Origin of the sequence: Streptomyces sp. NPDC048248, assembly GCF_043201875.1 — a bacterium.
Lineage (GTDB): Bacteria > Actinomycetota > Actinomycetes > Streptomycetales > Streptomycetaceae > Streptomyces.
The window spans coordinates 113,956-170,825 of record NZ_JBICZL010000002.1 but is presented as its reverse complement, the minus strand read 5'-3'; the positions used below and the strand labels follow the sequence as shown (position 1 = coordinate 170,825).

At 70.9% G+C, this 56,870-nt stretch carries 47 protein-coding genes and 1 pseudogene (2 of these 48 only partly in view); 24 read left to right on the top strand and 24 right to left on the bottom strand.

The window, feature by feature from the left end:
- Together ACGFZW_RS03990 and ACGFZW_RS03985 are read left to right on the top strand one after the other, a co-directional pair.
- On the top strand, positions 1–1,328 hold the 3' portion of the coding sequence (locus ACGFZW_RS03990; protein ID WP_393891430.1) for an FtsX-like permease family protein. Its footprint begins 52 nt before the window's first position; only the last 1,328 of its 1,380 coding nucleotides appear in the window; its start codon lies off the left edge, out of view; the stop codon is at positions 1,326–1,328.
- The gene (locus ACGFZW_RS03985) at positions 1,321–2,562 is read left to right on the top strand and encodes a sensor histidine kinase (protein WP_393891429.1); all 1,242 of its coding nucleotides are present in this window, start codon (positions 1,321–1,323) and stop codon (positions 2,560–2,562) included. The genes ACGFZW_RS03990 and ACGFZW_RS03985 overlap by 8 nt, the downstream gene beginning before the upstream one ends.
- Before the next feature lie 12 nt (positions 2,563–2,574).
- On the opposite strand, the gene ACGFZW_RS03980 is transcribed toward ACGFZW_RS03985, so the two are convergent.
- The 3 genes from ACGFZW_RS03980 to ACGFZW_RS03970 form a co-directional block, all read right to left on the bottom strand.
- Complete coding sequence (locus ACGFZW_RS03980) at positions 2,575–3,252, bottom strand: response regulator (protein ID WP_393891428.1); 678 nt, start codon at positions 3,250–3,252, stop codon at positions 2,575–2,577.
- 152 nt (positions 3,253–3,404) lie between these two features.
- Positions 3,405–5,186 (bottom strand): ABC transporter ATP-binding protein, encoded by a 1,782-nt coding sequence (locus tag ACGFZW_RS03975; protein ID WP_393891427.1) that lies wholly within the window; start codon positions 5,184–5,186, stop codon positions 3,405–3,407.
- On the bottom strand, positions 5,183–7,129 hold the full coding sequence (locus ACGFZW_RS03970; protein ID WP_393891426.1) for an ABC transporter transmembrane domain-containing protein: 1,947 nt from the start codon (positions 7,127–7,129) through the stop codon (positions 5,183–5,185). Before ACGFZW_RS03970 ends, ACGFZW_RS03975 begins: the two co-directional genes overlap by 4 nt.
- 341 nt (positions 7,130–7,470) lie before the next feature.
- On the opposite strand from ACGFZW_RS03970, the gene ACGFZW_RS03965 reads away from it, so the two are divergent.
- A complete protein-coding gene (locus ACGFZW_RS03965) occupies positions 7,471–8,220 on the top strand; it encodes a L,D-transpeptidase family protein (protein ID WP_393891425.1) in 750 nt (249 codons plus the stop codon).
- A gap of 263 nt (positions 8,221–8,483) precedes the next feature.
- Positions 8,484–9,902: a cation:dicarboxylate symporter family transporter gene (locus ACGFZW_RS03960; protein ID WP_393891424.1), complete on the top strand. Its 1,419-nt coding sequence runs from the start codon at positions 8,484–8,486 to the stop codon at positions 9,900–9,902.
- Positions 9,903–10,035: 133 nt separating this feature from the next.
- Here the strand turns inward: ACGFZW_RS03960 and ACGFZW_RS03955 are convergent, their stop codons facing one another.
- Entirely contained in the window at positions 10,036–11,469 is a 1,434-nt protein-coding gene (locus tag ACGFZW_RS03955; protein WP_393891423.1) for a Gfo/Idh/MocA family protein, read from the bottom strand.
- Positions 11,470–11,828: 359 nt separating this feature from the next.
- On the opposite strand from ACGFZW_RS03955, the gene ACGFZW_RS03950 reads away from it, so the two are divergent.
- Positions 11,829–13,205, top strand: coding sequence for an alpha-amylase family protein (locus ACGFZW_RS03950; RefSeq protein ID WP_393891422.1), 1,377 nt, complete (start codon positions 11,829–11,831; stop codon positions 13,203–13,205).
- 70 nt (positions 13,206–13,275) lie between these two features.
- Here ACGFZW_RS03950 and ACGFZW_RS03945 read toward each other — a convergent pair whose 3' ends face one another.
- Both ACGFZW_RS03945 and ACGFZW_RS03940 read right to left on the bottom strand, forming a co-directional pair.
- The gene (locus tag ACGFZW_RS03945; protein WP_393891421.1) at positions 13,276–16,227 is read right to left on the bottom strand and encodes an FAD-binding and (Fe-S)-binding domain-containing protein; all 2,952 of its coding nucleotides are present in this window, start codon (positions 16,225–16,227) and stop codon (positions 13,276–13,278) included.
- A gap of 94 nt (positions 16,228–16,321) precedes the next feature.
- A complete protein-coding gene (locus ACGFZW_RS03940) occupies positions 16,322–16,780 on the bottom strand; it encodes a MarR family winged helix-turn-helix transcriptional regulator (protein ID WP_393891420.1) in 459 nt (152 codons plus the stop codon).
- A 117-nt stretch (positions 16,781–16,897) separates the two neighbouring features.
- Here ACGFZW_RS03940 and ACGFZW_RS03935 point away from each other — a divergent pair, with 117 nt between their 5' ends.
- Positions 16,898–18,772, top strand: a complete 1,875-nt coding sequence (locus ACGFZW_RS03935) for an ABC transporter ATP-binding protein (RefSeq protein WP_393891419.1) — start codon at positions 16,898–16,900, stop codon at positions 18,770–18,772.
- A 115-nt stretch (positions 18,773–18,887) separates the two neighbouring features.
- The gene (locus ACGFZW_RS03930) at positions 18,888–19,277 is read left to right on the top strand and encodes a hypothetical protein (protein ID WP_393891418.1); all 390 of its coding nucleotides are present in this window, start codon (positions 18,888–18,890) and stop codon (positions 19,275–19,277) included.
- A 38-nt stretch (positions 19,278–19,315) separates the two neighbouring features.
- Here ACGFZW_RS03930 and ACGFZW_RS03925 read toward each other — a convergent pair whose 3' ends face one another.
- The 4 genes and pseudogenes from ACGFZW_RS03925 to ACGFZW_RS03910 form a co-directional block, all read right to left on the bottom strand.
- Entirely contained in the window at positions 19,316–19,717 is a 402-nt protein-coding gene (locus ACGFZW_RS03925; protein ID WP_393891812.1) for a hypothetical protein, read from the bottom strand.
- Positions 19,718–19,731: 14 nt separating this feature from the next.
- Complete coding sequence (locus ACGFZW_RS03920; RefSeq protein WP_393891417.1) at positions 19,732–20,376, bottom strand: lactate utilization protein C; 645 nt, start codon at positions 20,374–20,376, stop codon at positions 19,732–19,734.
- Entirely contained in the window at positions 20,373–21,860 is a 1,488-nt protein-coding gene (locus tag ACGFZW_RS03915; protein ID WP_393891416.1) for a lactate utilization protein B, read from the bottom strand. The genes ACGFZW_RS03920 and ACGFZW_RS03915 overlap by 4 nt, the downstream gene beginning before the upstream one ends.
- A pseudogene (locus ACGFZW_RS03910) lies at positions 21,857–22,607 on the bottom strand ((Fe-S)-binding protein). The gene ACGFZW_RS03915 and the pseudogene ACGFZW_RS03910 overlap by 4 nt, the downstream one beginning before the upstream one ends.
- A 174-nt stretch (positions 22,608–22,781) precedes the next feature.
- Here ACGFZW_RS03910 and ACGFZW_RS03905 point away from each other — a divergent pair.
- The 6 genes from ACGFZW_RS03905 (at position 22,782) to ACGFZW_RS03880 (ending at position 29,736) form a co-directional block, all read left to right on the top strand.
- Positions 22,782–24,086: an MFS transporter gene (locus tag ACGFZW_RS03905; protein WP_393891415.1), complete on the top strand. Its 1,305-nt coding sequence runs from the start codon at positions 22,782–22,784 to the stop codon at positions 24,084–24,086.
- 741 nt (positions 24,087–24,827) lie between these two features.
- The gene (locus tag ACGFZW_RS03900; protein ID WP_393891414.1) at positions 24,828–25,610 is read left to right on the top strand and encodes an MHYT domain-containing protein; all 783 of its coding nucleotides are present in this window, start codon (positions 24,828–24,830) and stop codon (positions 25,608–25,610) included.
- A 147-nt stretch (positions 25,611–25,757) separates the two neighbouring features.
- The gene (locus ACGFZW_RS03895; protein ID WP_393891413.1) at positions 25,758–28,373 is read left to right on the top strand and encodes a nitrate- and nitrite sensing domain-containing protein; all 2,616 of its coding nucleotides are present in this window, start codon (positions 25,758–25,760) and stop codon (positions 28,371–28,373) included.
- On the top strand, positions 28,370–28,777 hold the full coding sequence (locus ACGFZW_RS03890) for a roadblock/LC7 domain-containing protein (protein ID WP_393891412.1): 408 nt from the start codon (positions 28,370–28,372) through the stop codon (positions 28,775–28,777). Before ACGFZW_RS03895 ends, ACGFZW_RS03890 begins: the two co-directional genes overlap by 4 nt.
- Before the next feature lie 10 nt (positions 28,778–28,787).
- The gene (locus tag ACGFZW_RS03885) at positions 28,788–29,162 is read left to right on the top strand and encodes a DUF742 domain-containing protein (RefSeq protein ID WP_393891411.1); all 375 of its coding nucleotides are present in this window, start codon (positions 28,788–28,790) and stop codon (positions 29,160–29,162) included.
- On the top strand, positions 29,143–29,736 hold the full coding sequence (locus tag ACGFZW_RS03880; protein ID WP_393891410.1) for an ATP/GTP-binding protein: 594 nt from the start codon (positions 29,143–29,145) through the stop codon (positions 29,734–29,736). The genes ACGFZW_RS03885 and ACGFZW_RS03880 overlap by 20 nt, the downstream gene beginning before the upstream one ends.
- Here ACGFZW_RS03880 and ACGFZW_RS03875 read toward each other — a convergent pair.
- From ACGFZW_RS03875 to ACGFZW_RS03855, 5 genes are all read right to left on the bottom strand, one after another.
- Positions 29,697–30,854: an NAD(P)-binding domain-containing protein gene (locus ACGFZW_RS03875; protein WP_393891409.1), complete on the bottom strand. Its 1,158-nt coding sequence runs from the start codon at positions 30,852–30,854 to the stop codon at positions 29,697–29,699. The genes ACGFZW_RS03880 and ACGFZW_RS03875 overlap by 40 nt on opposite strands.
- A 183-nt stretch (positions 30,855–31,037) precedes the next feature.
- Entirely contained in the window at positions 31,038–32,243 is a 1,206-nt protein-coding gene (locus ACGFZW_RS03870) for an LLM class flavin-dependent oxidoreductase (RefSeq protein ID WP_393891408.1), read from the bottom strand.
- Between the two features lies 1 nt (position 32,244).
- On the bottom strand, positions 32,245–33,285 hold the full coding sequence (locus tag ACGFZW_RS03865; RefSeq protein ID WP_393891407.1) for an ABC transporter substrate-binding protein: 1,041 nt from the start codon (positions 33,283–33,285) through the stop codon (positions 32,245–32,247).
- A 92-nt stretch (positions 33,286–33,377) separates the two neighbouring features.
- Positions 33,378–34,289 carry an ABC transporter ATP-binding protein gene (locus tag ACGFZW_RS03860; RefSeq protein WP_393891406.1) on the bottom strand — a complete coding sequence of 304 codons (912 nt, stop codon included), beginning with the start codon at positions 34,287–34,289 and terminating at the stop codon, positions 33,378–33,380.
- The gene (locus tag ACGFZW_RS03855) at positions 34,262–35,191 is read right to left on the bottom strand and encodes an ABC transporter permease (RefSeq protein WP_393891405.1); all 930 of its coding nucleotides are present in this window, start codon (positions 35,189–35,191) and stop codon (positions 34,262–34,264) included. The genes ACGFZW_RS03860 and ACGFZW_RS03855 overlap by 28 nt, the downstream gene beginning before the upstream one ends.
- Before the next feature lie 409 nt (positions 35,192–35,600).
- Here ACGFZW_RS03855 and ACGFZW_RS03850 point away from each other — a divergent pair, with 409 nt between their 5' ends.
- The 3 genes from ACGFZW_RS03850 to ACGFZW_RS03840 all read left to right on the top strand — a co-directional run bounded on the left by ACGFZW_RS03850 (position 35,601) and on the right by ACGFZW_RS03840 (position 37,603).
- On the top strand, positions 35,601–36,020 hold the full coding sequence (locus tag ACGFZW_RS03850; RefSeq protein ID WP_393891404.1) for a secondary thiamine-phosphate synthase enzyme YjbQ: 420 nt from the start codon (positions 35,601–35,603) through the stop codon (positions 36,018–36,020).
- 723 nt (positions 36,021–36,743) lie between these two features.
- Complete coding sequence (locus tag ACGFZW_RS03845; protein WP_393891403.1) at positions 36,744–37,358, top strand: hypothetical protein; 615 nt, start codon at positions 36,744–36,746, stop codon at positions 37,356–37,358.
- Complete coding sequence (locus ACGFZW_RS03840) at positions 37,355–37,603, top strand: hypothetical protein (RefSeq protein WP_393891402.1); 249 nt, start codon at positions 37,355–37,357, stop codon at positions 37,601–37,603. Before ACGFZW_RS03845 ends, ACGFZW_RS03840 begins: the two co-directional genes overlap by 4 nt.
- Before the next feature lie 151 nt (positions 37,604–37,754).
- Here ACGFZW_RS03840 and ACGFZW_RS03835 read toward each other — a convergent pair whose 3' ends face one another.
- Positions 37,755–38,570: an SDR family NAD(P)-dependent oxidoreductase gene (locus ACGFZW_RS03835; protein WP_393891401.1), complete on the bottom strand. Its 816-nt coding sequence runs from the start codon at positions 38,568–38,570 to the stop codon at positions 37,755–37,757.
- An 843-nt stretch (positions 38,571–39,413) separates the two neighbouring features.
- Positions 39,414–40,334 carry an MBL fold metallo-hydrolase gene (locus ACGFZW_RS03830; RefSeq protein WP_393891400.1) on the bottom strand — a complete coding sequence of 307 codons (921 nt, stop codon included), beginning with the start codon at positions 40,332–40,334 and terminating at the stop codon, positions 39,414–39,416.
- Between the two features lie 193 nt (positions 40,335–40,527).
- On the opposite strand from ACGFZW_RS03830, the gene ACGFZW_RS03825 reads away from it, so the two are divergent.
- The 3 genes from ACGFZW_RS03825 (at position 40,528) to ACGFZW_RS03815 (ending at position 42,743) form a co-directional block, all read left to right on the top strand.
- A complete protein-coding gene (locus tag ACGFZW_RS03825; RefSeq protein WP_393891399.1) occupies positions 40,528–40,734 on the top strand; it encodes a hypothetical protein in 207 nt (68 codons plus the stop codon).
- A complete protein-coding gene (locus ACGFZW_RS03820) occupies positions 40,721–42,112 on the top strand; it encodes an amidase (RefSeq protein ID WP_393891398.1) in 1,392 nt (463 codons plus the stop codon). Before ACGFZW_RS03825 ends, ACGFZW_RS03820 begins: the two co-directional genes overlap by 14 nt.
- Positions 42,113–42,182: 70 nt before the next feature.
- Positions 42,183–42,743: a TetR/AcrR family transcriptional regulator gene (locus tag ACGFZW_RS03815; RefSeq protein ID WP_393891397.1), complete on the top strand. Its 561-nt coding sequence runs from the start codon at positions 42,183–42,185 to the stop codon at positions 42,741–42,743.
- A gap of 55 nt (positions 42,744–42,798) precedes the next feature.
- On the opposite strand, the gene ACGFZW_RS03810 is transcribed toward ACGFZW_RS03815, so the two are convergent.
- The 4 genes from ACGFZW_RS03810 to ACGFZW_RS03795 all read right to left on the bottom strand — a co-directional run bounded on the left by ACGFZW_RS03810 (position 42,799) and on the right by ACGFZW_RS03795 (position 47,241).
- Positions 42,799–43,032 carry a hypothetical protein gene (locus ACGFZW_RS03810; protein WP_393891396.1) on the bottom strand — a complete coding sequence of 78 codons (234 nt, stop codon included), beginning with the start codon at positions 43,030–43,032 and terminating at the stop codon, positions 42,799–42,801.
- Between the two features lie 7 nt (positions 43,033–43,039).
- Entirely contained in the window at positions 43,040–43,678 is a 639-nt protein-coding gene (locus tag ACGFZW_RS03805) for a TNT domain-containing protein (RefSeq protein WP_393891811.1), read from the bottom strand.
- A gap of 243 nt (positions 43,679–43,921) precedes the next feature.
- Positions 43,922–46,846: an ABC transporter substrate-binding protein gene (locus ACGFZW_RS03800; protein ID WP_393891395.1), complete on the bottom strand. Its 2,925-nt coding sequence runs from the start codon at positions 46,844–46,846 to the stop codon at positions 43,922–43,924.
- Positions 46,843–47,241 (bottom strand): hypothetical protein, encoded by a 399-nt coding sequence (locus ACGFZW_RS03795; protein WP_393891394.1) that lies wholly within the window; start codon positions 47,239–47,241, stop codon positions 46,843–46,845. Before ACGFZW_RS03795 ends, ACGFZW_RS03800 begins: the two co-directional genes overlap by 4 nt.
- A 306-nt stretch (positions 47,242–47,547) precedes the next feature.
- Between ACGFZW_RS03795 and ACGFZW_RS03790 the strand changes: the two genes are divergently transcribed.
- The 3 genes from ACGFZW_RS03790 (at position 47,548) to ACGFZW_RS03780 (ending at position 50,919) form a co-directional block, all read left to right on the top strand.
- Positions 47,548–47,892, top strand: a complete 345-nt coding sequence (locus ACGFZW_RS03790; protein WP_393891393.1) for a hypothetical protein — start codon at positions 47,548–47,550, stop codon at positions 47,890–47,892.
- A 115-nt stretch (positions 47,893–48,007) separates the two neighbouring features.
- The gene (locus ACGFZW_RS03785) at positions 48,008–48,718 is read left to right on the top strand and encodes an ABC transporter ATP-binding protein (protein ID WP_393891392.1); all 711 of its coding nucleotides are present in this window, start codon (positions 48,008–48,010) and stop codon (positions 48,716–48,718) included.
- Positions 48,715–50,919, top strand: coding sequence for a permease (locus ACGFZW_RS03780; protein WP_393891391.1), 2,205 nt, complete (start codon positions 48,715–48,717; stop codon positions 50,917–50,919). Before ACGFZW_RS03785 ends, ACGFZW_RS03780 begins: the two co-directional genes overlap by 4 nt.
- Before the next feature lie 55 nt (positions 50,920–50,974).
- On the opposite strand, the gene ACGFZW_RS03775 is transcribed toward ACGFZW_RS03780, so the two are convergent.
- The 3 genes from ACGFZW_RS03775 to ACGFZW_RS03765 form a co-directional block, all read right to left on the bottom strand.
- Positions 50,975–53,164, bottom strand: coding sequence for an FUSC family protein (locus ACGFZW_RS03775; RefSeq protein WP_393891810.1), 2,190 nt, complete (start codon positions 53,162–53,164; stop codon positions 50,975–50,977).
- A gap of 377 nt (positions 53,165–53,541) precedes the next feature.
- Positions 53,542–54,258, bottom strand: coding sequence for a hypothetical protein (locus tag ACGFZW_RS03770; RefSeq protein WP_393891390.1), 717 nt, complete (start codon positions 54,256–54,258; stop codon positions 53,542–53,544).
- Between the two features lie 167 nt (positions 54,259–54,425).
- Positions 54,426–54,746 carry an L-rhamnose mutarotase gene (locus ACGFZW_RS03765; RefSeq protein ID WP_393891389.1) on the bottom strand — a complete coding sequence of 107 codons (321 nt, stop codon included), beginning with the start codon at positions 54,744–54,746 and terminating at the stop codon, positions 54,426–54,428.
- A gap of 413 nt (positions 54,747–55,159) precedes the next feature.
- Here ACGFZW_RS03765 and ACGFZW_RS03760 point away from each other — a divergent pair, with 413 nt between their 5' ends.
- Together ACGFZW_RS03760 and rhaI are read left to right on the top strand one after the other, a co-directional pair.
- On the top strand, positions 55,160–56,449 hold the full coding sequence (locus ACGFZW_RS03760) for an MFS transporter (protein WP_393891388.1): 1,290 nt from the start codon (positions 55,160–55,162) through the stop codon (positions 56,447–56,449).
- A 92-nt stretch (positions 56,450–56,541) separates the two neighbouring features.
- Positions 56,542–56,870, top strand: the 5' portion of a protein-coding gene (rhaI, locus tag ACGFZW_RS03755) for an L-rhamnose isomerase (protein WP_393891387.1). 868 nt of this gene lie beyond the right edge of the window; only the first 329 of its 1,197 coding nucleotides appear in the window; its start codon is at positions 56,542–56,544; the stop codon falls past the right edge of the window.

Below are 56,870 nucleotides of genomic sequence, written 5' to 3'. Positions count from 1 at the left end.
TCGTCGGGCTCGCGGCAGCGCTCTTCCTGGCGGTCGGCGCGGTCACGCTGTTCGGGGAGTTGATGGCCGCCGCGTTGACCGCCCCCGCCGGCAGGGAGCGGGCTGCGGCGGGGCCCGGCCTGGGGCTGATCGCCGGGGCGTTCGGGGAGATCGCCGTGCTGGTGGCCTTCTTCGTCGTGGTGAACACGCTCGGCTTCGCGGTTCGCCAGCAGCACCGGGAGCTGGCCTTGTTGCGCACCGTGGCGGCCACGCCCGGGCAGGTCCGGCGGCTGGTGCGCCGGCAGGTGCTGGCGATGGTGCTGCTGGTCTCGCCGCCCGGGTGTGCGGCAGGCGCGGTGGGAGCCGGCTGGTTCCTGGACGCGCTGCTCGCACGCGGTATGGCCGCTCCTGGGAGCACCATCCCCCGCTCGCCCGTGCCGATGCTGGTGGCGGTCGCTGCCTCTGTGGGCGTCGGCCTGCTGTCTGCCGCGTTCGCCGCACACCGGATCTCGCGGATCGCACCGGCCGCGGCCATGACGGCGAGCACGGTGGAGCACGGACGGACGGGCCTGCTCCGGGTGGTGGGCGGACTGATCGTGCTGACAGGCGGGGGCATGCTGTGCCGGCTCGTCGCGACGCAGCCGCCGGAGAAGGCCGGTCAGGCGGCGCTGCTGACGGCTCTGGTCATGCTGGTGGCGGTCGCGTTGCTGGGGCCCCTGCTCGCCGGCCCTCTCGTGGTGGTGCTGGGCGCCCCGATCCGGGCGGTGGCCCGGCGTTCGGGATGGCTGGCCGATGCCAACCTGCGTGGCTACACCAACCGGCTGGCTGCTGCCGTGACACCGGTGGCCCTCCTGGTGGGACTGTCCTGCACCATGGTGTTCATGACCAGTACCGTCGAACGGGCGGCCCAGCGGTTGCGGGGTACGAGCCTGACGACCGTGACCTCGGCGAGCGACGTGTGGCTCCGCCAGGCCGAACTGGCCATGCTGGTCTGCTTCGCCGCCGTCTCGACGGTCAACACCCTGGCCGCCCTCACCGCCGACCGCCGCCGGGAGTTCGCCCTGCTCGGCCTGGTCGGGGCGACGCGTCGTCAACTTGTGCGCATGCTCTGCACCGAGACGCTGCTGATCGCGGCGGTGGGTGTCGCCCTGGGCACTGCGGTCGCGGGCATCGTCGGGGGCGCGTTCAACCTGACCGTTACCGGATCCGCGCTGCCGTCCGTGCCGTTGGGCGACTACGCGTGGATCGCGCTGGGCGCCGCCGCGCTGATCGCTCCGGGCATCCTCTGCACGGGCCTGCGCGCCACGTCGGGTCCCGCGACGGAGCTGGTCGGAGGGCAGCGTGGCTGACCGCGAGCGCGGCTGGGCCCGTCGCCTCCGGCCTGCCGTACGACCCGGCGACATCGCCTTCGCGGTGGTCGGGCTGCCGCTCGCGATCATCGGCTGCGGGTACGTACTCGCGGTGCTCTACGCGGGCACCCTGCTGTCCCTCACCGTGCTCGGGCTGCCCCTCGCCGCCGTCGCGGTGCGAGGAGCCCGGGGACTGGGCGAACTGCACCGGCGGCTGGCGGGCCGGTTGCTCGGGGAGGCCGTCGAGAAACCGGCGCCGCTGCCTGCGGCCCAGGGGGTGATCGCCCGGGCACGTGTACTGCTGACCGACCCGGTGGGCTGGCGGGCCATGCTCTATCTGGGCCTGCGACTGCCCGTCGGCGTGCTGACCTTCGTCGTCGCCGTCGTCCTGCCGCTCGCCGGCGTATGGCTGATCGCTTTTCCCCTCTGGCTCCGCATGTTGGCGCCGGACGCGTCGCCCGCATGGTGGCTCAGCGCGATCGGCCTGCTGCTCGGCATCGCCACGCTCCTCGTCAACCCCGCCGCGATCCGGGGCATGGCAAGGATGAACCGCTCCCTGGCCCGGCTGCTGCTCGGCCCCGCCGGGACACAGCAGCGCCTCCAGGTGCTCGAACGGGCCCGCAGCACCCTGGTGGCGGAGAGCACCGAGAACCTGCGCCGGCTGGAGCGCGATCTGCACGACGGTACCCAGGCGGAGCTGGTCGCCATCGCCATCACCCTGTCGCTGGCCGACGACGCGTTCGCCACCGGCGACAGCGCCGACCTCGAGCGCCTGCGCACCCTCGTCACCCGGGCACGGGGGCAGACCGACGACGCCATCGTGGGCCTGCGGAGGCTCACCCGTGGCATCCACCCCGTGGGCCTGGACGCGGGTCTCGGCGACGCACTGCCCACCCTGACCGACGCCAGTCCCGTCCCCGTCGCCACCCGCCTGGAACTGCGGGAACGACCCGACCCGGCGATCGAGCGGGCCGTCTACTTCTGCCTCGCCGAACTCCTGACCAACATGACCAAGCACAGCGGAGCGGACGCCGCCACCGTCGAGGTGCTCGCAGACCGGGGCAGGGTACGGATGGTGGTGAGCGACAACGGCCGGGGCGGAGCCCGCCTCGGCGGCGGCAGCGGTCTGACCGGCCTCGGCGAACGGCTCGCCGCGGTGGACGGCACCCTGCGGATCGTCAGCCCGGCCGGCGGGCCCACCACCATCACCGCCGAACTGCCGTCGCGGATCTGACCGTTCGGGAGGTCACACCGCGGAGCCGCCGGTCTCGGCGAGATACGCCAGCACCGCCTTCACCCGGCGGTTGTCGGTCTCGCTCGCCGACAGACCGAACTTGGCGAAGATCGCGGCCACATGCTTCTCCACGGCCCGCTCCGACACCACGAGCCGTCCGGCGATGGAACGGTTGGAGTGCCCCTGTGCCATCAGCTCCAACGTCTCCCGCTCCCGTGGCGTGAGCGACTCGACCCGGCTGCGGCGTCGCCCGCCCCGCATCAGCCGGGTGACGATCTCCGGGTCGAGCGCGGTACCGCCCCCGGCCACCCGGTGCAGTGCCTCGACCAGTTCCGACGTGCGGGTGACCCGCTCCTTCAGCAGATAGCCGACCCCGCCGGCGCCTGCCTCCAGCAGCCGCTCGGCCCAGGCGGTCTCCACATGCTGGGAGAACACCAGGATGCCGAGTTCCGGCCGGGTCGCCCGCAGTTCGACGGCGGCACGGATGCCCTCGTCGGTGAATGTGGGAGGCATCCGGACGTCGACCACGGCCACGTCGGGGCGGTGTTCGGCGACGGCCGCCAGCAGCTCTCCCGGAGTCCCGGCCGTGGCGGCGACCTCGCATCCTCTCGCCCCGAGCAGCTCCACCATGCCCTCACGCAGGATGACGGAATCCTCGGCCAGGACAACACGCAGAAGGGGGTCGGTCATCAGCCCATTATCGAGCATCCGGAGGGCGGCAACCGGTCGTTGCCGCCCCGGGCCGTTGCGCACCAAGTCATGGGAGGGCATGCGCTGAGAGCGCCCGCAGCCGTCAACGGGCTCCGCATCGCGGCTCGTCCGACGGAGTCGGCCCCGGGAGGTCAGCCGTGCCAGGAACGCCAGAGCGCCGCGTAGGCGCCGTCGGCGGCTACCAGGTCCCGGTGGCTGCCGAGTTCGGTGATGCGGCCCTCCTCGACCACCGCGATCACATCGGCGTCATGCGCCGTGTGCAGGCGGTGCGCGATGGCCACGACCGTGCGTCCGTCCAGCACCTTGCCCAGCGAACGTTCCAGATGCCGGGCAGCCCGCGGGTCCAGCAGGGACGTCGCCTCGTCCAGCACCAGGGTGTGCGGATCGGCGAGCACCAGTCGCGCCAGCGCGATCTGCTGAGCCTGCGCCGGGGTGAGCGCATGACCACCCGAGCCGACCTCGGTGTCCAGCCCCTCCTCCAGGGCCCCGGCCCACCCCTCGGCGTCCACCGCGCCCAGCGCCGCCCACAGTTCGGCGTCGGCCGCGCCGGTCCTCGCCAGCAGCAGATTGTCGCGGAGCGACCCGACGAAGACGTGGTGTTCCTGGTTGACCAGCGCCACATGCGCGCGGACCCGCTCGGCGGGCATCTCGGAGAGCGCCGCGCCACCGAGCGTGACCGTGCCCGTCCGCGGGCCGTAGATGCCGGCCAGCAGCCGTCCGAGCGTCGACTTCCCGGCACCTGACGGGCCGACCAGCGCCAGCCGGCTGCCAGGACGGACATGCAGCGAGACGTGGTGCAGGACGTCGACGCCCGCGCGGTAGCCGAAGCGCACGTCATCGGCGCGTACGTCCCGGCCGACCGGGGCCATCTCCTCGTCGGCCGCCTCCGGCTCGATCTCACGGACGCCGACGAGGCGCGCGATGGACACCTGGGCCACCTGCAACTCGTCGTACCACCGCAGGATCATGCCGATCGGTTCGGTCATCATCTGCGTCAGCAGCGCACCGGTCGTCAGCTGACCCGGTGTGAGCCAGCCGTGGAGCACGAACGCGCCGCCGAGCATCAGCACCGACCCCAGCATCAGCACATGCGTCACATTGATCACGGGGAAGAGCACCGAGCGCAGGTACAGGGTGTACCGCTCCCACTGGGTCCATTCCCGCACCCGGCGCTCCGACTGGGCGACCCGGCGGGCACCGAGCCGATGGGCCTCGATGGTGCGGCCCGCGTCCACCGTCTCGGTGAGCGCCGCGGACACCGCGGCATAGCCCGCCGCCTCCGAGCGGTAGGCGCTCGGCGCCCGCCGGAAGTACCAGCGGCAGCCGACGATCAGCAGCGGCAGCGCGATCAGCAGGGACAGCGCGAGCGGCGGCGCGGTCACCGCGAGTCCGCCGGTCAGCAGCGCGACCCACACCACCGCGATCGACAGCTGCGGCACCGCCTCGCGCATCGCGTTGGACAGCCGGTCGATGTCGGTGGTGATCCGCGACAGCAGATCGCCGGTGCCGGCCCGCTCCAGGATGCCCGGCGGCAGTGCCACGGACCGTACGAGGAAGTCCTCGCGGAGGTCCGCCAGCATCCGCTCGCCGAGCATCGCCCCCCGCAGCCGCACCATGCGGACGAACAGCGTCTGCAGGACCAGTGCGACGGCGAACAGGGCGACGGTGCTGCGCAGTTGAAGGCTACGGGCGCCCGCGGACAGGTCCTCGACCAGGCCGCCGAGGAGGTAGGGACCGACCATCGAAGCGATGACGGCCGCGGCGTTCACGCCGACCAGCAGGGCGAACGCCCGCCGGTGCCGGCGGATCAGGCCACCGACGTACGCGCGGACGGTCTCCGGTGAGCCGACGGGCAGCGTCGTGGCGGTCTGCGGGGCATCCGGATCGTGCTCCGGCGGCGCCAGGCCGATCATGCGATCTCCTCGATGTGCTGGGTACGGACGATGCCGTTGACGCCGTTGCCGGTGTGGCTGCCGTCGGTGTCCTCGGCCGGGCCCCTCGCGTCGGTGGCGCCGTACGGGGCCTCTTCTTCCGTTTCGCGGGTGACGACGGCGCGGTAGCCGGGATGCGTGCGCAGCAGTTCGCGGTGGGGGGCTTCGGCGGCCACCTTTCCGTCCTCAAGGAGGACCACCTGATCCGCCCGGTCCAGGAGCAGGGGGCTGGAGCTGAGCACCACTGTCGTCCGGCCCGCGCGGATCCGGCGCAGACCGTCCGCGATCCGGACCTCCGTGTGCGAGTCGACTGCGCTGGTCGGCTCGTCCAGCACCAGGACCTCGGGGTCGGTGACGAGCGAACGGGCCAGAGCCAGCCGTTGACGCTGGCCGCCGGAGAGCGACCGGCCGCGCTCGGTGATGCGGGTGCGCATCGGGTCGCCGGAGTCGTCGACGGACGCCTGCGCCAACGAGGCAAGCACATCGCCGCACTGGGCCGCGGCCAGCGCCTCCGCGGCCCCCACGCGCCCGGAGGCCGGGACGTCGAGGAGTTCGTGGAGGGTGCCGGAGAGGAGCACCGGATCCTTGTCCTGCACGAGCACCGCGGCGCGGGCGGCATCGCGCGGGAGATCGTCGAGCGGGGTGCCGCCGAGGAGGACGGACGGCAGCGCGGCGCCGGGCACTGCCGGTTCCGCGTACGCCGTGCGCTTCTCGGCGGGCTCGGCGGGGCCGACGTCCGTCGTGGCCGCGGCGGTGTCGTCTCCTTCCTGATCCGCGGGGTGGCCGCCGAGGCGTTCGGCGAGCCGGCCCGCCGCGTCGGGGTCCCCGCAGACCACGGCGGTCAGCCGACCCGAGACGGCGGTGAGTCCGCTGACCGGGTCGTGCAGGTCGCCGACAGGCGGCCCGTGGTCGTGGAGCCGGCCGCCGGCCGGCCGGCTCAGTGCCAGCACCCGGGCGGCACGCTTCGCCGACGGCCTGGAGAAGGAGTAGGCCATGGCGATCTCTTCGATGTGCCGAATGGGGTAGAGCAGGAAGACCACCGCGCTGTAGATGGAGACGAGTTCACCGACCGCGATCCGCCCGTCGAGAGCGAGCCGGGCGCCGTACCAGACCACCACGATGAGCAACAGGCCCGGCAGCGCCACCTGCACCGCCGAGATCAAGGACCACATCCGCGCGCTGCGGACGGCGGCCTTGCGGACCTCTTGGGAAGCGCTGCGGTAGCGGCCGAGGAACAGCTCCTCGCCACCGATTCCGCGCAGCACGCGCAGACCGGCGACGGTGTCGGAGGCCAGCTCGGTGGCCCGGCCGGCCTTCTCCCGCTGGGCGTCGGCGCGTCGGGTCGCCGGCGGCAGCAGTGGGAGCACGGCGAGCGCCAGGACCGGTACGCCGATGGCCACGACGATGCCCAGCGCCGGCTGGTAGACGACCAGGGCCACGCAGACCCCGACCGAGGTCAGGGCGGCCGCACCGCACCGGGAGACGGCCTCGACGAACCAGCCGATCTTCTCCAGGTCGCCGGTGCTGACGGCGACGATCTCGCCGGCGGCCACTCGCCGGGTCATGGCCGCACCCAGTTCCGTCGTCTTGCGGGCGAGCAGTTGCTGCACCCGGGCGACGGAGGTGATCCAGTTGGTAACGGCCGAGCGGTGCAGCATGGTGTCGCCGAGCGAGACGAGCACACCCAGGAGCGCCATCAGGCCGCCGGCCAGCATCAGTTTGCTGCCGGAGCGGTCCACCACGGCCTGTACGGCGAGGCCCACGGGCAGGGGAAAGGCCGCCACGGATCCGGTGTGCACCAGGCCCCAGAGAAGAGCCTTGGTCTGCCCGCCGAGCTGCTGTCTGTAGAGCCACCGGAGGAAGGTGCCGCCCGTACGGACGTCCGGGATGCCGGGGTCGGGGTGGGGCAGGTCGCGAATGCGCATGATGTCCAAAGGCGTGGTCGTGGCGGGCGGGTGAGCGGACCGCGGGCTGGCCGGGGCGCAAGGCAGGAGAGGAAGAAGGAGATGGTGGCGGGGGAGGAGGCGCGAGTGGGTGGTGGGGCCGGTCGTCGTGGGCCGGGTGGTCGGCGTCGGTCGCCCTGGCAGGCGGGCGGCGTCCGACGCCTGTCTCGTCGTCGGCGGGGTGAAGGAAGGTTGGCGCGTCGGCAGTGCCGATTTCAAACGGTTTTCCGTCGCAGCCGTGGATTTCGGGCCAATGGTGTGGGACATGTACGCAACGGACGGGCGGCGGTCGGCGGGCTCTTCGGCGGTGCGACCATGGGGACATGCGAATAGCGGGCGGTGCGAGGCGAACGGCGGCGGTGGCCGTGGCGGGGCTCTTCCTACTGGCGGGCTGCGGGGGTGCGAGCGACGGCGGGCATGGCAGCGCCGACGGCGCGGGCAAGAAGGGGCGTCACGGCCAGGCGCCTTCCGGCGCCGCGGCCACTACGCATCTCAGGAACATTCCGCAGCTCGGTGCCGCCTTCCGGGCGCGCGTCCCGGCCGCCGCCCGGCAGGTCGTCGCGGTCTACGGCAAGGGCGCGGACTCCGCCGACGCCACCCTCGTCCTCTTCGAGAAGGGCGACAAGGGGTGGGACCAAAAGGGGAGTTGGGCGGCCCACAACGGCCGCCGCGGCTGGACGACCAGCCACCACGAGGGTGACAAGCGCAGCCCCGTGGGCGTCTTCACGCTGACCGACGCGGGCGGTGTCCTCGCGGACCCCGGCGCCAAGCTGCCGTACACGCACACCGCGGCATTCACCCCGCCCACCTACTGGGCGAAGAGCACCCGCCACGACTTCGACCACGTCATCGCCGTCGACTACAACCGTGTCAAGGGGACGGCCCCGCTGGATCCGACGCGTCCCCAAGGTCAGTCCAAGGGTGGCGGGATCTGGCTGCACCTGGACCACGGAAGCGGCACCTCCGGATGCGTGAGCATCTCCAAGTCCGGCATGACCTCGCTGCTGCGGGCTCTCGATCCCGCGCGGCATCCCGTCGTGGTCATGGGGGACAAGGCGCACCTTTCGGCCTGAACGGGCCTGAACGGGAGGCCTGAACGGGAAGGGGTCGGCGGACCGGGCGGCCAGGTCACTCACGTCCGGAGTTTGCGGATAAGTCGCTTATTCGGGATATGTCCACGCGAAGCCGGGTGGGTGACCCGCGAGTAGTTGGACCAAGCTCCAAGATTTTCCCGGAAGTTACACGGAGCTCTTTCGTGGGGAACGACAAGCGACGATAGTGACGGACCGTGGAAGTCCACTTCCACATAACAGAAACCGTCCATGTAGGAGTGCTCGTGCCGCACGCCGCCGGAACTCTCCCCCGTCGCGCAGGACGTTTCCTGCGCACCAGTCTGTTCGCCCAGGTGTTGCTCGCTCTGCTCCTCGGTGTCGTCGTAGGGCGCCTGTGGCCCGGTGTCGGAGCCTCGCTCCAGCCGCTCGGGGACGGCTTCGTACGTCTGATCAAGGCGGTGATCGCCCCGCTGGTCTTCTGCGTCGTGGTCGCCGGTATCGCCAAGGCCGGTGACCTCAAGGCGTTCGGCCGGATCGGCGTCAAGGCCCTGATCTGGTTCGAGGTCGCGACCAGCCTCGCGCTCGTCATCGGTCTGCTGGCGGGCAATGTCTTCGCGCCCGGCGCCGGGATGAACGTCGACCCCGCTTCCCTCGACAAGGGGGCCGTCGACGCCGAGACCGGCGGTGGCCACCTGCCCTCGACCGCCCAGTTCATCCTGGAGTCGCTGCCGGACAGCGCGGTCGGCGCCTTCGCCGAGAACTCGCTGCTCCAGGTCCTCGTCCTGGCCTGTCTTGTGGGTGCGGCGCTGCTGCACCTCGGACAGCGGAAGGCGCCGCAGATCCTGCCGCTGATCGAGCAGGCCCAGGACGTCGTGTTCACCATCGTCGGCTACATCATGAAGCTCGCCCCGCTCGCGGTCTTCGGTGCCACCGCCCACCTCGTCGGGGAGTACGGGCTGGGTGCGATGTCGACCTACGGCAAGCTGATCGCGGTCTGTTACGGCGTCGCTCTGCTCTTCCTGGTCCTGCTCGGGTTCGCCCTGAAGGCCGTCACGGGGCTGAGCCTGTGGAAGTTCGTGCGGTACACCCGCGAGGAGCTGCTGCTGGCCCTCGGCACCGGCTCCAGCGAGACGGTGATGCCGCGGATGATGCAGAAGCTGCGGGCCGCGGGCTGCCGGGACGACGCGGTGGGCCTGGTCCTGCCGACCGGCTACTCCTTCAACCTCGACGGTGCCTCGATCTATCTCTCCATCGGGACGCTCTTCATCGCACAGGCCATCGGCGTCGATCTCTCGCTCGGCCAGCAGATCACCGTCGTCCTGGTGCTGATGCTCACCAGCAAGGGCATGGCGGGCGTGCCGGGTTCGGCGTTCCTCGCACTGTCCGCGACCGCCTCCGCGCTGGGTGTCATCCCGGCCGCCGCGGTCGCCCTGCTGCTCGGCGTGGACCGGATCATGGACTCCATGCGGGTGGCGACCAACCTGCTCGGCAACTGCGTCGCGGTCTTCGCGGTGTCCCGCTGGGAGGGCGCGCTGGACCGGGTGACGGCGAAGAAGGTGCTCAACGGAGAGGCGCCGGCCGCCCCACCGTCCGACCGGCTCGCGAAGGCCGGGCCGGAGCAGCGGACGGACGCGGAGGGGCCGGCCGGACCGGCGGTGCCGCCCGAGCCGGACGGCGCTTCGGTCACCACCTCCGAGAAGTGACGTGCGGGGCCCCGGGCGGCTTGGCCGTCGCCGGGGCCCCGAACCCGCTCGATCCGCCCGATGCGTCAGGTCACGCAGGTGCGGTCCGTTGGCGCTGATCCGGTCCCTTCGTGCTGATCCGGCCGACGCCCTGCTACTCGACGGGCTTCTCCGAATCCATTCCGGGCCTTTCCTTCTTCCACAGTCCGCGCGTGAAGTCGGGGATCTCCTGCGGGGCGCCCTTCGCCTTGATCGAGAGATCGCTCAGCGGCACCGGCGCGGTCCAGGTGGCCGCGTCGTAGACGTCGAAGTCCGGTACGAGGCCGAGCCGCATGCACTGCATCAGCCGGAAGACCAGCATGTAGTCCATACCGCCGTGGCCGCCGGGCGGGTTGGCGTGCTCCTTCCAGAGCCAGTGGTCCCACTCCGCGTACTTCCCGAAGTCGCCCCACTCGTCATTGCTCTGGTCGGGTTCGAGGTAGATCCGCTCCGGATAGTCCTCGAAGACGCCCTTGGTGCCGCCGAGGCTGTTGATGCGGCTGTAGGGGTGCGGGGTGGAGACATCGTGCTCCAGCCGGATCACCCGACCCTTGGCGGTCTGCACGAGGCTGATCGTCCGGTCGCTCTCGATGTACGACTCCTTCCAGCTCGGGTCGCCCGCCGGCATGTGCTCCTTGCGGTAGGCGGCCAGGCCCAGCGCGGGGGTGCCGAAGCTGGAGATCCGTACGGCGCGGTCGCCCCGGTTGACGTCCATGTAGTTGGCGACCGGGCCGAAGCCGTGGTTGGGGTACAGATCGCCGCGCAGCCGGGTGTGCCAGAGCCGGCGCCACGGGCCCTCGTAGTAGTCCGGGTCGAACATCAGGCCGCGCAGATCGTGGTTGTAGGCGCCGGCGCCGTGCAGCAGATCCCCGAACAGCCCGGCGTGCGCCATCCGCAGCACCCGCATCTCGTTCCTGCCGTAACAGCAGTTCTCCAGCTGCATGCAGTGTCTGCGGGTGCGCTCGGAGAGGTCGACCAGCTCCCACAGCTGGTCAAGACGCAGCGCGAGCGGGCACTCGATGCCGACGTGCTTGCCGTTGCTCATCGCGGTCTTGGCCATGTCGTAGTGCCAGTCCCACGGCGTGGCCGCGTACACGAAGTCGATGTCGCCGCGCTTGCAGAGATTTTCGAAGTCGTGGTCGCCGTTGGTGTAGACGGCAGGCGCGGGCTGTCCGGCGTCGGTGACCTTCTTGGCGGCCTTGGCCGTCTTCTCCTTCACCGGGTCGCACAGGGCGACGACGCGCACCCCCGGTACCGCGAGAAAGAGGTCGATCATGCTGCCGCCGCGATTGCCGAGGCCGATGATGCCGACGCGTACGGTGCTGCGCCGCTCGAACGGCACCCCGATCATCGTCTTGCCCTTGGCCTTCGGTGCCGCCGCGGTGCTCGCCGCGCCGGACGCCGACGCGGGTGCGGCCGCGGCGGCGTGACCTGCCGTCAGCCCGCCCAGGCCCAGGCCGGCGCCCGCCGCGCCGGCGGTCCACAGGACGGAGCGGCGGCTCGGTCCCGGCTCTTCGGGGGCGTGGTCGTGGGGGTGTTCCTCGTTCATCGGTCCTCCAGGAAGCAAGCGGATGCTACGCGCGGGGCATACGTGAACCTCGGTCAGGACCCTGACGGTAGAGCGGCCTGAGGCACAAGAGGGCCAGTTGGACTCTTGGCACGGCGCGCTTGGACTCTTGTGCGGATATCTCGTCGTCGACGATCAGGGCGTTGCTGCCAACTTGCGGGAGGTGCCCCGCCGTTAGCGGCATCTTTCGCAAGTCGCTGAAAACACTTGCGGAAAACCTTGACGTGTACACAAGCCGAACGGCAGGCTCCCCTGCGGAATCCCCCCATGGCGGCCTGGCGCGTGGCTGCTTTCGTGGGCGCGGTGTGCCCTGCCGTGCCCCATGACGAAGGAGCCGCAAGATGCAGCATCGTTCCCGTGTGCTGGGCGGGGCGCTGGCCGGAGTGCTGGCCGCGGCCGGCCTCGCCGCGTACGCCCCCTGGTCCTCGCAGGCCACCCCACCCGGCGAGAAGACCGTCACCGCCACCCTGTTCGAGTGGAAGTTCGCGGACGTGGCCAAGGCGTGCACCGATGAACTGGGCCCGGCCGGTTACGGCTACGTCGAGGTCTCGCCCGCCTCCGAGCACATCCAGGGCGACCAGTGGTGGACCTCCTATCAGCCCGTCAGCTACAAGATCGCCGGACGCCTCGGTGACCGCGACGCCTTCGCCGCGATGGTCAGCGCCTGCCACGGAGCGGGTGTGAAGGTCGTCGCCGACGCGGTGATCAACCACATGGCGGCCGGATCCGGTACCGGCACCGGCGGGACGCAGTACGGCAAGTACAGCTATCCGGGCTCCTACCAGGACCAGGACTTCCACAGCTGCCGCAAACCCATCTCCGACTACGGCAACCGGGACGACGTCCAGAACTGCGAACTGGTCGGCCTGGCCGACCTGGACACCGGCAGCGACGCGGTGCGCACCACCATTGCCGGGTACCTGGACGATCTGCGGTCGCTGGGCGTCGACGGATTCCGGGTGGACGCCGCCAAGCACATCTCCGCCACCGACATCGCCGCCATCAAGGGGAAGATGAGCGACCCCGGCTACTGGGTCCAGGAGGTGATCCACGGCGACGGCGAGGCGGTCCAGCCGGAGGAGTACACCGGCATCGGCGACGTCGACGAATTCCGCTACGGCGGGCACCTCAAGAGCGCCTTCCAGGGCGGCGACCTCGCCCGGTTGAAGTCCGTCGCGGACGGCAAGCTGGCCGGCGACAAGGCCAGGACCTTCGTCGACAACTGGGACACCGAACGCAACGGCTCGACGCTCACCTACAAGGACGGCGCGACCCACACCCTCGCCAACGTCTTCATGCTCGCCTCGCCCTACGGCTCGCCGAACGTCTTCTCCGGCTACGAGTGGTCCGACAAGGACGCCGGTCCGCCCGGCGGCGGCGACGGCTGGACCCGGATGCACACGAAGCGGGAGATCACCGGGCTGGTCGGCTTCCGCAACGCCGTGGGCTCCGCCGAACTGACCGACTGGTGGGACAACGGCGGCAGCGCCATCGCCTTCGGGCGCGGCAAGGCCGGGTTCGTCGCCCTCAACGGCGGTGACGGCGCCCTCTCGCAGGACTTCGCCACCCCGTTGCCCGCCGGCACCTACTGCAACGTGGCCAAGGCAGCCCCGGAGGACTGCGCGGGCAACACCGTCACCGTCGGCGACGACGGCAAGGCGAAGCTGACCGTCCCGGCCAAGGGAGCGGTCGCACTCCACATCGGCGCCAAGAGCTGAACCGCGGACCGGTCCCCGCGGCCCGCATGCGCGACGGCGGGCCGCGGCACCGGTCCGCCGTGCGCCTGCCTCACCCCCGCTCCGCCTCCGGGCGGGTGGCGCGCTCCAACTGCAGCAGGACCGACCGGTAGCCGCGCCCGCCTGTCGCGTGATCCATGCCGACCTCGCACATCCGGTTCGCGGAGAGATAGGCGTCGAACTCCCGGGAGGTGACCTCAGCCGCCTCGCGGGCGGTGGCCGACTCCGTCAGTTCCCGGTGCAGCATGCCCCGGTCGCCCGCGAAGGCGCAGCAGCCCGCGTCGTCCGGCACCACGACCTCCCGTGCGCACGCCTCGGCGACCTCCCGCAGCCGGTCCTCGTCACCCAAGTGCCGCATGGAGCAGGTGGGATGGAGCACCGCGGAGTCGACCGTGCGCAGGATCCGCAGATGCGGGAGCAGTTCCCGCGCGGCCCAGACGACGGAGTCGAGGACCGTCAGCTCGGCGTGCAACGCGCGGTTATCGGCCGTCAGGTACGGCACGACCTCGTGCCCGATGCCGAGCGTGCAGGAGGAGGCGTCCACGATCAGCGGCAGCCGCCCGCCCGCCGTCCAGCCCCAGGCCGCCTCGACGATGCGGTTGGCCATCAGGACGTTGCCCCGCTCGTAGCCCTTGGAATGCCAGATGGTGGCGCAGCAGGTACCGGTCACGTCTCCCGGGATCCACACCGGTCGACCGGCGCGCCGCGACAGGGCCACCACGGCCTCCGGAAGGGACGGCCCGCGGTACCCGTCAGGCTCGCCGAAGATCCGGTTCACGCACGCCGGGTAGTAGACGGCGACGGCGTCCGTCCTGTGGCTGGCGGGCAGCGTACGGGCCGCGGCACCGGGCAGGTGCGGCAGCCACTGCGGCACCAGGTCGGGGCGTACGGCCCTGCGGGCGGCGCCGGTCACCGACGCGGTCAGCCGGTCGCCGATCCGGTCCGCGGCCGCCACCGCCAGCCGCGCCGCCCGCTCGACGGCCTTGAACCGCCGGGCCGCCTGCGCCGCCGCCCACTCCTCACGCGGGGAGTGCCGGCGGCTGCGCAGGTCCTTCATCAGCGCGCCGGTGTCGATGCCCACCGGGCAGGCCAGTGCGCAGGTGGCGTCACCGGCGCAGGTGTCCACCGCGTCGTATCCGTACGCCGCCAGCAGTTCGCGCTCGACCGGGGAGCCGGGCGGCTGGCGCCTCATCTCGCGGCGCAGCACGATCCGCTGCCGGGGGGTGGTGGTCAGGTCGCCGCTGGGGCAGGTCGGTTCGCAGAAGCCGCACTCGATGCACGGGTCGGCCACCGCCTCGACCTCGGGAATGGTCTTCAGGCCGCGCAGGTGCGCCTGCGGGTCGCGGTCGAGCAGGACGCGCGGGGCCAGGATGCCGTGCGGATCGACCAGGGCCTTGATCCGCCACATCAACTCCGTTGCCCGCGGGCCCCATTCGAGCTCCAGGAAGGGCGCGATGTTCCGCCCGGTGGCGTGCTCGGCCTTGAGCGAGCCGTCGAAGCGCTCGACGGTCAGCCGGCAGAACTCCTCCATGAACGCGGCGTAGCGCGCCACATCGGCCGGCTCGGCGGCGTCGAAGGCGAGCAGGAAGTGCAGATTGCCGTGTGCGGCGTGGCCTGCGACGGCCGCGTCGAAGCCGTGCAGGGCCTGGAGTTCCAGCAGCGCGGCGCAGGCGTCGGCCAGCCGGGCCGGTGGCACCGCGAAGTCCTCGGTGATCAGCGTCGTGCCGGGCGGCCGGGAGCCGCCGACCGCGGTCACGAACGCCTTGCGCGCCTTCCAGTAGCCGCTGATGGCGGCCGCTTCCCGGGTGAAGGCATTGCTGACGGACGCCACCGGCGCGATCAGCGGCCGGCCCTCCAGCGCCTCCGCCGCGGCCTGCTCGTATGCCCGCAGCGCGGACTCGTCGGCCGCACGGAACTCCACCAGCAGGGCAGCCGTCTCCTTCGGCAGCTCCGCCCAGTCGGCGGGCACTCCCGGGACGCTCACCGAGGCCCGCAGCGTGTTGCCGTCCATCAACTCCACGGCCCGCGCCCCTGCTTCGTTGAACCGCGGTACGGCGGCGGCGGCCTCCCGCAGCGTCGGGAAGAAGAGCAGGGCGGTCGAGGTACACCGCTCCAGCGGCAGGGTGTCGAAGACCGTCTCGGCGATGAAGCCGAGGGTGCCCTGGGAGCCGACGATCAGCCCGCGCAGGATCTGGGCGGGCGTCGCACCGTCGAGGAAGGCATCGAGCCGGTAGCCGTTGGTGTTCTTGATCCGGTACTTGTCACGGATCCGCGCCACCAGCTCCGGCTCCGCCTCGATCTCGGCCTTGAGGGCGAGCAGTCCCGCGCACAGGGCGGGCTCGGCCCGCGCCAGCTCGGCGTCCGCGGCCGGGTCGGCGGTGTCCACGATCGTGCCCGAGGGCAGGACGAGGGTGAGCGAGGCCAGCGTCCGGTAGGAGTTGCGGGTGGTGCCGGCCGTCATCCCGGAGGCGTTGTTGGCGACGACCCCGCCGAGGGTGCAGGCGAGGGCGCTCGCCGGGTCGGGACCGAGCAGCCGGCCGTGGCGGGCGAGGGTGGTGTTGGCCCGCCAGACCGTGGTGCCCGGCAGGATCCTGGCGCGCGCGCCGCCGTCGAGCACCTCGATGCCGGCCCAGTGACGCCGTACGTCCACCAGGATGTCCTCGCCCTGCGCCTGGCCGTTCAGGGAGGTCCCGGCGGCCCGGAAGACGACGTTGCGGCCCTTGCCGTGGGCGTAGGAGAAGACCGCGGAGATGTCGTCGACGTCCTCGGCCAGCACCACGACCTGCGGGACGAAGCGGTAAGGGCTGGCGTCCGAGGCGTAGGCGACCAGGTCGGAGATCTTGTGGAGCACCTTCTCCGCGCCGAGCAGCGCGATGAGGTCGGCGCGCAGCGGTTCGGGGGTGCCCCAGGCGCGTCCGTCGGGCACCCGGTCGTGCGCGGGGCCAGGGGGGCTCGTGGTGACAGCAGGTCGCAGGGCATCCGGCTCCGGCTCCAGCAGGGGCATGGCGCACTCCTCCGGTCGGCCGGCGCCGGTCCCGCCCGGCGCCGTGCGGTCGGTCAGCTGTCGGCCGACGGCGCGGAAGCCGGTCGGCCGCGGTTCAGTGGTGCGACCCCGGTCCGTCGACCAGAGTGGACAGCAGCTCGCCGAGGACCTCGCGCTGTTCGGCGGTCAGTGGAGCCAGGATGTCCTCCGCTGCGGCCCGGCGTGCGCTGCGCAACGCGCGGAGTGTCGACCGGCCGGTGTCGGTGAGCTCGATCCGCACCACCCGGCGGTTGTCCGGATCGGGCACGCGGCGCACCGCGCCGTTCGCCTCCAGTGCGTCCACCAGCGTGGTCACCGCGCGGGGCACCACTTCGAGGCGCTCGGCGAGGTCGGCCATCCGCGGCGGGGCGTCACGGCAGTGGTCGACGATGCGCAGCAGCCGGGACTGTGCGGGAGTGAAGGCGATGTCCAGATGCTCCAGGTGATGCTTTTGGGCGCGGTGCATCCGGCGGGTCAGCCGCACCAGCTGCTCTGCGACATGGGAGGTACTGACCGTCGGCTCGGGGGAGGGCATGCGCTGAGGATACAGGACCAAGTTCATTGTGAGTCTAGGTAACAATGAGCTAGGCTCCCTGGAATCGACCCGTGTCTTTCCGCCCGCCCTCACCGACCGCACCCCCCGAAGGAGCCCATGCGCAGCGACGAACCGGAGTGGACGCCACCGCCCAAGGATCCGGACCAGCCGGTCCAGCTGCGGCGGATCCTCGCCCTCTTCCGCCCCTACCGCGGCCGGCTGGCCCTCGTCGGCCTGCTGGTCGGCGCCTCCTCGCTCGTCTCGGTCGCCTCGCCGTTCCTGCTGCGCGAGATCCTCGACGTGGCGATCCCCGACCGCCGCACGGGCCTGCTCACCCTGCTGGCCCTGGGCATGATCGTCACCGCCGTGACCACCAGCGTCTTCGGTGTGCTGCAGACCCTGCTGTCCACCACCGTCGGCCAGCGCGTCATGCACGACCTGCGCACCGCCGTCTACGCCAAGCTCCAGCGGATGCCGCTGGCCTTCTTCACCCGCACCCGCACCGGCGAGGTCCAGTCCCGGATCGCCAACGACATCGGCGGCATGCAGGCGACGGTCACCTCCACCGCGACCTCCCTGGTGTCCAACCTGACCTCCGTCATCGCCACCGTCGTCGCGATGCTGGCCCTCGACTGGCGGCTGACCGTGGTGTCGCTGCTGCTGCTCCCGCTCTTCGTGTGGATCAGCCGGCGGGTCGGCAACGAGCGCAAGCGGATCACCACTCAGCGGCAGAAGCAGATGGCGTCGATGTCGGCGATGGTCACCGAGTCGCTGTCCGTCAGCGGCATCCTGCTCGGTCGCACCATGGGCCGCGCCGACTCGCTGACGCGGGGCTTCGTCACCGAGTCCGAGCGCCTGGTCGACCTGGAGATCCGCTCCAACATGGCCGGACGCTGGCGGATGGCCACCATCGGCATCGTCATGGCCGCGATGCCCGCACTGATCTACTGGGCGGCCGGCCTCGTCCTCCGGTTCGGCGGGCCCACCTTCTCCATCGGCACGCTCGTCGCGTTCGTGACGCTCCAGCAGGGACTGCTGCGGCCCACCGTCTCGCTGCTGTCCACCGGCGTGCAGATGCAGACCTCCCTCGCGCTCTTCCAGCGCATCTTCGAGTACCTCGATCTGCCGGTCGCCATCACCGAACCGGCCGAGCCGGTGCGCCTGGCCACCCCGCGCGGCGAGGTCCGCTTCGAGAACGTCACGTTCTCCTACGACCCCGGCGCGGGCGACACGCTCCGTGGCATCGACCTGACGATCCCGGCGGGCGGCAGCCTCGCCGTCGTCGGACCGACCGGCAGCGGCAAGAGCACCCTGAGCTATCTCGTGCCACGGCTCTACGACGTCACCGGGGGCCGGGTCACCCTGGACGGCACGGACGTGCGCGACCTCGACTTCGACACGCTCGCCCGCTCCGTCGGCGTGGTCTCCCAGGAGACCTACCTCTTCCACGCCTCGGTCGCTGACAACCTCCGCTTCGCCAAGCCGGACGCGACCGACGACGAGATCGAGCGGGCCGCCAAGGCAGCCCAGATCCACGACCACATCGCCGCCCTGCCCGACGGCTACGACACCCTCGTCGGCGAACGCGGCTACCGCTTCTCCGGCGGCGAGAAGCAGCGCCTGGCCATCGCCCGCACCATCCTGCGCGACCCGCCGGTCCTCGTCCTCGACGAGGCGACCAGCGCCCTCGACACCCGCACCGAGCACGCGGTCCAGCAGGCCATCGACGCGCTGTCCCGGGGGCGTACCACCGTGACCATCGCGCACCGCCTGTCCACGGTCCGCGACGCCGACCAGATCGTGGTCCTGGACGCGGGCCGGATCGCCGAGCGTGGCACGCACGACGAGCTGCTCGCCGCGGACGGGCGCTACGCGGCGCTGGTGCGGCGCGACGCGCACCGGGGACCGGCCCGTGCCGCCGCGGCAGGGCTGCCGCCCGTTGATCGTGACGCACGCCTCACCACTGCCGACGATCAGATGATGACCCAGTAAGTGACCCACGGGTAAGGTCGAGATCGCGGCGGCCAGTTCAATGGTCGGGGCGGCCGCCGCACCCACCCTTCGGCATCGTCCGCGTCCGCCGGGCCGACCTCACCGGGGAGCATCCGTGGCCAACGATCGTTCCGCCCGTCTCCTGGCCCGCCTCCTCGCCGGAGCGGGGGTCGTGCACTTCCTCGCGCCGAAGCCGTTCGACGCGATGGTGCCCGCGCGGCTCCCCGGCAGCGCCCGCGCCTGGACGTACGCCAGCGGCGTCGCCGAAATCGCCGTGGCCGCCGCGATCGCCGCACCCCGCACCCGCCGGGCGGGCGCCCTGGCCGCTGCCGGACTCTTCGCCGCGGTCTTTCCCGCCAACGTGAAAATGGCCTACGACTGGCGCGACCGGCCGGCGCCCCTGAAGGCCCTCGCCTACGGGCGACTGCCCGGCCAGGTGCCGCTGATCGCCTGGGCGCTGCACACCGCCCGCACCGCCGGGACCGCCCCGCAGCCGCGCCCGTAGGTGCGGTCCGGGGCGGCCCGACGGAGACCGGATGTCGGCTACGCGGGCGACAGCCGGTACGCGTGGCGGTAGGTCCGGTCCGCGTGCAGCAAATATTCCTCCAGCGGCGGCGCGCCCCAGGAATCGTTGCCGCCCACACCCATCTGCCGGTGATTGACGCCCAGGTGCGTCTCGCCCCGCCGCTTCACCTCGTACGGATGGCGCGGGCCGTCCAGATCCGCCGGAGTGTGGTGCGGCGCGCTGAGTTCCAGCAGTGGCCCGTCCTCGCCCGGTTCGGCGCGCACCCGCAGGCCCGTCCCGCCCCGGTCGGTGAGCGAGGCGGTGCGCACGTCGGTCACATTGCCGGTCTGCTGGGGGCGCCCCTCGCACGCCACTTCGCCGCACGTGTCCCTCCCCGCACACCCCACCTGCGCGCGTTTCGGTCCCCACGCGCCGCGCATGCCCCTGCCGTTGCTCACTCCGCCAGCAGAATCACCTCCAGCGTGCGCGGCCCGTGCACCCCCTCGACCCGGTCGAGCTCGATGTCGCTGGTGGCGGAGGGGCCGGAGATCCAGGTGAGCGGGCGGTCGGGCGACAAGCGTGGCAACCCCTCGGGCACCGAGCCGACGACCTGGCCCGGGACGCGGACGACGCAGAGGTGATGGTCCGGCACCAGCGTGATCCGGCGCCTGCCCTGATCGGGGCCCGCGTCCAGGACGAGGGTGCCGGTCTCCGCGATGGCGACCGCGCAGCCCGTCACCACACTGTCCACGGCGTCGAGTTCCTGCGCCGTGCTCTCCGCGCGATCGGGAACGGGGATGACATCGGCCACGGCCAGCCACCCGGGGTCCAGACCGGACGGCACGAGCACCGTCCTGGCGCCCCGCTCCGCCAGGAGCCGGCCGATCAGCGCCGGCAATCCGTCCGCGTCACTGCGGTGCACGACCGCCCGGTAGTCCGCGAGGTTCTCGGCGAGCAGGTCGACGGTCTGCGCCGTCGTACGCGAACCGTGCACCCGGTGGTAGTCGCGTGCGACCGGCGGATCCTCGGGTCCCTCGCCGCGCGGTACGTCGCCCAGGGCGCGCCGAATCCGCGCCAACACCACATCGCGGCTGCTCACTGGCTGCTCCCTCGCTCCTCGGACGTGCCCCGGGTGCGCTGCCACCAGTCGCGGAAGGACTCCGCGGGCACCGGCGGCAGATCGCGGGTATCGGACCAGGCACGCCCCGGCCCCGGCAGCCGCCGGGGGTGCAGCCGCCTGGTCCTGGCCGCCAGACGCATGCCGGTGCGCAGCGCGCCCGGGTGGTCGAACGCCCAGCCCGCCGCGCGCATCGCGGCCCGCTCCGCCGCGTGCCCCTTGGCCGGTTTGAGGACCGTGCGTACGCCGTTACGTGTCACCGGCCCGCCTTCCACCACCCGCTCCCGCAGATGCACCAGCACCTCTGGGATGTCGATGGCCACCGGGCACACCTCGTAGCAGGCCCCGCACAACGACGAGGCGTACGGCAGGGACGCTTCCAACGAGCCCTGTGTGCCGCGCAGTTGGGGAGTGAGGATCGCGCCGATCGGGCCCGGGTAGGGCGAGCCGTAGGCATGTCCGCCGGCCCGCTCGTACACCGGGCAGACGTTCAGGCACGCCGAGCAGCGGATGCAGCGCAGCGCCTGCCGCCCCACGGTGTCGGCGAGAGTGTCCGTGCGGCCGTTGTCCAGCAGGACGAGATGGAATGTCTGCGGGCCGTCGCCGTCGGTCGTTCCCGTCCAGGTCGAGGTGTAGGGGTTCATCCGCTCGGCCGTCGAGGAGCGGGGCAGCAGTTGGAGGAAGACCTCCAGGTCCTGCCAGGTCGGCACGACCTTCTCGATGCCGACGACGGAGATCAGCGTCTCGGGCAGGGTCAGGCACATCCGGCCGTTGCCCTCGGACTCGACGACGACCAGCGTGCCGGACTCGGCGACCATGAAGTTGGCGCCGGAGACACCCACCTTGGCGGTCAGGAACTTCTCCCGCAGATGCAGCCGCGCGGCCTCGGCGAGTTCGGCGGGGGAGTCGGACAGCCCGTCGGGGGCCGGGCGGCCCCATGAGGCCATCTCGCGGCGGAAGATGTCACGGATCTCGGAGCGGTTGCGGTGGATGGCCGGGACGAGGATGTGGGACGGCAGATCGTCGCCGAGCTGCACGATCAGTTCGGCCAGATCCGTCTCGTAGGCGCTGATCCCCGCCTCGGCCAGCGCCTCGTTCAGCCCGATCTCCTGGGTGGCCATCGACTTGACCTTGACGACCTCCCGCTCGCCGGTCTCTCGCACCAGCCGGGTGACGATGCGGTTGGCCTCCTCGGCGTCCGCGGCCCAGTGCACCTGACCGCCCGCGGCGGTCACCGCTGCCTCCAACTGCTCCAGGTAGTGGTCGAGGTGGCGCAGCGTACGGTCCTTGACGGCGGCACCCGCGGCCCGCAGCTGCGCCCAGTCGTCCAGCTCGGCGACGGCGTTCGCCCGCTTGTCGCGGATGGTGTGGGTGGCATGGGTGAGGTTGGCGCGCAGCCGGGTGTCGCGGGTGGAGACGGCAGCGGCCCGGGGAAAGGCCGGCATGCCCAGGTAGGTGCCGCTCACAGCACGCTCCCTTCGGTGCTCGCGAGGATCTCGGCGATATGGACCGGGTGGACCTTCGCGCCCTGCCGGGCGAGGGTGCCGCCGATGTGCAGCAGACAGGAGTTGTCGACGGTGCAGACCGCCTCGGCGCGGGTTGCGATGACGTTGCGGACCTTGTCGGCGCCCATGGCGGCGGAGACCGCCGGATTCTTCACCGCGAATGTTCCGCCGAAGCCGCAGCACTCCTCGGCGCCCGGCAGTTCCCGCAGCTCCAGGCCTTTGACATGCTCCAGGAGCCGCCGGGGACGGTCTCCCAGGCCCAGCATCCGCAGGCCGTGACAGGTCGGGTGATAGGTGACGGTGTGCGGGTAGTAGGCGCCGACAGGTCACCTTCAGTACATCTACCAGGAATTCGGTCAGTTCGTACATCTTGGGTACCGCGGTCGCGGCGGCGTCGGCGAGCTGCCTGCCGCGGCCCTCCGCTGCCGCCTTCGCCCCGATCCGCGGGTAGTTGTCCCGCACCATCGCCGCGCAGGAACCGGACGGGGTGACGACGTGGTCGTACTCCGCGAAGGCACGGTCGAAGCGGTGCACCAGCGGCTCGGTGGCGTGCCGGTAGCCGGTGTTGAACTGCGGCTGACCACAGCAGGTCTGCTCTGCGGGGAAGTCGACCGTCACCCCCAGCCGTTCCAGCAGCGCCACCACCGCCTGCCCCGTCCGCGGGTGGAGTGTGTCGTTGATGCAGGTGACGAACAGTGCCACACGCATGTCGCGCCCTCCTTTCGGCCGCCGCGGCCCCGGGGAGCGCCCGCCGGCTCCTCGCCCGGCGCAGTTCCGCCCGGCCCGGCCCCTGGCGGCCGGGCGGCCCGCCGGTACATGATCACCTGACGGCCATCCTGCCCCAGCGGCAGGCTCAGGAGAAGAACCGGGAGCGGGGGACACATGCCCAGCGCGGAACACGTGGCGAAGGACCGGGCGACCGGCGGGATACGGCCGCCCTCACAGCTGCGTCAGCTGGCGGCCGCCTCCGTCGGCAACGCCGTGGAGTGGTACGACTGGTACGCCTACTCCTTCCTCGCGGTCTACTTCGCGGATCAGGTCTTCCCCCCGGGGACCGGCAACTCCCTGGTGCCACTGCTGTCCACCTTCGCGGTCTTCGCGGTCGGCTTCTTCATGCGGCCGGTCGGCGGACTGTTGATGGGGGCCGTCGCCGACCGGCGCGGCCGCAGGGCGGCGCTGACCGTCACCATCCTGCTGATGGGCGGCGGCAGCCTGCTCGTCGCACTCACCCCGACCTACGCGAGCGGCGGCGTGCTGGCTCCCGTGGTGCTGGTCGTCGCGCGTCTGGTGCAAGGCTTGTCGGTGGGTGGCGAGTTCGCCGCCTCCACGACGTTCCTCGTCGAATCCGCCGGGCCCGGCCGCCGGGGGCTCTTCTCCAGCTTCCAGTACGTCTCCACGACGGTGGGCCAGCTGCTGGCGTCCGGGACCGCGGCACTGCTCGCCGCGCTGCTCACCGAGGGGCAGATGGGGCAGTGGGGCTGGCGGGTGGCGTTCTTCTTCGGCGCGCTGCTGAGTCTGCTCGGCCTGTGGATCCGCAGTGGCGCCCAGGAAACCCGCAGTGCCGCTCAGCAGGCCGCCGCGCGGCCCGGCCTCTTCGAAGCGCTGCGGCGCCACCCCCGCCAGTCCTTGCTGATCTGCGGCATCACCGCCGGCGGCACCATCGCCTACTACACCTGGACCACCTACCTGCCGACCTACGCTCAGGTCAACGCGGGCTTCGACAAGGGCGCCTCGCTCACCGTCGGGACCATCTCGCTGGCCTTCTTCGCGCTGCTCCAGCCACTCGGCGGGATGCTCTCGGACCGGATCGGCCGCAAGCCGTTGCTGCTCGGCTTCTCGCTGGGCTTCGCCGTCCTCGCCGTGCCGCTGCTCCACCTGGTGACCGACGCCTTCGTCTCGCTGCTGCTGGTGCAGTGCGCGGGCATGGTGCTGCTGACCGGCTACACCGCGGTCGCGGCGGCCGTGAACGCCGAGGTGTTCCCGGCGCGTGTGCGGGCGGCCGGCATCGGCTTCCCGTACTCCCTCACGGTGGCCCTCTTCGGCGGCACCGCCCCCTACGTCGGTACGTGGTTCCAGCAGGCCGGGCACGCGGGGCTGTTCCCCTGGTACGTGGCCGGGCTCTGCCTGGTGTCGTTCTGTGTCTATCTCACGCTGCCGGAGACCTCTCGGCAGACGCTGGAGAAGTAGCCCGGGCCCGGCCGGGGCGCCGTGGCTGCCCGAGCCGCGCCGAGGCGCCCGAACGCGGGCGCGCACACGGAGGCGCCGCCCCTCCCAGGGACGGGGAAGGGCGGCGCCGGTGGTGCGAGGTCCGTCAGACGAGCCAACCCACGAAGTGGACGACGCCGGCAAGCAGGTTGGTGAGGAAGTTCATCTGGTCTTTCTCCTTGTGCAAGTGATGCGTTGTGGGACCAACTCTCCGGCCCAGCAAGGGATGTCGACCGGAGGCGCCGTAACGGTCTGCAGCCCGTCGCTCGCGCCCCGTAAGCATCACCCGGCCCGCCCTCCCCTCGGAAGCCCCGTCGGACTCGACCACGCTTTCTGACGAACACTCGCTCCCGCGTTCGTTTGTTCCCACCGGTCTCGACCCCCGGTCCGGCCGGCGCCCGCCCGAATGGCGCCATTCACCCTTTTCGGCGCGACCGGTGCGCCTTGTGGAGATCCGGTAATTGAGCTTTGCGTGACCTTTCTCATTGCGTCAGACCGGGCCGCCCCTTGTTCGCGCGCAATTGACAAGCGGTCAGGAATGTGACGGTCGGGCAATGGCGGACATTTGGTCGATGTATGGCTCACGGAACTCACCGGTAGCGCAACGCTGCGTCAAAAACCCGGCAATCCTGCCCGAATCGTTCTCCGTTCGTGTCCGAATTTCACAAGTCGATCACGTGTTAGCGTCCGTCGCCGCGAACCGAACACGTGAAAGGAAATTTCGTGGGCCATATGCACCACTTCAGTGCGGGCTGGATATCCCCCGTCCTCGCCTACGCGATGGCGTGCGTGGGCTCCGCTCTCGGCCTGCGCTGCACCGTCAGGGCGCTGACCGCCGAGGGGCGCTCGCGGCGCAACTGGCTGCTGACCGCCTCCGTCGCCATCGGCTCGGGCATCTGGACCATGCACTTCATCGCGATGCTCGGCTTCGGCGTCACCGGCAGCCCGATCCGCTACGACGTGCCGCTGACCCTGGTCAGCCTGCTGGTCGCGGTGCTGGTCGTCGGCGCGGGCGTGTTCACCGTCGGCTACAGCCCGGCCCGGCTGCGCTCCCTGCTGCTCGGCGGCCTGGGCACCGGCCTCGGCGTGGCGGCCATGCACTACCTGGGCATGAGCGCGCTGCGCCTGCACGGGAAGGTCGACTACGACCCGGGTCTCGTCGCGCTCTCCGTCGGCATCGCCGTCGCGGCCGCGACGGCCGCCCTGTGGGCGGCGCTCAGGGTGCGCGGCGCGACCGGCGCGGCCATCGCCTCCTTGGTCATGGGGCTCGCCGTCAGCAGCATGCACTACACCGGAATGGCTGCCGTACGCCTGGAACTGACGCCCAGTCGGGCACCGCTCCCGGGCGCCACCGCAATGGAATTCATCTTTCCGCTGGCAGTCGCGCTCGGCTCATTCCTCTTCCTCACGGTGGCCTTTGTCGCATTGTCCCCGACCGCGCGGGAGCGTGCCGAATCCGCTTCTGCCGATTCGCTTCGCGAAGCCGAACTCCCCACCTCTGCCTGACCTATCGAGGAATTCATGCACGTACGACAGAACCCGGATCACCCCGGGGCCGAAGGGGATAATCAGCCGCCCGCCAACGGCCCGCGGCATGCGGTGACCGCAGCGCCCAAGTCCCGTAAAGGAAAAGGGAATCGCCGCATCCGGCTGATGCCCAGGTCGGTGCGCGCGAAGATCGTCGCCCTGCTCATGGTGCCTGTCGTGTCGCTGATCGCCCTGTGGGCCTTCGCCACGGTCACCACCGCGCAGAACGTCTCCGAGCTCGACCGCCTCCAGCAGATCGACGCCACCCTCGTCTCACCCGTCGGCGACTTCGTCGCGGCGGTGCAGGAGGAGCGCAGCACCGCGGCCCGCGCCCAGGCCGCGCCGGACGCCGGCCGCCGCCAGGCACTGCGTGACCGGCAGCGGGCGACCGACGCCGCCGCCTCCGCCCTGCGGGACGGCGTCAACGCGAGCAGCGCCGACGCGGAGGCCATCGACCCCGCACTGCCCGGCCGCATCGACAGGCTCATGGACGACGCCGACGGTCTGACCGCCCTGCGGGAACACGACGAAGCGGGCGAGGAAGCCACCGACCGTACGATCCGCTCCTACACCGAGGTCGTCGACCACGGCCTGGCCACGGTCGGGGCGCTGAGCGGCCTGGAGAAGACCGCGGTCGTCTCGGAGGTGCGCGTCGTCCTCGAACTCGCCCGGGCGCGGGAGGAGATCTCCCGCGAGGACGCGATCCTCGGCGCCGCCCAGGCGGCCGGACGGATGTCCTCCACCCGCCTCGACGCCTTCGCAGGCGCCGTGCACACGCAGCGCACGCTGTTCGCCGCCGCTGTCGACGACCTGCGGCCGCACGATGCCGCGGCCTACCGCCACGTCCTGAACGGCGCGGGGTACCGCGAACTGCACTCGGCGGAGAACGCCGTACGCGACGCCGGCGCCGGCACCCCCGCGGCCCTCGCCGTGCCGGCCGCCCACTGGACCCAGGCGAACGACGCGGTCCTGCGCGAGCTGCGTGCGGCCCAGAAGGGCGCGACCACGGGGGCCGCCCGCGACGCCGACCCGTTGTCCCTGGAGACCCTGGGCGGATCGGGTATCGCCGTGGTCATGGGTCTGGGCGGCGTGCTGCTCTCGCTGCTCATCTCGGTCAAGATCGGCCGCCGGCTCGTCGTCGAGCTGGAGGACCTGCGCAACTCCGCACTGCGGGTCGCGGGCCGCGACCTGCCCGAGTCCATGCGGCGGCTGCACGCGGGCAAGGCGGTGGACATCGACGCCGTGGCGCCGCGCGGCGAGCGCGGCACCGGTCGGGACGAGGTCGGCCAGGTCGGCGAGGCCCTTGTCGCCGTGCACCGCGCCGCCCTCGAAGCCGCCGCCGACCGCGCGGCCGCACTCAGCGGAATCTCCGGTGTCTATGTGAGCCTCGCGCGCCGCAGCCAGCTGCTGCTGCACCGTCAGCTCGCGTTGCTGGACACCATGGAACGCCGTACCGAGGACCCGGCCGAACTGGAGGACCTCTTCCGGCTCGACCACCTCACCACCCGCATGCGCCGGCACGCCGAGAGCCTGATCATCCTCTCCGGCGCCGCCCCCGGACGCGGCTGGCGTCACCCGGTGCCGCTGCTGGACGTGGTGCGCGCGGCCGTCGCCGAGGTCGAGGACTTCCCGCGGGTCCAGGTGCACACCGTCGCCGAGACGCGGCTCGTCGGCGGCGCGGTCGCCGACCTCACCCATCTGCTGGCCGAACTGGTCGAGAACGCGGTGATGTTCTCGCCGCCGCACACCAAGGTGCAGGTACGTGCCGAGCGCGTCGGCAGCGGCATCGCCGTGGAGATCCAGGACCGCGGGCTCGGCATGGGCAAGGAGGCGCTCGACGAGGCCAACCGCCGCATCCAGGACGCCGACGAGATCGACCTGCTGGACACCGAGCAGCTCGGCCTGTTCGTGGTCAACCGGCTCGCGCACCGACAGCACGTCCGGGTCACCCTGCAGGCTTCGGGCTACGGCGGCGTCACCGCCGTGGTGTTGCTGCCCGAAGCCCTGCTCTCCGGCGGGACCGGCGGGGAACCCTCGACCGCCGAGGGCGAATCGGCGGCGCAGGAGCCGGTATCGCTGCGGCACCGCCGACACCCGGGCGCCGGGCGGGCGTTGGCCTCCCTTCCCCGGCACCCGCGCGCACTCCCCACCGCACCGGCGCCGCACACCGGCCCGGACGCAAGCCCGCGGGAGCAGCCGCCCGGGCACCGCAACCCCGACGACCCGGCACCCGGTGACGCCATGCCCGAGCAGCCCCTGCCCCTCCGCGCGAACGCTCCCGCTCCCGCGGGGGAGGGTGCGCCCGAAGCCGATCCGGCTTCCGCCCCTTCCGCTGCCGCGGACGCCCCGGACACCGGGCAGGCGCCCCCGCCGGCGGAGGCCGACGGCGCTCTCCCGCGCCGGGTGCGGCAGGCCAACCTCGCGCCGGCACTGCGCACCAGCCCGCAGGAGCACCCCGAGTGGGTTCCGCGCACCGAGGGCACGCCCGCCCCGCGACGCTCCCCGGAGCAGGCCCGCGCCACCATGGCGTCCCTCCGCGCGGGCTGGGCACGCGGACGAGACGCCACCACTCCGCCCCGGCCATCGGGGCAGCCACCGCAGGCCGAGCAGGCACCGCCCCCCGGGGCCGCGCACCCACACGCGCAGGAGCCGTCCCGGCCGCAGCCACCACGGCACCCGCAGAACGCCGGGCGACCGAACGGTGCGAACGATGATCCGTCACGAGGAGAAGAGACACGATGACCGGCGAACAGCACCTTTCCGGCGAACTCAACTGGCTTCTCGACGACTTGGTCTCCCGCGTACTGGAGCTCCGCTACGCGGTGGTGCTCTCCGGCGACGGATTGGCGGTCGGGACGTCCACCGGGATGACCCGCGACGACAGTGAGCGCTTCGCGGCGATCGCGTCCGGCTTCCACAGCCTCGCCAAGGGCGCGAGCCGCCATTTCGCCGCCGGCCAGGTCATCCAGACCATGGTCGAGCTGGAGGGCGGTTTCCTCTTCGTGGTGGCGGCGGGCGACGGTTCCTGCCTGGCGGTCTTCGGCGACGCGGAGGCCGATGTCGGCCTGGTCGCCTACGAGATGGCCCGGCTGGTCAAGCGGGTCGGCGAGCACCTCGGGACCCCGGTGCGCGCCGGGGCGGAGTGACCGGCCGCCCATGACCGATTCCACCCCGCACTGGTACGACGACGAAGCGGGGCCGATGGTCCGGCTCTACGCGATGACCGCAGGGCGGGCCCGGCCGAGCAGCGAGGCTTTCGATCTGATGGCCGTGGTGCAGGCCGAGGACCCGCCCGGCGAGTTCCCCGTGCTGTCGCCCGAGCAGCGGTCGATCCTGGTGCTGTGCGGTGAACGCCCCCGCCCGGTGGCCGACATCGCCTCCGATTCCGGCCTGCCGCTCGGCGTCGTCCGGGTGCTGCTGAGCGATCTGCTGGCCGAAGGACTGCTCCGCGTCAACCGTCCCGTACCGCCCGCCCAGTTGCCCGACGCGCACATTCTCAGGGAAGTGATCGATGGACTCCGCGCGCTCTGACTCCTTCATGGCCCTCAAGATCCTGGTGGCCGGGGGGTTCGGCGTCGGCAAGACGACGCTCGTCGGCTCCGTCAGCGAGATCCGGCCGCTCAGCACGGAGGAGCGGCTGACCGAGGCAGGCCGGCCCGTCGACCGCCTCGACGGGGTCCAGCAGAAGACCACCACGACCGTGGCCATGGACTTCGGCCGGATCACCATCCACGACGATCTGGCGCTCTACCTCTTCGGCACGCCAGGACAGGACCGGTTCTGGTTCCTGTGGGACGAGCTGGCCCAGGGGGCGCTCGGCGCGGTGGTGCTGGCCGACACCCGGCGCCTCGCCGACAGTTTCGCGGCCATCGACTACTTCGAGCACCGCGGCATCCCGTTCGTCGTCGCAGTGAACTGCTTCGACGGCGCCCGCGCCTACCGAGCCGGGGAAGTCGCCCGGGCCCTCGATCTCGATCCCGGGACCCCGGTGCTGCTGTGCGACGCCCGGGACCGCACCTCCTGCAAGGAGGTGCTGATCGGACTCGTCGAGCACGCCGCCTCGTCCTACGAGGCGAGACTGCCGGCCGCGTCGGAGGCCGGGTAGCCGGCGCGGGGCTCGCCGGCGAGCAGGCGGCGGATGTCGCGGACCGCGGCGCGCCCCGCGCGGTTGGCGCCGATGGTGCTGGCCGACGGCCCGTAGCCGACGAGGTGCACCCGTGCGTCGCGCAGCGTACGGGTGCCCTCCATGGCGATGCCGCCGCCCGGCTCGCGCAGCTTCAGCGGTGCGAGATGGTCGATGGCGGCGCGGAATCCGGTGGCGTACAGCACCGTGTCCGCGGTGACCGCACGGCCGTCGGCCCAGGACGCGCCGGTCGGTGTGAGCCGCTCGAAGAGCGGCAGCCGCGTGAGGACGCCGCTCTCGCGGCCCCGCCGGACCGCTTCGGTCATCGGCAGCCCGGTCACGCTCACCACACTGCGCGGCGGCAGCCCCTGCCGGACCCGCTGCTCGACGAGCGCGACCGCGGCCCGGCCCTGCTCCTCGCCGAACGGGCCCTCGCGGAATACCGGCGGCCTGCGAGTCACCCATGTCGTGGCGTCCGCCACCGAGGCGATCTCCAGGAGCTGCTGCACGGCCGAGGTACCCCCGCCGACCACGACGACCCGCGCGCCCCGGAAGTCCTCCGGGCCGGGGTACTGCGCGCTGTGCAGCTGACGCCCCGCGAAGACGTCCTGGCCGGGGAAGCGCGGCCAGAACGGCCGGTCCCAGGTCCCCGTCGCGTTGATCAGTGCCCTGGTCGCGTACGTGCCCTCGGACGTCTCCACGAGCAGTCGGCCTCCCCCAAGAGCTCCGACAGGCTCCGTCCAGGGGGGATCTCCCACGTCGTCGCGCACCGCAAGGACACTCACGGGCCGGTGCACCCGCAGCCCGAAGGTCTGCTCGTAGTGCGCGAAGTATCCCCCGATCACCTCGGAGGAAGGACGGTCGCCGTCGGCGCCGGTCAGCTCCATGCCCGGCAGCGCATGCATGCCGTGCACCTTGTCGTAGGTGAGCGTGGGCCAGCGGAACTGCCAGGCACCGCCGGGGCGCGGAGAGTGGTCGAGGACGACGAAGTCACGGTCCGGGGCGTACCCCGCCCGCCGCAGGTGGAAGGCCGCGGCCAGGCCCGCCTGGCCGGCGCCGATCACCACGACGTCGACGTGCCGCACCCCGCTGTAGTTCATGTTTCTACTAACCCGGGGAGGGTCGGATGTCTTCCCGGAGGCCATGCCCTTCCTCGGTACGTCTTGAGGGCGGCCCTCTGGGTGCGGGTCTGATCCGGCACGCTCCAGGTCCGGGGGAAGCGCGCCGAGGCCCCGGTCGGATGGACGGCCGGGGCCTCGGCGCCGTGTAGCGGCACGCTCGCGTCAGCGGCCGCCCGCCACCAGCAGGGGAGCGCCGCCGGGAGCGGACGCCGGACGCCCGTTGGCGGCCGGCACTCCCGTCAGCGGTGACGCGAGCTCGTCCAGCAGCCCGCGGGCGGCCAGCTCGGGCCGTACGCCCTCGCCGAACCAGTACGCCTCCTCCAGGTGGGGGTAGCCGGACAGCACGAAGTGCTCGACCCCCAGGGCGTGGTACTCCTCGATCCGGTCGGCGACCTCGGCGTGGCTGCCGACCAGCGCGGTGCCCGCGCCGCCGCGCACCAGCCCGACCCCGGCCCACAGGTTGGGCGAGATCTCCAGCTTGTCGCGCGAACCGCCGTGCAGCGCGAGCATCCGCTGCTGGCCCACCGACTCGCTCTTGCCCAGAGCCTGTTGTGCGGCGGCCACGGTTTCCGGGTCTAGGTCGTCGAGCAGACGGTTCGCGGTCGCCCACGCCTCCTTCGAGGAGTCGCGCGAGATGGTGTGCAGCCGGATGCCGAAGCGGACCGTGCGGCCCTGCTGCTCGGCCAGCCCGCGGATCCAGTCGATCTTCTGCTTGACCTGCTCGGGCGGCTCGCCCCAGGTGAGGTACACATCCACGTTCCTGGCCGCGACCGGACCGGCCGCCGCGGAGGAACCACCGAAGAAGATCTCCGGCAGCGGGTCCGGCGGCAGGGCCGTCAGCCCGCCCTCGACCTGGTAGTGCTCCCCCTGGAAGTCGAACGGCTTGCCGCCCCAGACTCCCCGCACGATCTGCAGGAACTCGTCGGTACGGGCATAGCGCCGGTCGTGGTCGAGCGCGTCACCGAAGCGGCGCTGCTCGGTCGAGTCACCGCCGGTCACCACGTTCAGCAGCAGCCGGCCCCGCGAGATGCGCTGATACGTCGCGGCCATCTGGGCTGCCAGCACCGGCGAGATCACCCCGGGCCGGAACGCGACCAGGAACTTCAGCCGGTCGGTGACCTGCGTGAGCGCCACGGTCGTCAGCCAGGCGTCCTCGCACCAGGTGCCGGTCGGCGTCAGCACCGCCTCGAACCCCAGCTGCTCGGCCGCCTTCGCGATCTGGGCCAGATATTCGATGTCGGGTGCGCGCACCCCGCTCACGGGCGTGATGCGGTCCCGCTTGATGCCGCCGTCGGTGTAGGCGTGGCGGTCGACCAGGGTCCGTCCGTCGCCGCCGGTCGGCAGGAACCAATGCAGGTGTACGGACATGTCACTTGGCCTTTCCATAGGTGCGCGGCGGCGTGCTCGAAGGCGGCAGGCCACCGTTGAAGCGGGGGTCGACGAACGATCCGAAGTCGTACTTGCGGGGGATGAGGTCGAGCCCCGCGAACGTGTCGACGATCTGCTGCTCGGAGGCGATGGCGGCCTTGTCGACGGCCACCGCCACCGCCGTGCCCCGGGTGCGCTCGACCGCGTCCCGCGCCACCTTGCGCGGCAGCCCGGTCTCCTCGGACCAGGCCTTCGCCCAGGCGTCGGGGTGCTTGAAGACCCAGTTCTGCGCGCGGCGCAGCCGGTCGGTGTAGTCCTTGAGGGCGGCGGACTTCTTCTTGTCGTCCAGCGCCGAAGGCGCGGCGACCTGGAAGCTCAGACCGTTGACCACGCCCTGCCCGGTCGCCAGCACCCGGGCGTCGGCCTGGTCGAGCGCCTGCGAGGTGTAGGGGTCCCACACCGCCCAGGCGTCCACCTTGCCGCGGGAGAAGGCGGCGAGCGCGTCGGCCGGCTGCAGATAGTTGAGGGTGACGTCCTTCGGGGTCAGTCCGATCTTTTTCAGCTGGGCGATGAGCTGGTAGTGCGCGGAGCTGCCCTGCGCCACCGCGATGGACTTGCCCTTCAGGTGGGACGGCCGCTTCAGCGGTGAGTCCTTCTTCACCAAGATCGCCTCGCCGTCGGACCTGCTGTGCGACCCCGCGATCACCTTGATCTTGGAATTCGCGGCGGCGGCGAACACCGGCGGCGTGTTCCCGACTCCACCGACGTCGACCGCTCCGGCGTTGATCGCCTCCAGCAGCGGCGGACCCGAGGTGAAGGTCGACCACTTGATCTTGTACGGGAGATCGTCCAGCTCCCCGGCGGCACGCAGTACGGCCTCCGAACCACCCTTCTGGTCACCGACGTTGAGCGTCAGCGAGCCCTTGCCGTCGGTACCGCTGCCGGTCCCGCCTGCGCCCTCCCCTCGCGGCGATGCACCGCAGGCGGCCAGCAGCAGGGCGAGCGGGAGCAGCAGGGCCGGGGCGGTGTGCCGTGGTCTCATGAGATGTCCGTTCCATTCGTGAAGCGCCCCGTGGGCGGGGTGCCGGTTGGTGCGCAGTACTCGCTGTGCGGGTGCGGGTGGGTCTGTGGCAGTCAGGCGGCCCTGGCAGGCCGGTGGGTGGCGGAAGCCGCGGTCTCGGCGGGTGCGGCGGGTGTGGCGTCTACGCCGGACGCCTTCTCGTCGTCCGCGGCAGGGTCCGCCACGGCGTCGTCCGGCCCCTCGACGCCCAGCCGGTCGAGCAGCTCGGCACGCAGCGCGGCGAAGTGGGGATCGGAGATGTCGCGCGGCCGCGGCAGATCCACCTCGGTCTCGTACGCGATGCGGCCGCCCTCCATCACCAGCGCGCGGTCGGCGAGCAGCAACGCCTCCTCGACATCGTGGGTGACCAGCAGGACCGCGCAGCCGCGCTCCTGCCACAGGTCGGCCACCAGCCGCTGGGCCTTGATCCGCGTGAGTGCGTCGAGCGCCCCGAACGGCTCGTCCAGCAGCAGCAGATCGGGCTCACGCACCAGAGCGCGGGCCAGCGAGGCGCGCTGCGCCTCACCACCGGAGAGCGTCTTGGGCCAGGCGTCGGCGCGGTGGCCGAGCCCCACCTCGTCCAACGCCCGCACCGCCTCGGTACGTTCGGGTCGCCCCGGCAGTCCAAGCAGGACGTTGCGCCAGACCCGCTTCCACGGCATCAGCCGCGGTGCCTGGAACGCCACGGCCTTGCGGCGCGGCACCAGCACCTCGCCCTCGATCTCCCGGTCGAGTCCGGCCAGGACCCGCAGCAGGGTCGACTTGCCGCAGCCGCTGCGGCCGAGCAGGGCCACGAACTCACCCGGTTTGATGGTGAGTTGAAGGTCGTCGATGACGGCCCGGCGGTCGAACGCGCGGACCAGTCCTTCGACCTGGACGGCGACGCCGGGGACGGCTCCCGCACCGTCCGCCGCCCGCGCGGGGGCCGGGGCGTCGGTCACGTCCGGGGGAGTGTCGGTCACTGGCCCGTGAAGGTCGGTCGCCATTGCAGCAGCAGCCTTTCGAGAGTGCGGACGAGGAAGTCGGCGATGAGCCCGAGGAGCGCGTAGACCACCAGGCAGACCACGATCACGTCGGTACGGAAGAACTCCCGGGCCTGGTTCATCAGGAAGCCGAGACCGTCATCGGCGTTCACCTGCTCACCGAAGACCAGCGCGAGCCAGGCGGTCGCCAGCGAATAGCGCAGCCCGGTCATCGCGCCCGGCAGCGCGCCGGGCAGCACGACGTGCCGGATCTGGCCCCAGCGGCTCAGTCCGAGTGAGGTCCCCGCCTCGACCAGCTGGGCGTCCACGCCGCGGATGCCGGCATAGACGTTGAGGTACAGGTGGAAGGCGACACCGAGCGAGATCAGTGCGATCTTGGGCGCCTCGCCGATCCCAAGCCAGATGATGAACAGCGGGATCACGCCCACCCAGGGGACGGAACGCAGCATCTGCACCGTCGCGTCGACCAGATCCTCGCCGAGCCGGGAGAGGCCCGAGAGGAGCGCCAGTGTGACACCGATGAGCCCGCCCAACACCAGCCCCACGGCGACGCGTTGGAGCGACACTCCCATCGCCGATGGCAGTGTCCCGTCCGAAACGAGGTCGCCCGCGGTGGCGGCGATGGTCCCCGGGGAAGCCAGGATCTCGGCCGGCAGCGCGCCCGTCGCGCTCAGCACCTGCCACAGCACAAGCAGCGTCAAGGGACCCGCCGTCCGGCGCACCCACCGTGGCACCGAACGGTTGCGACGCGAAACGGGCACGACGCGGTCGAGCGGGGGCGCGGCGGAGCTTGCGGAGGTGTCGGCGCCCTTCGAGAGGGCGAGCGGGGCTGATGGATCAGATGGTGATGAATCAGATATATCGGGCGGAGGATGGCCGTGCTGGACGGCCTGATCGAGGGTCATCAAGACTCCACAGGCAGGGGAGGGGCACACCGAGAGCACGCACGGGCAGCGCGCAGCGGCATTGAGGGGAAGCCGTGAACGGGCGAAGAGGTGAAGCGGCCAACGGGTCGACTGCCCGATGGCCGAAAGGCCATCGGGTCAAGAGACCGGCACGGTCCCGGGGGACCCGGAGGTCACCTGAGCTGAGAGATCGTCAGCAGCCGCGGCGACATGCGGCGGAAGCCACTCGCAGCAGGTCGATGTGACCGCGCGTCGTGAGCAGGGCTGACGTAGACATGCCGTTGAACGTAGCGGCGCCCCACCGGAGGGTCAAACTTCGTCTCGGCAGCTGGACCTTTGTTGCCGCAGTGTTGCGGCGGCACCCGCCCGGTTGCGCCACTGCCCCTGACCGCCGTACGAAAATGAGTCCATGAGCACCTTCACCACCCGCACCCTGGACGTCACCACCGGCTCGGCCGAAACCGTTGCCGACCTCACCTCCGACTGCACCGCTTTCCTCCGGGACGTCGCCGACGGCCGCGACGGCCTGCTGAACCTCTTCGTCCCGCACGCCACCGCCGGCATCGCCATCCTCGAAACCGGCGCCGGCAGCGACGACGACCTGCTGGCCGCCCTGCACGACCTCCTCCCCGCCGACAACCGCTGGCGCCACCGCCACGGCACCCCCGGCCACGGCCGCGACCACGTCCTCCCCGCCCTCATCCCGCCCCACGCCACCCTCCCGATCATCGACGGCCGCATGGCCCTGGGGACCTGGCAGTCGGTGTGCTTGGTCGATACGAACCGGGACAACCCGGATCGCACGGTGCGTCTGAGTTTCCTCGGATAGCGAGCGTTGACCGTGATGTTCTGGCGAAGTCACCGCATTTCTGGCGATGAGGGCGGTCTCGACCGGTCAATGCATCACTCGCGTGCCACGCCGGGGTGACCGCGTTCGCTGAGGGAACGGCGTGCGGGCGTGGTTGATCGAGACCGGAGAGGAATTCGTGGGAGCGTCTCCGCGTCCATTGGTGACCTGCGGCAGGGCCGATCCGTGCCATGCGGCACACGCCTCGCCGGGGCCGGCCGCCCCGTGCTCTGCGGCAGAGCGCATGGGCCGCGTGCAAAAAGGCGCAGGTCGATTCACCTGCTGCGGGTGGCGCGTCACGAGCGGCGAGTCAGGAGGACGGCGCTGGCGGCCGCGCAGAAGAGCTGGCATTCGGAGTAGAGCAGCCTGTTAATGCGGGTCACTGGCTCCTCGGTGAGTCGATCGAGGATCGCGAACAGGTGGCCAAGGCCGCGCCGTCCACCCTTCACGCTGGTCCCAGCCTCGTGGGCCGGCAGTGGCGGGGCCGAGCGGAGCAGTCGGTGCGGACGGGTGGGGGCCGTTTGCCATCTGGCGAGGGGGCAGGAAAGGGCAACCAGTGGCGCCTACGCACCGCCAGCGACCACAACGCTTGTCCGCTGTTTCTCACTGCTTGCGGGTGAACCACGAAGCCACACCCTCGTACCGACCGAAACTGGGCGATAGCGCCCGCTATTGTCAGCTCTCGTGCCATTGAGTTGTGCGTTTGTGAACCTCAAGCCCGGCGTCGGAAAGACGACGAGCGCTGTGTGGCTGGCCCACGCGCTGCATGAGGCGGGACTGTCGCCCCTGCTGGTCGACGGTGACCCGGCCTCTTCAGCGCTGCGCTGGAGCGAGCTGGCCGGCGGCTTCCCGTTTCCGGTGATCGCCCTGCCGGTGGGGGACGTCCACCGGCGCGTGAACGACTTCCTCGGCAACCGGCAGGCCGTCGTGCTCGATGCGCCCCAGCTGGAGGACCATCCCCGCATTACCCGCAGCATCATGAGGTACGCCGGTGAGTGGATCGTGCCCGTGACCCCCGCCCCCATCGAACTGGACCGGATGGCACCCATCCTCGGGGAGATGGCGGACGTGCAGTCCCTGCGTGCCGAGCCGGCCCGCACGGCGGTCCTGCTCAATCGCACCAACCGTCCGGATGCCACGCGCACCGGGCCGGATGCCGACGCTCGTGAGGCTCTCACCGAGCGGGGTTTCGAGGTGCTGGACACCCAGATCGCGCGGCTCGACCTGTACTCCCAGTCATTCGGGAACGCGGTCCGGGCCAAGGGTTCGGCGTACGTGGACTTCGCGGAGGAACTGATCAAGCGTCAGGATGAGGTATGAGTCAGCGCAAGGAAAGCTACCGCGCGGCATTGCAGCGCGGACAGGACGTTGCCGTACCTCGGTCCACCAATGTCACCACGCTCCAGAGCAGATACCTCCGGGTGACCGTCGAGGTGGATCCCGACCTGCGAGACGATCTGACGCGATGGGTGGCATGGCCGGTCTCCTCGGTTGTGGCCGCCGGCACGACCGTCCTGCGTGCCCTGGCCACCACCGTCGGCATGGTGTCTCGGCCCGAACGCTAGGTTGGTTGCCCCGCCCCTCAATTTCATCCCCCGGTGACGAGCCCGGCTGCCTCGGGGGCGTCGGCCAGGCTCAGCCTCTCTCTGGGGCCCTGGCCCCGCCAGGCTTCCTGGCTCCGACGGGGCCTGTGGAGCGGGCCTGTCCGGGAGTCCGCTACAGGCGTGGTTCGCGCGCCTCGATCCGATAGTCGAAGGCTGCACCGCCGACACCGACCGTGGTCACTCCGCCGTCGACGTTGAGGACGGCCCCGTTGACGTAGGACGCGGCGGGCGAGAGCAGCCAGTCGATCGCCTCGGCGACCTCCTCCGGATCGCCGGGCCGTCCGGCGGGAGTCAGCCGGTTCGCCTCCTCGTATGCCGCCTCGGCGCCGCCCGCCAGCCCCGCCTCCGCCGCGAACCGCGCCATCCGCTGGTCGGCCATCTCCGTACGCACCCAGCCCGGGCACACCGCGTTTGCGCGCAGCCCCTGCGGCCCGTAGTCGACGGCGAGGGAGCGGCAGAGGTGGAGCAAACCCGCCTTGGACGTGGCATAGGCGGCGTTGCCGACGCTGTTGCGGAGCGCGGCGACCGAGGCAACCGCGACCACCGCACCGCGGGCCACCAGCAGATGCGGCAGCGCGGCACGCAGCAGCAGGAACGGGCCGGTGAGATTGGTCCGCATCAGCTCTTCCCAGTCCTCGACCGCGGTGTCGCCGACCGCGCCGCCGCGCCCGATTCCGGCGTTGAGCACCACACCGTCGAGTCTCCCGTAGGCCGTCACCGTCGCCTCGACGAGCTCGCGCACGGCCTCGGGGTCGGCGGCGTCGGAAGGGTGGGCCAGCGCTCCGGTCTCCTCGGCCACCCGGCGCAGTGGCTCGGGCCGCCGCCCGGAAATCACGACCTGGTGTCCGGCGGTGCGCAACAGCCGGGCGGTGGCGGCCCCGATTCCCGTTCCTCCACCCGTCACCAGGACAACACGCTGTTCCGACATGGTCGTTCGCCTCCGAAGGTGGTCAGCTTCCGTTCCCCGCACCGCGAGCATACGAAGCGGCGCACCGTCGGGCCGAGCGGGTGCCGCTGCCGCCGGCGCCGCGGATGGGGCGGCGGGCTCGCGCCGGCATTCGCCACGATCTGGTCCGACCGGAACAAGGCCCCTTGAAGAAGGCCCGAGCCGAGGCTGGCCGCGCGCAGGGACACCATGAACTCGTCGGGCGCGGATGGAACTGGCCCTGACCGGAGTGGAGTTCGAGCGAGTGGAGCCAACTCGTCGGTCCTGCTGGGCCGCCCTCCTGGCTGCTGCCGACCCCGAAGCGGAGCCGCAGGGCCGGCAGCTTGACAGTTCAGTGCGGTGCACCACGCACGCGGAGCGGATGAGGATCGTCGCCTGCGGGATGATCTTCACGCCAGGGGCGGGCTCCGGGCTCGCGGACGGCAACCGCAGCTTGGAATAGCGTCGCCCTCGCCAAGTCGATTCAGGGCACCCCGAGCTGAGAGAGTCCGCCCCCTTCGGCAGGGTGTCCGCCACTCCGACCGCGCGGGCAAGGTCGAGGTCCGCCGAGGGCTCAGGAGATGGCCGCCGCACCGGCGTTGGGTGCACGTTCGCAACGTGGTCAGCCTGGGTTGTCCTGTAGGAGGTTGGGCGACACGAACGTCGACAAGGCGGACCGTACGGTGCGGTTGAGCTTTCTGGGTCAGGGCTCGGTGGGTCGCTCGCCGGTCTCGGGAGCCGCTCCGGCCGTTGCCGCACGGTGAAGGGGCAATGAGGCGTCTCGCTGCCTGTTGGCCGGCCTCGGCGGGGCCGTCGTCGACCTCGCACCGATTCAGCTGCTGACGGTCATACCCCCGGAGCGGCCGGCACCAGCCGGTACGCGCCCCCCTCGTGTCGCACGTGTCCGGCGGTCGGCGGTGGGAAGTGGGTGCCGAACAGGAGGGTGGGCGTGCCGGCGAGCGAATCGAGGAGCTGGTTGCGGGTCCTGGTGGCGAGTTCGGGTGCGATGTCCACGCAGCTGCAGACCGCGGGGTGCGCCATCTGGACCGGGTGGTGGATGCTGTCGCCGGTGACGAGCGCGCTCTCGCCCTCGCTGCTCAGCTCGACCGCCACCTGCCCGGGCGTATGGCCGGGGGTGGGGAGCAGGCGTATGCCCGGCGCGATACGCGTGCCTTCGGCCGCGACATCCAGGAGGTCCAGGAGGCCCGCGTCCCGGACGGGGTGTACCGAGTCCCGGAACATCTGCTGCCGTGCCTCCTCCATCTCGACGCCGGCCCAGTGGTCCCACTCGGTGCGAGTGGTGAGATAGCGGGCGTTGGGGAAGGTGGGTACCCAATTGCCGCCTTCGGCCCGGGTGTTCCAGCCCACGTGGTCGGTGTGGAGATGGGTCAGGATGACGAGGTCCACGCTCTCCGGTGCGAACCCCGCCGCGCACAGTCGCGCGTCGTAGTCACTGTTCAGGTTGTGCCAGGCGGGGTTGGTGCGCCGCTTGCCGTTTCCGATGCCCGTGTCGACCAGTATGCGCATGCCGTCCGCCTCGATGGCGAAGCTGTGGCTCGCCAGGCGCAGGATGCCCTGTTCGTCGGCGAAGTCGGGGCGGAGCCAAGGGGTCCGGGTCACCATGTCGGGAGTCGCCCCGGGGAGTAGCCAGGTGCCGGTCTGTGCGGGCAGGGGGATCTCGTCGATTCGTCGAACGGTGTGCGCGCCCACGGCCCACGCAGGGGCCCCAGGTGTGGTCGAAGAGCCGGGCTGCGAGGTTGCGAACATGGCGGGTTTCCTTGTCTGTTGTGGGTGGTGGCCTGTTGTGGGATGCGGGACGGCTCCCGACCTAAAAGCAATGTGTTTGCTTTAGTCGACCGTAGGCCCTACCGTCAGCTAAAGCAAACCATTCGCTTTTAGGCGCTCCCGGGCCTTGGGTCAGTCCCGGCTCGCCGCGCCGCACGGAGCCGGAAGGACACGTATGAACAGCGAACTCACTCCCCAGGAAGCGGCCCGAGGGGCGCTGCGGGCGGGGCTCCCCCTTGCGGGCGACCGCCACGAAGGGGTGGCCGCGACCGCCAACCACATCCACTCCGTCATCGCCACGCTGCGCGAACTCGACTTCGGCGACACACCTCCCGCAGCCTCCTACCGGGCCGGAGGGGAGAACGTCGATGCAACCCTTTGAGCTGTCCCTCAGCGATGCCGCCCGCGCGGTGCACGCACGGGAGCTGTCCCCCGTCGAACTCACCGAATCCGTACTGGACCGCATCCACGCGGTCGAAGGACGACTCGGCGCCTACGTCACCATCGCCGCGGAGGCTGCCCTGGCCGCGGCGGTCCGAGCGGAACGGGAGGTCGCGGGCGGCGGACCGCGCGGACCGCTGCACGGAATCCCCATGGGGCTCAAGGACCTCATCGACGTCGAAGGAATGGCCACCACGGCGAGCTCATCCGTCCGGGAAGGGCATGTCGCGGATCGCGACAGCCATGTGGCGGCGCGACTCGACGCCGCCGGAGCCGTCCTCCTCGGCAAGACACACACGCACGAGTTCGCCTACGGCCTGACCACTCCACAGACGCACAACGCCTGGGACCACGGCCGCGTCGCCGGAGGGTCGAGCGGCGGCTCCGCGGTGGCCGTCGCCGCAGGGGAGGCGACGTTCGCCATGGGAACGGACACGGGCGGTTCCATCCGCGTTCCCGCGGCACTGAACGGGGTGGTGGGTCTGAAGCCGACCTACGGCCTCGTGTCACGTTCCGGTGTGACCTCGCTGTCCTGGTCCCTGGACCACGTCGGCCCCCTCACCCGTACCGTCCAGGACGCCGCTCTCGTGCTGTCCGCGACGGCTGGTCACGACCCGCGCGACCCGGCGAGCGTGGCCGGCCCGACGGCGGACTTCTCCCAGCGAGGTGACCTGCGGGGGCTGAGGGTCGGCGTACCCCGCAACCACTACTTCGACCGGGTGTCGCCCGAGGTCGAGGAGGCCGTACGCCGGGGGATCGAGCGGCTGGCGCAGCTCGGGGCGGAGCTCGTCGACGTCGAGATCCCGATGACGCGCTACATCCAGGCCACCCAGTGGGGGCTGATGGTTCCCGAGGCCACCGCCTACCACGAGCGGTCGCTGAGGGCCTCGGCCGAGCTGTACGCACCGGACGTCCGCGTCCTGCTGGAGGCCGGCGAACTCACGTCGGCAGGTGACTACCTTCGCGCCCAGCGTGCCCGCACGATGATGCGCGACGCCTGGGCCCGCATGTTCGACGGAATCGATGTCCTGGCCGGCCCGACCGTCCCGATGACGGCCGTCGAGTCCGGCCAGGAGACAGTGGAATGGGCGGACGGCACCACGGAATCGGTGGCCGACAGCTATGTACGTCTCTCCGCCCCGGCCAACATCACCGGCGTACCGGCCCTCACCCTGCCGGTCGGTCACGATCACGCCGGCCTGCCGATCGGTATGCAGCTGATGGCTGGTGCCTTCCGGGACGCGACGGTCCTGCGGGTCGGACGCGCCTTTGAGGAGGCAGCCACCGACGCGGGGCGACTCGCCCCCATCGCGGTCTGAGAGCCGAGTCGGTACGCCCTGGGGAAGGAGGGGCGGCTAGAAGCAACGGATTCGCATTAAGGTGGAATGCATGAGCCCCAAGCCCATGACCCGCCCCGGCGGGCGCAGTGCACGCGTGCAGGAGTCCGTCCATGCAGCGGTGCGTGAACTCGTGGGCGAGGCGGGCCGCGATGCGCTGACCGTCCCGATAGTGGCGGCTCGGGCCGGTGTGACACCGTCCACGATCTACCGCCGCTGGGGCGATCTGCAGGAACTCCTGTCCGACGTCGCTGTCGAACGGCTGCGCCCCGAGACGGATCCGGCCGACCTCGGGAGCCTGCGGGCCGACCTCGACGCATGGGCGGAGCAGTTCCTAGACGAAATGGCCTCTCCGCCCGGGCGCGCGTACATCAGGGACGCGCTCCTCGGCGACCCGGACGGCAGCAACGCCGGTCAGTGCTCGGCCTACGCCGCGGAGCAGATCGACGCAGTGCTGAACCGTGCGGTGCGGCGAGGGGAGCCGGTGCCCGACACGGAGCGGGTGATCGACCGCGTCGTGGCGCCGATGATGTACCGCATCCTCTTCCGTCCGGGTCCATGGGACGCCGATTATGCACGCGAGCTCGTCACGAACGCCCTCGCCGGGCCCTGACGAGCGCGCGCAGGCGCCGCTTCCACCGACGTCGGTGCCGCTGTCTCCGTGGCGGTCACATCAGCAGCTGCCACAGGTGCGCGCACGCCGCCTCTTCGCTCGGGTGGCGCGAGATGGTGCGGTACGCGCCGCGTTCGTAGGCCCCGGTCTCCCACGCCCCGTCCCCTGTTCTTCGCAGGAACAGGAAATCGGGGGGCGTGGGGCCGGGTTCATGGACCCCCTCGATGCGGTAGTAGCCGTCGGCCACACCCGCCGCACGCAGGGCGGCGCGCAGATCGTGGCGGTCCATCGGCGTACTACGGCTCTACCGGGGCGAGGTAGTCATGCTCCAGCAGCCACTTCACATTCAGCCGCTGCCCTTCGCTCGGGTCGAGGAAGACCGGGTCGAGCTTGATCTGCCGCCCTCCGCCGGGCTGCTCGAACCACGGCGCGATGCTGCCCTCCCACACCCAGAACGGCTTGATGACCTTGTAGACGTGGTAGTCGCACGGCGCCGCCGCATCGCGCGTGTTGAGATTCTGCGGGGGGAGCGCCCGCTCGGCGTAGCGGTCGCCGGCCGGGGCCAGATACGAGCCGTATTCCGATCCGAAACGGTCGAGGCGCAGGCCCGTGCGGAGCTTCGTGGGCTCCTTGTCGATCTCACCGTTGACCTCGGCGAACCCGTCGTTGGGCGGGTACTTCCAGCTTCCGCTCTCCGCGGGGCCCTGCCAGTACTTCGACAGGAAGGCCGAGGGCGACAACTTTCCGGTCCGCTTCCACCCGTTCAGGAGCGGGCCCACCGGTGCGTGCCACTTCTCCGGCAGCGCCTTCGGCCCCAAACGGGCCTCTCCGTGGTACTCCCCGGTGCAGGGTGCGGGCGGTGCCGCGGCGGACGGGCGGCCCCGGTCCTGCTCCTGCGGGGCGGCGGTCGCGGTCGGGGCAGCTGCCATGGTCATGGCGACACCAAGGGCGGCAAGTACCGTGCGGAAGGTGCGGGTTCGCTTCACTCAGGAGTCTCCTTGCGCTCTGAATGATCGATGGCATACCTGAGCAGGCAGCCACGTGCGCAAGGTAATGGGCTCAGTACGGTGCGTGCGCGTGAAGTACCGTAACGGGTGAAAGATGCCTGCGTGTTCAGGCCACCAGGAAGCGATGGCCGGGCTTTTCCGGTACGGCTCTCTTTCCGCGGCAGGCCGGGGCTACTTGCCCTTGACGCCCAGCGAGGCGAAGTCGTAGTCGCCGTAGGCGTCGGACGTGTAGACATTGGTCAGCCGCGGGCTCCGCCAGTTGACCACCTTTTCGTGAAGAAGGGGGAGGTAGTAGGCGCCCTCCGCGACCGCTCGGTTGATCCGGTCGTAGAAGGTACCGGCCTTGTCCGGGTCGACGCCGGATGCCCCGGCCGAGCCTGTGGAGCCGATGGCCTCATCGAGGGCCTTGTCGATGGCAGGGGCGTCTACCTCGGTGACGTTGTAATTGCCGCTGGAGAGGATGAACCTGCTGTCGACCAGTGGTCGCCAGAATGCCTGCGCGGTGGGGAAGTCGGCCTTCCAGTTCCCGAGGACGATGCCGTACCCCGCCTTCTTCACGGAAAGTGGCGCGGTGGCTTCGGGGAGGTCTTCACGATCGATCCGATCGATTTCAGCCTTGATGCCGACCCTTTTCAGTGACGCCGCGAGCGAGGTGGCGGCTTCCACCTCCGGCACGGTGTTGCGCACGGCCATCTTCGTGGTGAAGCCGTTCCGTCGCCCGCACTTCTTCAATGCGGTTCTGGCCATGCCCAAATCCGGCCGGCCGTCGTTCCTCCGCACGCCGTACGGGTCGTACGTGAGGTCCGAGCCCTTCAGGTACTGGGGGAGCATGGTGGGGGCGATGTCCCCGGCCGTCGGCCCTCCGAGCGCGGTCTGCAGCGAGCGGCGGTCTGCGGCGTAGAAGACCGCCATGCGGCAACTGAGGTCGTTCATCGGCGCGACCGTCTGCGGAAAGGCGGCGTAGCGCACGCTGCCGGTAAGGGGATTGTCGAGGTTCTTCTTGAGGTCGGAGCTCTGGAGTGCTTTTGCCTTGGCCTGAGCACTCAGGCCCCGCCCACCGAGCATCAGGTCGTACTTGCCGGTGGTCAGGGCTTTTTCGTTGGCCTCCTGATTGGGGGAGAAGGTGACCGTGATCTTGTCCGGCAGGGCGGAGCGGATCGTGTCGGACGGCTTCTTCCAATGCTTGTTGCGTACCAGTTCCAGAGACTCGTTCGGTGAGTAGGAATGGAAGGTGTACGGGCCGCTGGAAAACGGGTCAAGGCCGTACTTGGTCTTGGTGTCCGCTTTCTGCTTCACGGGGGACGCTGCGGGCATGGCCAGCAACTGCTCGAATTCGTCGTTCGGCTTCGGCAGGTGAAACTTGATGGTCCGGCGGTCGGGCGTTTCGATTGCCTTCAGACCCAGCTTGTCCGCGGACTCGTCCTTGTACGGGCCTTCGTAGGTGCGGTCCGGGTCGAGGGCCTCCCGGAGGTAGGTCGGTCCTCCGGAAACGACGTCCTGAGCCCAGATCCGCTCGATTCCGTACTTGATGTCCTGGGCCGTGATGGGGGAGCCGTCCTCCCAGGCGATCCCTTTGCGCAGGGTGTACGTGTACGTCTTGCGGCCGTTGGAGATCTTGGCCCTGGTGGTGGCCAGATCCGGTTTCAGTTCGGTGCCCGCGGCGGCCGGCTTTGGGGCGTACGTGACGAGTTGGCGGGTGTAGTAGCGGGCGAAGTTCCAGACAAAGCCGTAGTAGCTGCGCTGCGGATCCCAGGAGTCGGCATCGCTGCCGACGAAGTTGAGCGTGTTGCCTTCGGCAGTCGATGTGTTGACGACATTTTTGATCGCGGCGTTGTATGCGGCCTCCGGGCCGCCGCCGGGATTGTCGGGCCCGTCCGGAAGCCAGCTGATGACGGCGGGGATGCCTGCGGCCAGGAGTACCGCCAGCGAGGCAACACCGATCTTGAGACGCGGGGAGCCGTTTCGCGTGGGTCGGGTGGGCGAGACGGTGGTGGGGTTGATGGTGGCCCTCTGTGGACCGTCCTGGTGGGGTGGCGCTGGGTGGGGCTCGATCGGCCGGGGGTCGGCGGCCTCGCCGGTTTCCGCGGGCTCGTCGGTCTTGGTGTGCTCCTCTGCCCCCGCTGACGCATCGGTCTTGGCGTGCTCCTCCACCCCTGCGGCCTCGTCGGTCTCCGCGCGCTTCTCCGCCACAGCGGGTTCCTCAGCCTCAGCGCGCACCTCCGCTTCCGCGCGCTCTTTTGCTCGCGCGCGCTCCTCGGCTTCCGCGCGCTCCTCCACCTCCGTGGTCGGCGGCTCGGGCGGGGGTGGCGGGGGAGCGGCCGGCGCCTTGGGGGGCACCGGGTCCGGAACCACGGGGGCGTACAAGCGGTTGCGGGCGAGCGCGATCAACCCGCCGGTGTTGCGGTTGCGTTGCTGCGGAATCGGCCTGCTCTTGGCCGCCAGAGTGGTGTGCAGGTGCCGGAACAGTGTGTGCATGTCCAGCAGGGGCGGGCCGTCGACGATGCCCTCGCTCAGGACCGTGATCAGTTCGCCCGTGAAGGCGGTGAACTCCTCACCAGGAGGGGACAGGGCCTTGCGGGTCTCCGCCGCGGCCGCCATCAGGCAGGTCCCCTCGATGAGGGCGCGGTCGGCGACCTGATCGGCGCCGCTCATACCGCCCAGCAGGGCCCGTCCGCTGTAGCAGCAGTCCAGTATCACCACCTTGCGCCGGGCCTTGATGTGCGGATCGAGCATCGCCCGGCGCACCCACTCGTACGGCAGTGCGCTGTACATGCGGCTCTGGTCCGAACCGGGCAGCGCCAGATACAACTCGTCGCTGTACGGGTCGGTGAGTCCATGGCCCGCGTAGTAGACGACCAGGGTGTCGGTGGTTTGCAAGGCGACGGAGTGGAGGGTGTCGAGCACCGCCTGCGCGCTCTCCGGTTGCGGCAGCTCGATGCAGTGTTCCTCCGGCAACCCCCACAGCGCCTCGTCCATGAAGGCCCGCTTCAGCCCGCTCAGGTTGCGCTCGACTGCGGGCAGTTCGTCCAGTCGGTCGTAGCGGTGGACGCCGATGAGCAGGGCCCGCGACGCGGCCGGGTCGGATAACGCCGTCACTGCCGCTGGTCCGTCCCCGCTCCGCCGGCCGGTGCCTGCGGCTCGCCAAGGGCGTCGACGATGCGGCGCACCGTCTCCGGGGAGGCGTCCTCGACGGTGACGGTGACTCCGTCCCGTTCGATCCGAACGGCAGGAGCTGTGGGGCGCGCTGCCCGCCACGTGGCGCAGGCGACCGCCAGGCTGCCGAGGGCGATGCCGTTGGCGACCACGGCGTTGATCACCTCGAACGCGCCGCCCATCCCGCCCGCCACGGCCCGCTCGGGTTCCAGCGAGACATCGGCCTGCTGTGCCACATCCGGGTCCTGGACCAGCCAGCGGTACAAGGATGTCAGGGAGGCCGCCGACGCCGGGGCCCGGTCGTCGCATTCACCTTCCATGACGATGTGGACCTGCACCCTTGCGCCCCCTCCCTCGGGTGTGCGGCCCCGCGCGGGCCTCCCAACAGGAATGCCAATCCTAACCACTTGATCCCGGAAAGTGGTGGGAGTCATGAGGCTGGTGGGCCAGCGATCCGTCCGGTCCGCTCCGGCACCATCCGCCTCTCTCACCCCACGAGTCACACCCATCGAGGCACGTACGTCAGTTCTGTGACCTGGGGCACATATGTTCCATTTCTCTTGATCCGAAATGCACTCTCATCAACGATCAAATCCGTCAACACCGGCTGATGTTCAGCCACATGACCAAAGAGGGGAAACTGAGTGTCCAGACTCAAGCTCATCGCCGGGGTGATCGTCGCAGCCGGTCTCGTGCTGCCCACCACCAGTGCGTTCGCGCTCACCGCCAAGGGTGGAGGCGTCAGCGCGTGGTCGCCGGCGCAGAGCGACTCCGGCAAGATCGCCGTCAAGGACGAGAGCAAGGACGGCGACCCGGGCAAGGCGGAGTACTACCGCCAAGCCAGCGCGGGCACCAAGAGGACCCTGTGGAACCACAGTGGTCCCGGTACGACCGTCTACTCCGGCGGCGGGTCCAAGATCATCAAGTTCCAGGCCTGCGACGAGAACTACGGTTCCGCGGACGACTGCTCCGGCTGGGTCGCTCCCTGAGATCAACCCTGAGACCTGATCCGGGTCTCACCGCCGGGTCGGCCGCTCGACGGCCGGCCCGGCGGGTTCATTTTCCGAAGCGGAGTAACGGTGGGCCCGGTGGCCCGTGGTGAGGATGAAGGGGCGAACGACGGTGACAGCCGGAGAGTTGACCGGCCTGCAGGTGGAGGCTCTCCGCTATCGGCGGGGCGAACGCGTGCTGCTGGACGGTGTCGATCTGGCGGTCGGGCCGGGCGAGTCGGTGGCGGTCACCGGCCCGAGCGGCTGCGGGAAGTCGACGCTGCTGAGGTGCGTCCTCGGTCTGGACGGGCCGGACAACGGAACGGTCCGGGTCGACGGCCGGCAGCTGACCGGGGTGCGGGCGGGTGAGTTGGCACAGTTGCGTGTCCAACGTATGGGTGTGGTCGCGCAGTTCGATGAGTTGCTGCCCGAACTCACGCCGGTGGAGAACGTGGCCCTGCCCGTATTGCTGACGGGCGGCGATCACCGCGCGGCGTACCGGCGCGCCGCGGAGCTGCTGTCCGAGGTGGGTGCGCCGGGGGAGGGGACGCCGACCAGGGCGCTCTCCGAAGGCGCACGTCAGCGCGTCGCCGTCGCCCGGGCCCTCATCGGCGGCCCGGACATCGTCCTCGCGGACGAGCCGACCGGGGCGCTCGACCCGGAAGCCCGAGAAGACGTGGCCGACCTGCTGTTCGCGGTGGCCCGGGAGCGGGGCTGTGCCCTGCTGGTTGCCACCCACGACCTGACGGTGGCGGCGCGAGCCGACCGGACGCTTCGGCTTCGCGCCGGGAAGCTCACGGACGTCGCGGAAGGGGTGGCCGCGTGAGCGCCGTCGCCGAGAGCGCAGCGAAGGCCGAGGGCGCCACCCCGGAGGCGCCACGCGGCGCACGGCTGTGGTGGCGGCTGCTCCGTGCCGGATCGTCCGCCGGGCGCCGAAGCTCCGGGGACCGGCTGAGGTTCTGGGCGGTGTTCGCGGCCGCGGCCGCGGTCGCCCTCGTGGCCTTGGGGTCCGTTACCGCCGTCGCCACCTACGACGGGCGTGCGGCGCGGAACCAGGCGCGCGGACCGGTGATCACCGATCGGCAGCAGGACGCCGTCGCGCTGTGGCGAGAGGGGTTCGACGCGGTCGGCGAGGTCCAGCACACCGTCGTCCACCTCCATCAGCTGAAGGCCGGTGCGCACCCCCCGCCCGGGCTGACCCGCTGGCCTGCCCCCGGGGAAGTGATGCTGTCCCCGGAACTGGCCCGCGACGGGCAGCGCGACGGCATCAAGAGCCGCTACGGCCGCTACGCAGGCACGATCGGCGCCTCCGGACTCGTCTCCCCCTCGGAGCGTCTGGCGTACGTCGGGTCATCGCGAGCCCCTGACGCCCGGGAGCGGGAGTCCTGGTGGCTGGTGCGGGGATTCGGGCAGAGCTACCCGATGGGTGAGGTCTTGAACTCCCGGCCGCTCGGGCAAGTGCTGCTCGCTCTGGGGGTGTTGACGGGTCTTCCGGCGCTCGCGCTGCTGGTCGTGGCGGCGCGCGTTCGCTCGCGTGCGCGCCGCGGCGACCTGCCGCAGGAGCTCGGCGGGACAACCTGGCGGCACCGTGTGCTCCTCAACATGGGGGAGGCGGCTCTGCCTGCCGCGGCCGGAACCGCTCTGGCGCTCCTCCCGATGCTCGCCGCGCTGTCGACGAACGTCAGGATTCCGCCCACCGGCTATCTGCTGAACAGCAGTGACCTGCGTACGGCTTGGCCGATGCTGCTCACCGCGACGGCGCTGTCCTTCGCCTTCACCCTGGGCGTGGTCGCCCTGCTCGCTCGCCGGGAAGGCAAGAGCGCCGCTGCAGGCGGTCGGTCGTCCTCTGGACGCGTGCCGCGATGGCGGCTCATCGGGTGCGGGGTCGGCGTGGCCACCGTCGCGTTCAGTCAGTACCTCAGCGGGACGCCCGGCCTCATCACCTTCGCCGGTGGCACGCTCGTCATGTGGGCGCTGCTGCCCTCCGCAGCCGTCGTGGCCGTCCGCCGGCTGGGGGAGAAGGTCGCAGCGCGCGGACGGCGCACCGGCAGTCCGGGGCAACTGATCGGAGGACGTTGGACGATCGCCCACCCGGGGGCAGTGGTCCGTCCTGCCCTCGCCATGGTGATCGGCCTGGGACTCGTCTGCCAGCTTCAGGTGTGGAACAGCCGTGTCGGCGAGCGGGCGGTCGCGGCAGGCGCCTCCCGCGCGAGCGTCGGCGACAGCGTGATCAGTGTCCGGAGCCGTGACCTGACGCCACCGCGGATCGAGAACCTCTTCCGCTCACTCCCGCCGGGGGCCGTGCTCGTCGCCCTGAACACCGATTCCGAGCAGCAGGCAACCTTGATCCAGGGCTCCTGCCGTGCGTTGAAGGCGCTGGGGCTCGGATGTCCCACCACGCCGGAGGCGGTGACGGAAGGCGACAGGCGGGTGACGGAGATCCGCCACTGGTACGGCCCGAGCCTGCGCGTCCAGGTCGCTCCGTCCGAGCTGCGTCTCGACAGGCTGCACGGATCTCTCCTTGTGATCACCGAGACCACCGGCCTGCGCGACCAGGTGGAGGAAGCGGCCTATGCGCAGCTGCCCGGCGTGAACGTCGAAACCCTGGGCGAGGGATGGCTGGTCGGCGCCGCGACCAACGCCCGGCTGAACAACTGGCTCGCCCTCTTCGGTTCCCTGGGGCTGGCCCTCCTGTTGCTGGCCGCCGGCCTGGGCGCGGCCGCGGAGTTCGTGAGGACGCGACAATCCCTCGGACCGTTGGCCGACCTGACCGGGCGTCGGGATGTCGTCAGGCCGGCGGCACTGTGGCACCTGACCGTCCCCCTGCTGATCTCGGCAGGCATCGCGGCCGTTGTCACCGTCTGGCATGCGATGTTCTTCATCGCCGTGTTGCTGGGGGGAAGCGTCCCCTGGGGCGTGCTGGCCACCGATGCCGGCGGATGCGTCGTGCTGGCGGTGCTGATGGGAGTTCTGGGCGGGCGGGCCGCGGGCTCACCCGGGCGGCAGAGTCGGTCGGCAGCCAACTGACGTCGTGCTGCCACGGCGGCAGGGGGCGCCTCGGATCGACGCGCCCCCCTGAGCGTCAGCCCCGTACGCCCTTCTTCTCGCCACGGTCGGCGACGGGCACGTCGAGGGGCCTGGCGAGACCGACCACTCCTTCGTCGAGACGCTGCAAGTGCCGCAGGACACGGAAGGCGACCGTGCCCGACGGCAGCGCGCCCGGACCGTCCTGCTTGAGCATCGAGGCGATGCTCGCGCCGGAGGTGACCTCGCCGTCGGTCTTCTCGTCCTCGACGTACGCGGCGATCACCGCGATGTTGTGGGCGATGCGCAGTCCGGCCCGCTCCAGGCGGGGGTCGGCCGCGATGTTCTTGCTGTGCGGTACGAGTTCGGCGGTCGCCGCCAGGGAACGCGCGTGGTAGGCGCAGGTCTCCAGCAGCGCCACCAGATAGCGGACGGTCCGCCGACGGCCGCGCAGCGGAGTGATCGGGTGCGTCAGCGGCTTCGTGGAGGCGCGCAGCTCGTCCAGCGCCGTGTCCAGGTCACGCGCCTTGCCCAGCAGGTCGGACGCCGGGCCGCCGCTGAGCTGTTCCACCGCCGCCGAGACCACGTCGCCCAGCCGGTCCAGCACGGTGCCCAGCAGCTCGTCGGTGCGACGGTCGGTGTGCACAGGCAGCACCAGTACCGCCGCGATGATGCCGCAGACCGCGCCCAGCGCCGTCTCCTCGATGCGCAGCACCAGCACCGAGAAGCTGTAGGTGTTGAGCAGCGTGTAGAGCAGGCCCAGCATCGCCGTGACGAAGAAGGACATGAGCGCGTACGACAGCGGGGCGGTGAAGAACATCGCGAAGATGAAGAGCAGGACGAGGGCGAAGGCGATCCAGGTGTGGTTGCCGACCAGCCCCGCCAGCCCGACACCGGCCACCACTCCGACGACCGTGCCGAGCAGCCGCCGGTAGCCCTTGACCAGGATCTCGCCGGTGGACGCGGTGTTGAGGAAGACCACCCAGCAGGTCAGCACCGCCCAGTACCAGCGCTGGGTGGAGAGGAACTCACCGCCGATGATGGCCAGCACCGATCCCACCGAGACCTGGAACGCGGCCCGGGTGGTGGGACGTTGCAACCCCCTCCGGTCGTCGTCCTCGTCCGCCTCTTCCTCGGCGCCGATCGCGACGTCCTCGGCGTCGAACTCCTCACGTGAACGGGTCGTCGCCGGGGTGTCGTTGGACTCGTCCTGCGGCCCGTCCAGCGCGAGACGCAGGCCCAGCACGGAGCGGGCGGCCTCACCGATACCGCGGAAGACATCCTGGATGGCGGTCGAGCCGGGCGGCAGCTTGTCCTCGTCGCGATAGCCGAGCAGCCGGTTGCGCACATGGGCGACCGCGGTGCCCCGGTCGTCCGAGGCCGGCCGTGCCACCAGCAGATGCAGTGCCTTCAGGTCCCGGCGCAGGGTGACGGTCGCGTCGTCGTGCGTGGTGATGAGGGTTCCGGTGGCCGGCACGGGCGCATGCGGCAGATGGAGGGTGAGGGTGTCCGCGCGCTCTGCGCTGCGGGCGTTCAGCAGCAGCACGCCCAGACGCTCCGTGGCGATCTCGGCGTCCGCGACCCTTCGTTGCAGCAGCGCGGCGGTTGCCGCGTCACGGGTCCCCTCCTCCAGCCGGCCCTGGATCATCAGCGCCGCTTCGTGCAACCGGGCGGTGTGCCGCCGCAGGTCGTCGAGGACCTTGTCCAGCTGCTCCGGGGGTGCGTCGAGCAGTTCGATCTGGCTGGCGACCAGCTGCGCGACCCGTGCACGGAAAGCGTCACGCAGTCGGCGCAGGATGCGTTGAGGGGTCTCCGGTACGACGGCGAAGCGCACGACCGCACTGCCGGCGAAGGCGATGGCCAGGGTCCCGCAGAGGTCGGGCAGCGAGGAGACCGTCACGCCCACGAAGAGGGAGACGAAGTAGATCTGGAAGCCGATGAGGCCCAGGGCGGTCCCGCGGTCGCCGAAGCGGCGGGAGTAGACGGCGGCGAAGATCAGCGCGACGAAGAACAGGTCACCTGCGATGATCCGGCTGTGCAGCAGCGCTGCCAGGGACATCGCCGCGAGCGCGACCGGAAGGCCGAGCGCGAGCGTGATCGCCTGGCCGCTCACCTGCTTCTCCTTGATCGCGAAGGTGGAGACCATCGCGGCCATGGCGCCGGCGACCATGTGGGTGACGTCGGTGTCGAGCAGGGCGAGGACGACGAGGGTGAGCGCGATCGCCGCAACCGTCCGCAGTCCCGCCATCAGCCGCAGCAGTCCGGGGTCGGACGCGACGAAGCGATCCCACGTGCCGGTTCGGACCCGCCGTGTCACTGCCCTCACGCTGCTGAACTCTCCTCATCCCCGACCTGGTCCACGGACGCCTCAGCATCGCACGGCGACAACTCCGAACAACAGCTGGTCGGGACCGGTCGCTGAGTGATCGAAAGTCAGGCGAAGGGTGGTCGGGGTCGTGCGTTTCTCGGACGTACGCGAATGCCCCGCCACGGCCCAGCGGTCAGCCGCGCCTTCCTGCGCGCCCCACATGGCCTCGCCCCTCAGGGCCGGTCCGACGCTTGCGTCACTGCGGCGGTGGAGCCGCCCCGCAGGAGGTGGCTCCACCGCCGCAGTGGGGCGGACACTTACTTGTGGGCGCTTATCACGCCGCCGGCGCTGAGCACGATGTACACGCCGTTGGCGTCGACCCCGACGTCGTGCCCCTTCGTCTCCAGCGTGGCGGCCACGCCCTCGAAGCCGGTGATCTGCGCGCGGTACTGCAGCTCGCCGATCTTCGTGACCTTGGCCTTCCAGCCGCCCGCGAGCTCGAAGGTGCCCGGTCCCTGGTGCTCGCCGCCCATCCAGGAGTGGATCTCGCCGCCCATCGTGAGCACGACGTACATGCCGTTGGCGTCGAGCCCGGCATCGGCGTCCTGCCCCGTGGTCTCCATCGTGGCCACGACCGCGCCATCGCTGATGATCTTGGCGCGGTAACGCTGGGAGCCGAGGGCATGGATCTCGGCCTTGCTGCCGTCCACCAGGGTCTGGGTGCGGACCGGGGATGACGCCTTGCCGCCGCCGGTGGTCTGCGTGCCGCCCGACGGCTTGCCCGCAGCGCCCGGCTTGGTGCCGGTCTTGGCATCGGGGCTCGCCTTGGCATCGGAGTTCTGCGCCTCGGTGCGGCCCGAGGCGGTGGACTCGGCGGCGGGCGAGCTCGTGCTCGTGTGGCCCGCGGACTTCGCGTCGGCGGCGTCCGAGCCGGAGCAGGCGGTCAGGGTGAGACCGGCGGCCGCGGTCAGGGCCGCGACGGCGATGCGCAGAGTGCGGCGGCGAGCGGTGCGGGCAGTGGTGCTGGAGCTCATTTCGGGTCCCCCGGGGGCCGTCGGTGTCGTTGGTGCTCGGTACGTCACCCACTCTTGCCGGGGTCGCTATCGCCGGGCTGCCGCCCCGCTAACGACTGACTAACACGGGTGTGAGCAGGGGAATCAGCCACGCACCCATCGGACACGTCCTGGGAGATGCCGCGCGCTCAGGGCAGGTGGAACACCTCGGTGAGCGGACGCATCGCCTCGTCGGGGCCCCGGCCGTCCAACTCCTCGAAGAAGTCCGCCATGTCGGCCTGCCAGCGGGCGTTGACCTCGGTGGCGGCCATCGCGGTCTGTGACGCCGCGAAGTCCTCGGTCTCCAAGTAGCCGACCAGTAGGCCGCCTTCGTGGAGGAAGAGGGAGTAGTTGCGCCAGCCGGCGCCGGAGAGCGCCGCCAGCATCTCCGGCCAGACCTGCGCATGGCGTTCGCGATATTCGTCGAGCCGGCCGGGGCGGACCTTCAACAGGAAACAGACGCGCTGCACGGGGCGGCTCCTTCTCTTGGCGCGCACGGGGTGCCGGGAGTGGGGTGCGGGGTGGCGAACCCGATTGAATTGTTTCAATCGGATTCTCCGGAAGCTACGTGCGGTGCGGAGCGGGCGTCAATCCCCGGACTGGGGGTCCCGTTGTGCGCCGACTGTCCTTCGGAGCAGGCGGTGGTGCGCGAGGTGGTGCGCGCGGCGGAAAAGTTACGGCCACATGTCTTGACGGCCACCTCCACCTGAGGTCATCTTTGAGTCGTTTCAATCAGCGCGTCGCGATTCCGTGGAGCCCTGAGGCAGCCGGCCGCGGCCGGTCGAGCCCTCGGTCCACCTGGGGCGACGTGCTTCGTACCGACGGCCGGACCCGCTCCGGCCGCCTCTCCCCCCGCCCCCGCAAGGACGAAGGAGGCTCCGTGATGTCGGTGGAGACCACCAAGGACACCACGGCAGATGCCGGCGACGGTGCCGTCACCAAACAACAGTGGAAGTGGACGGCCCTGGCCGGAATGGCTTCCTATCTGGACGCCGGCTCGATCGTCGCGCTCGGCTCGGGCCTGTCGCTCTTCCAGGACAGCATGGGCCTGTCCAGCGATGCCGTGGGCACGCTGACCGCCATCGGTCCGAACGCCGTCGGCGCGGCCATCGGCGCCTTCATCGGCGGCCGGCTGGGCGACAAACTCGGGCGCAAGCGGATCTACCAGTACGACCTGCTCGTCTACGCGGGCGCGATGCTGCTCATCGCCTTCGCGGTCAATCCGCTGATGCTGTTCGTGGGCACCTTCATCGTGGGCCTCGCGGTCGGTGCCGACGTCCCGACCTCGCTGGCGCTCGTCGGTGAGTTCTCGCCCGCCAAGGCGCGCGGCAAGCTGATGGGGCTCACCCAGGTGACGTGGAATCTCGGCCCGGTGGTCGTCCTCCTGCTGGCCTGGGCGCTGTCCGATCTGGGGCTGCTCGGCATCCGGCTGGTCTTCCTCCAGCTGTTCCTGGTCGCTCTCGTCACCTACGCGCTGCGCCGCGGTATGACGGAATCGGTGGCCTGGAAGGTCGCATCACAGTCCGGCAAGGTGGCCAGGGCGCGGGTCCGCGACCTGCTGAGCGGGCCGAATCTGCGGGCCCTGCTCTACACCGGCGGCATCTACCTGTTCTGGAACCTCGCGGCCGGCACGAACGGGATCTTCACCCCGTACATGGTCAAGACCCTCGGTGCGGGCAGCCAGGCCACCAGCGTGCTCCTGTCCTGCGCGAGTTTCGCGCTCGCCATCGTCGGCACCGTCGCCCTCTACATGCGTCTTGCCGACAAGGGGCACAAGTACCGCAAGGCGATGTGGATCACCGGTTCGGTGATGCAGATAGCGGCGTACGGCCTCTTCCTCGTCCTGCCGTTCACCATCTCGACGATCATCTTCAATGTCGTTCTGTTCGGCATCGGCCAGACCATGGCGGGCGAGGGCTTCTACAAGACGGTCAGCCAGGAGCTCTTCCCGACCACCCTGCGCGGTACGGCGCAGGGCATCTCCTTCGGGGTCGCCCGGGTCTTCCTCGGCATCTGGTCCTTCTTCGTGCCGACCCTCGCCGAGACCGGCATCACGACGGTCGCCGGATTCCTCACCTTCTGCCTGTTCGTGTGCGGTGTGATCGGGATGTTCATGCCGAACACCACCGGTAAGCCCCTCGACCGGCTCGAGGCGGAGCGGGCCGTGGCCTGACGGGGGCGGGGCCGTTGACAGGCCCTGCGCAGGCCCTTTAGCGTCCAACATTGAATCGTTTCATCGCAGTGATGAGTCACCACAGGAGAGACATGACCGAGCCCACCGCAGACGAGGCACGGACGGCGCGGGCCAAGGCTGTCCTGAAGCGCCAGGCGATCGAGACGCCGTCCTGGGGCTACGGGAACTCCGGCACCCGCTTCAAGGTGTTCGCCCAGCCGGGCGTGCCGCGCACACCGCAGGAAAAGCTGGACGACGCCGCGAAGGTGCACCAGTTCACCGGCGCCGCGCCGACCGTGGCGCTGCACATCCCCTGGGACCGGGTCGAAGGACCCAAGGGCTACGCGGGCCTCGCCCGGTACGCCGAGGAGCGCGGGGTGCGGCTGGGCACCATCAACTCCAATGTCTTCCAGGACGACGA

Excerpts from the sequence above, each read along its gene's own strand:
- ACGFZW_RS03980 (WP_393891428.1), bottom strand. The coding sequence starts at position 3,252 with ATGACCGACCCCCTTCTGCGTGTTGTCCTGGCCGAGGATTCCGTCATC.
- ACGFZW_RS03975 (WP_393891427.1), bottom strand. The coding sequence starts at position 5,186 with ATGATCGGCCTGGCGCCGCCGGAGCACGATCCGGATGCCCCGCAGACC.
- ACGFZW_RS03970 (WP_393891426.1), bottom strand. The coding sequence starts at position 7,129 with ATGCGCATTCGCGACCTGCCCCACCCCGACCCCGGCATCCCGGACGTC.
- ACGFZW_RS03965 (WP_393891425.1), top strand. The coding sequence starts at position 7,471 with ATGCGAATAGCGGGCGGTGCGAGGCGAACGGCGGCGGTGGCCGTGGCG.
- ACGFZW_RS03955 (WP_393891423.1), bottom strand. The coding sequence starts at position 11,469 with ATGAACGAGGAACACCCCCACGACCACGCCCCCGAAGAGCCGGGACCG.
- ACGFZW_RS03950 (WP_393891422.1), top strand. The coding sequence starts at position 11,829 with ATGCAGCATCGTTCCCGTGTGCTGGGCGGGGCGCTGGCCGGAGTGCTG.
- ACGFZW_RS03945 (WP_393891421.1), bottom strand. The coding sequence starts at position 16,227 with ATGCCCCTGCTGGAGCCGGAGCCGGATGCCCTGCGACCTGCTGTCACC.
- ACGFZW_RS03940 (WP_393891420.1), bottom strand. The coding sequence starts at position 16,780 with ATGCCCTCCCCCGAGCCGACGGTCAGTACCTCCCATGTCGCAGAGCAG.
- ACGFZW_RS03935 (WP_393891419.1), top strand. The coding sequence starts at position 16,898 with ATGCGCAGCGACGAACCGGAGTGGACGCCACCGCCCAAGGATCCGGAC.
- ACGFZW_RS03925 (WP_393891812.1), bottom strand. The coding sequence starts at position 19,717 with ATGCGCGGCGCGTGGGGACCGAAACGCGCGCAGGTGGGGTGTGCGGGG.
- ACGFZW_RS03905 (WP_393891415.1), top strand. The coding sequence starts at position 22,782 with ATGCCCAGCGCGGAACACGTGGCGAAGGACCGGGCGACCGGCGGGATA.
- ACGFZW_RS03895 (WP_393891413.1), top strand. The coding sequence starts at position 25,758 with ATGCCCAGGTCGGTGCGCGCGAAGATCGTCGCCCTGCTCATGGTGCCT.
- ACGFZW_RS03890 (WP_393891412.1), top strand. The coding sequence starts at position 28,370 with ATGACCGGCGAACAGCACCTTTCCGGCGAACTCAACTGGCTTCTCGAC.
- ACGFZW_RS03885 (WP_393891411.1), top strand. The coding sequence starts at position 28,788 with ATGACCGATTCCACCCCGCACTGGTACGACGACGAAGCGGGGCCGATG.
- ACGFZW_RS03880 (WP_393891410.1), top strand. The coding sequence starts at position 29,143 with ATGGACTCCGCGCGCTCTGACTCCTTCATGGCCCTCAAGATCCTGGTG.
- ACGFZW_RS03875 (WP_393891409.1), bottom strand. The coding sequence starts at position 30,854 with ATGAACTACAGCGGGGTGCGGCACGTCGACGTCGTGGTGATCGGCGCC.
- ACGFZW_RS03870 (WP_393891408.1), bottom strand. The coding sequence starts at position 32,243 with ATGTCCGTACACCTGCATTGGTTCCTGCCGACCGGCGGCGACGGACGG.
- ACGFZW_RS03865 (WP_393891407.1), bottom strand. The coding sequence starts at position 33,285 with ATGAGACCACGGCACACCGCCCCGGCCCTGCTGCTCCCGCTCGCCCTG.
- ACGFZW_RS03860 (WP_393891406.1), bottom strand. The coding sequence starts at position 34,289 with ATGGCGACCGACCTTCACGGGCCAGTGACCGACACTCCCCCGGACGTG.
- ACGFZW_RS03855 (WP_393891405.1), bottom strand. The coding sequence starts at position 35,191 with ATGACCCTCGATCAGGCCGTCCAGCACGGCCATCCTCCGCCCGATATA.
- ACGFZW_RS03850 (WP_393891404.1), top strand. The coding sequence starts at position 35,601 with ATGAGCACCTTCACCACCCGCACCCTGGACGTCACCACCGGCTCGGCC.
- ACGFZW_RS03840 (WP_393891402.1), top strand. The coding sequence starts at position 37,355 with ATGAGTCAGCGCAAGGAAAGCTACCGCGCGGCATTGCAGCGCGGACAG.
- ACGFZW_RS03835 (WP_393891401.1), bottom strand. The coding sequence starts at position 38,570 with ATGTCGGAACAGCGTGTTGTCCTGGTGACGGGTGGAGGAACGGGAATC.
- ACGFZW_RS03830 (WP_393891400.1), bottom strand. The coding sequence starts at position 40,334 with ATGTTCGCAACCTCGCAGCCCGGCTCTTCGACCACACCTGGGGCCCCT.
- ACGFZW_RS03825 (WP_393891399.1), top strand. The coding sequence starts at position 40,528 with ATGAACAGCGAACTCACTCCCCAGGAAGCGGCCCGAGGGGCGCTGCGG.
- ACGFZW_RS03820 (WP_393891398.1), top strand. The coding sequence starts at position 40,721 with ATGCAACCCTTTGAGCTGTCCCTCAGCGATGCCGCCCGCGCGGTGCAC.
- ACGFZW_RS03815 (WP_393891397.1), top strand. The coding sequence starts at position 42,183 with ATGAGCCCCAAGCCCATGACCCGCCCCGGCGGGCGCAGTGCACGCGTG.
- ACGFZW_RS03810 (WP_393891396.1), bottom strand. The coding sequence starts at position 43,032 with ATGGACCGCCACGATCTGCGCGCCGCCCTGCGTGCGGCGGGTGTGGCC.
- ACGFZW_RS03805 (WP_393891811.1), bottom strand. The coding sequence starts at position 43,678 with ATGACCATGGCAGCTGCCCCGACCGCGACCGCCGCCCCGCAGGAGCAG.
- ACGFZW_RS03785 (WP_393891392.1), top strand. The coding sequence starts at position 48,008 with ATGAAGGGGCGAACGACGGTGACAGCCGGAGAGTTGACCGGCCTGCAG.
- ACGFZW_RS03775 (WP_393891810.1), bottom strand. The coding sequence starts at position 53,164 with ATGGCGGGACTGCGGACGGTTGCGGCGATCGCGCTCACCCTCGTCGTC.
- ACGFZW_RS03770 (WP_393891390.1), bottom strand. The coding sequence starts at position 54,258 with ATGAGCTCCAGCACCACTGCCCGCACCGCTCGCCGCCGCACTCTGCGC.
- ACGFZW_RS03760 (WP_393891388.1), top strand. The coding sequence starts at position 55,160 with ATGTCGGTGGAGACCACCAAGGACACCACGGCAGATGCCGGCGACGGT.